Genomic DNA, 55690 nt, shown 5'->3' on the forward strand with positions numbered 1-55690 from the left:
CGTCCCTGCAGATCTGGTTCGTGATCGCCGCCTTCGGCGCCTTCCTGATCCTGCTGGGCATCGCCTCGTTCATCATCCAGCTGTACGTGAGCTTCCGGAACCGCGAAGCGCTGCGCGACGTCACGGGCGACCCGTGGGACGGCCGCACGCTCGAATGGTCCACCGCCTCGCCGCCGCCGGCCTACAACTTCGCGTTCACGCCTCGCATCCATGACAACGATGCCTGGTCCGACATGAAGAAGCGCGGCTACGAGCGTCCGCTCAAGGGCTTCATCGACATCCACATGCCCAAGAACACGGCTGCCGGCCTCGTGCTGTCCGCCCTCAGCGGCGTGTTCGGCTTCGCGATGATCTGGCACATGTGGCTGCTGGCCGGCGTGGCGTTCGCCGCCATCGTGGTCGCCGCGATCGTGCACACGTTCAACTACAAGCGCGACTACCACATCCACGCCGACGAAGTCATCCGCACGGAAGACGCCCGCACCCGCCAGCTCGCTGCCGCCCATGTCTGACATCACCGCCACCCACCCGGGCGCGCCTGGCGCCCCGGTCCAGTTCTACGAGACCACGGAGCACCATCCGGAGAACGGCACCCTGCTGGGGTTCTGGATCTACCTGATGAGCGACTGCCTCATCTTCGCGTGCCTGTTCGCGGTGTACGGCGTGCTGGGCCGCAACTACGCGGCCGGCCCCTCGGGCGCCGACCTGTTCGACCTGAACCTCGTCGCACTCAACACCGCGATGCTGCTGCTGTCGTCCATCACGTACGGCTTCGCGATGATCGAGATGAACCGCAACCGCACGAAGGCCGTGCTGGTGTGGCTCGCCATCACCGGCCTCTTCGGCCTGGCGTTCCTCGGCATCGAGATGTACGAGTTCGCGCACCTGATCCACGAAGGCGCCACGCCGCAGCGCAGCGCGTTCCTGTCGTCGTTCTTCGCCCTCGTGGGCACCCACGGCCTGCACGTCACGTTCGGTGCCATCTGGCTCGTCGTGCTGATGGTCCAGGTGGGCAAGCACGGCCTGATCCGCGAGAACAAGCGCCGCCTGCTGTGCCTGTCGATGTTCTGGCACTTCCTCGATGTCGTGTGGATCGGCGTCTTCACCTTTGTGTACCTGATGGGAGTCCTGCCATGAGCCAACACCACGGCGACCACCACGATGGCCTCCACCCGGACGAGGTGGGCCACGGCACGCTGCCCGACTACGTCAAGGGCTTCGTCCTCTCCGTCATCCTGACCGCCATCCCCTTCTGGCTCGTGATGGGCAAGGTGATCGCGAGCCCGGCCACCACGGCCCTCGTGATCCTCGGCTTCGCGGCCGTGCAGATCGTCGTGCACATGGTGTACTTCCTGCACATGAACGCGAAGTCCGAAGGCGGCTGGAACATGCTGGCCCTGATCTTCACGATCGTGCTGGTGGTCATCACGCTGGCCGGTTCGCTGTGGGTCATGTTCCACATGAACCACAACATGATGCCGCACATGACGCCGCACGAGATGCGCGTCGCGCCTTGACGGACCTCCCGCAGCCACAGCGTTCCAGCCGGGCGCTGGCGAGCACCGTGCTCGCCGGCGCCCTGTTGTTTCTGCTGTTCATCGCGCTCGGCACCTGGCAGGTCCAGCGCCGCGCGTGGAAGCTGGATCTGATCCAGCAGGTCGAGACCCGCGTGCACGCGCCGCCGGTGGCCGCACCCGGACGCGCCGACTGGCCGAACGTCACGGCCGCCCGCGATGCCTACCGCCACGTCACCGTGCGCGGCACCTTCGACCACGGCCGCGAGACCCTGGTGCAGGCCGCCACCGTGATGGGCGCGGGCCACTGGGTGCTCACGCCGCTGCGCACCGCCGACGGCACCACGGTGCTCGTCAACCGCGGCTACGTACCGCCCGAGAAGCGCGACCGAGCCACCCGCCAGGCGGACGACCCGCAGGGTGAGGTGGACGTCGCCGGCCTGCTGCGCATCACCGAACCGGGCGGCGGCTTCCTCCGCAAGAACGACCCGGCGGGCGACCGCTGGTTCTCGCGCGACGTGGCCGGCATCGCCGCGGCCCGCGGGATCACTGAGGCCGCACCGTACTTCATCGACCAGGACGCGCCGCCGGGCGCCCGCTCGGCCGACCGCTGGCCCGTGGGCGGCCTCACGGTGGTGTCGTTCCCGAACAGCCACCTCGTCTACGCGATCACCTGGTACGGCCTCGCGCTGATGGTGGCCGCGGGCACCGTGTTTTTCGTGCGGACCGCGCGTCGTCGTACGATGCGCTGATGCCCTCCTTCTTCCAGATCCGCCCTGCCCTGGGGGTCGACCCGTCCGGCCTGAAGAACATGCTGCAGCTGGTGCAGCTGCGGTGGTTCGCCGTGGCCGGCCAGCTGGCCACGATCTTCACGGTGCACTTCGGCTTCGGCATCCACCTGCCGCTGGACCGGATGCTGCACGCGGTGCTGTTCCTCGTCGTGTTCAACATCCTGTGCCTGCTGCACTGGCGAGACGGGCGCCCGGTCTCGGACAAGGAGCTGTTCATCGCGTTGCTGTTCGACGTGGCCACGCTCACGCTGCTGCTGTTCCTGAGCGGCGGCGCCCGGAACCCGTTCATCTTCCTGTACCTGCTGCAGGTGATCCTCGGTGCCGTGCTGCTGAACCCGCGGTACTCGTGGAGCCTGGTCGGCGTGACCGGCGCCTGCTTCACGCTGCTCACGCAGTTCAACCACCCGCTGGAGGTGCCGCTGGAACAGGGCCCGGGCCTCGGCGATCCGTACACGCAGGGCGTGCTGATCTGCTTCGGCCTGATCGCCTCGCTGCTGGTGGTGTGCATCTCCCGCATCCAGGACAACCTGCGCGCCCGCGAAGCCCGCCTCGCCTCGCTGCGCCAGCGGGCCGCCGAGGAGGAACACATCGTGCGCATGGGCCTGCTGGCGTCCGGCGCGGCGCATGAACTCGGCACGCCGCTCGCGACGCTGTCGGTGATCCTGGGCGACTGGCAGCGCATGACGCCGTTCACCGCCGACCCCGAGCTGATGCAGGACGTGAAGGAGATGCAGGCCCAGTTGGCGCGCTGCAAGTCCATCGTGACCGGCATCCTGCAGTCGGCCGGCGACCCCCGCGGCGAGGCGCCCCGCGCCACCTCGGTGGGCGCGTTCCTCGACGACCTGGTGGCGGACTGGCGCGCCACCCGCGCCACCACGGTGCTCGCCTACGCGAACATCTTCGGCGACGATCTGCCCATCGTCGCCGACCCGGCGCTCAAGCAGACGATCCACAACGTGCTCGACAACGCCCTCGAAGCATCGCCGCGCGCCGTGGCCCTCACGGCGGCGCGCGACGGCGACCGCCTCGTGCTCACCGTGACCGACGAGGGCCCGGGCTTTGCCGCCGGCATGCTCGACACGCTCGGCAAACCCTACCAATCGACGAAGCCCCGGCCCGGCGCCGGCCTCGGCCTCTTCCTGGTCATGAACGTGGCCCGCACCCTCGGCGGCAGCGTCACCGCCCGCAACCGCCCCGCAGGCGGGGCCGAGGTCGTGCTGACGCTGCCGCTCGCGGCCATCCAACTCGAAGTACCCTCCCCGGATGGACACGCCTGAACGCCTCCTGCTGATCGTCGAGGACGACGATGCCTTCGCCCGCACCCTGAGCCGCTCGTTCGAACGCCGCGGCTACCGCGTGCTGCACGCCACCGGCCCCGACGCCCTGCCCGCGCTGCTCGCCGAACACAGCCCCGGCCATGCCGTGGTGGACCTCAAGCTCGCGGGCAACGGGTCCGGCCTCACGTGCGTGCAGGCCCTGCATGCGCACGACCCGTCGATGGTGATCGTCGTGCTCACCGGCTACGCCAGCATCGCCACCGCGGTGGAGGCCATCAAGCTCGGCGCCCGGAACTACCTCGCGAAACCGTCGAACACCGACGACATCGAGGCGGCGTTCGCCCGGGCGGCCGGGAACGCCGAGGTGGAGCTCACCGAACGGCCCTCGTCCATCAAGACGCTCGAATGGGAGCGCATCCACGAGACCCTTGCCGAGACCGGCTTCAACATCTCCGAGACCGCCCGCCGCCTCGGCATGCACCGCCGCACGCTCGCGCGCAAGCTCGAGAAGCAGCGCGTCAAGTAGCCGCGTCAAGTCTCACAAGCCCGCACGGGTTCCCTCGCGAACGCACGCGCGGTCCGCGACCGAGAAATCCGTCACGCACGCGCTGGCGTGGAACCGGTCCACTCGCCACCACGCGCCCGAGCCCCGCGCGTACAGTCCGATCTTCCCGCGTTCCGTGGTACAGACCGATGACCGAACGTTCGACCCTCTCCCGCCGCGACACCCTCGTCCACCTCGCCGCCACCGCGGCCGCCCTCGGCGGGGTCTCCGCCCCCGCGCGCGCCGCCGGCAAGCCGATCCGCATCGGCAGCACGCTCGCCCAGACCGGCATCGAACTCGCCAACGGCACGGGCCTGACCCTCGGGGCCACTGCATTCTTCACCGCACTCAACAAGGCTGGCGGCATCAACGGCAACAAGGTGGAACTGGTGCTCGCCGACGACCAGTTCGACCCGGAGAAGGCCAAGCAGAACGCCCTCGCCTTCGCCGCGGACCCCTCGATCGTGGGCATCCTGCACCCGCTGGGCACGCGACAGACCGCCGCCGTGATGGACAACGCGCCGAACGTGCCCGTCGTGGGCCCGAACACCGGCACCGTCGCGCTGCGCAAGAAGGAGTCGCGCAACGTGTTCTGGGTGCGCGCGAACTACGACCAGGAGATCGAGAAGCTCATCAACACCGCGTCGACCCTCGGCACCTCGCGCATCGCCCTCGTGCACCCGAAGGACCCGCTGGGCCTGTCGCTGCTGGCCGGCTTCGAGGCCGCGATGGCGAAGCACAACCTCAAGCCCGTCGCGATCGCCACCACGCCGAACACCACCAGCACCGAGGTCGAGCCGGCCGCAGCCGAGATCGCCAAGGCCGCGCCCCAGCTCGTGATCATGGGCCTGGGCGCGACGATGCCGCACTTCGTGAAGGCCGCGCGCAAGGCCGGCGTCACGAGCACGATGTACGGCCTGTCCATCGCACCAAACATCCAGAACATCCGCGCGCTGGGCGACATGACCCGCGGCCTCGGCTTCTCCATCGTCGTGCCCACGCCGTTCACGCCGAAACACGAGATCGTGCGCCGCTACCGCGCGGACATGGAGGCGATGGGCAGCCACGACCTGTCGCTGGTGAGCCTCGAGGGCTACATCAACGCCCGCGTGATGACCGAAGGGCTGCGCCGTGCGGGCGCGACCCCGACGCGCGAATCGCTGCACGCCGCGCTGGAAGGCCTCGGGACGCTGGACCTGGGCGGGCTGCGCCTGACCTTCGGCAAGGGGGACCACGAAGGGAGCAACTTCGTGGACCTGGCGGTCATCGGGCCGGACAGCAAGCTCATGACGTGAGCCCCCAGTCGCTTCGCTCCTGCCCCCGAGCGGCGCCACGGGTCGCCCGGGAAACCCGGGCTCGCGTGTGGCTTGATCGCCGAGGTGCCGAGGTTCGGTGACGTTCTTTTTCAGAACCGGTAGCGCGCCGTGGCCGTCACGGTGCGCCGCAGCCCCTGGTAGTACACGCCGTACCCATAGACGCCGTTGTCGCGGTCGAACAGGTTCTGGGCGTTCAGGCTCAGGCGCCACGGGCCGGTGGTGTAGTGCGCCGCGGCATCCACCATCGTGACCGACGGGTTCTCCACGGTGTTGACCGCGTTGCCGTAGCGCGAGCCGGTGTAGCGCGCGCCGAGCCCCCCGCCCAGGCCGGCCAGGTCCCCTCCCTGCACCGTGTAATCCAGCCAGGCGGCCGCGAGGTGCTTCGGGATCAGCGTGGGGCGCTTGCCCACCAGGGCCGCGTTGCTGTCGGCCGTGTTCTCGATGTCGTTCAGCGTGTACTGCGCCGCCAGGTCGAGGCCGCGGGCGAGCGACACCTTGGCCTCCAGTTCGATGCCGCGCGACCGCACCTCGCCCACCTGCCGCGCATCGAACGTGACGGGGTCGTACGTGACGACGTTGCGCTTGGTGAGGTCGTAGACCGCGGCCGTCAGCCACACCGACTCGCCCGCCGGCTGGTACTTCACGCCCAGTTCGTACTGCGTGCCCCGGGTGGGCTCGAAGGGCCGCCCTTCCGCATCGCGGCCCGGAGTCGGCAGGAACGACTGGCCCCAGCTGACGTACGGTGCGAGGCCCGACGGGTGCAGCCAGGTGAGCCCGACGCGGCCGGTGAAGGCGTGGTCGCGGGTCTCGACGCTCGCCCCGGCGAGGTGGTCGGACTCCTCGCCTTCGAACCAGTCCTGCCGGCCGCCGACGGTCAGCAGCCATTCGGGACCGAAACGCACCTGGTCCTGCGCGTAGAGCCCCAGCTGGCGCTGCGAGGAGGACGCGTCGGTGTTGCGATCGGCGATCGTCGGGCGCGAGACGCCCACGCCGTACACCGGGTTGTCGATGTTCAACGACGGCGCACCCGCGCTCGCGGCCTGGATGTCGGAGTCGACCCGGGTCCAGTCGAGCCCGAACAGCAGCTGGTGCGTGGCGGGACCGGTGGGCACCCGGCCGTGCAACTGGGTGTCGACGACCGTGTAGCGCATCGATTCGCTCAACAGGCTCGCACCGCGCGCCAGCTCGCGGGTGACGGGGTCGGCGCGGCCGTAGCCGCCATCGATCAGGGTCATGTCGGGCACCGACACCGACGACGTGCGGAGGTTCTGCTTCACCTGCCAGTCCGGCGCGAATCGGTGCGCGAACTGGTAGCCGGCGTCCCACTGCCGGGCCTCGTAGTGCGCGTAGCCGGGCTCGCCGATCAGCACACCGGAGTGCTGGCCGTTGTCGTTCACGTACTCCCAGGCGACGTCGGGCCCGGACTGGCGCAGGCCGCTGCCCAGCAGGGTCAGCGTGGTGTCGGCGTCGAAACGGAAGGCGAGCGACGGAGCGATGTAGAAGCGCTCGATCGACTCGGGCCGGAAGTTCGGGTACTGCACCTGCGGTTCGTGTTCGAGCGACACCCCCACGAGGCGCCACTGGACGGCGTCGTCGCTGCCGGCCGCGCCGCCCACGTCGATCGCGAACTGGCGGCGGTCGAAGTTGCCCAGTTGCAGTTCCACCTCGCGCGGGGCCGACGCGTCGGGGCGTTTGCTGACGCGGCTGATCACCCCGCCCACGTCGCCCTGCCCGAACGCGGTCGAGGCCGGGCCACGCAGCACTTCCACACGCTCCAGGCCGTAGACCTCGGTGCGCGGATAGCTCCACGACGTGGAGCTCTTCGGCTGGCGCAGGCCGTCGAGGTAGTTGCCCGCCGCGCTGTCGAAGCCGCGCGACGTGACACCGGAGTCGCCGGAGTTCATGCGGTCGTCCGCGCCGTAGAGGACGGGCAGCACGCCGGGGGTGTAGAGCAGCGGGTCGCCGCTGTTGGCGGCGCCGCGCGCCTCCATCTCCGGCCGCCCGATCACCGAGATCGACTGAGGGATCTCGCGCAGCGGCGTGCCGGTCTTCGTGGCCGTGCTGCTCTCGCGGGCGACATAGCCCTTGACCGGGCCGATCGCCGGGTCGGTCTCGACCGCGGCACGGACGCGCACCGGTTCGAGGGTGGGGGCCCCCGCGGGCGCCGGCGCCGGGGCGGCTTCGAGCGCGAACCCACCGGGGGCGCGGACGGCGGCGAGGCCCGTGCCTTCCAGCAGGATCCGCAGTCCGGTGTCGACGTCATGCGCACCCGACAGCCCGCGCGTGCCGCGGCCCTCGACGGCCTTGGCGTCGTACGCCAGGTTGACCCCCGCGACCCGGGCGAAACGGTCGAGCGCCGCGCCGAGCGGTCCGGCCGGGATGTCGAAGGCCGGCGTGGCGGCGGCCGTCTGCGCGGAGGCCGGGCCCGCGGCCAGGCCCGCGCCCAGGCACAGGGCGACGGCCAGGCCGATGGCCCGGGGCTGGAAGCGGAAGGTGGAGGAAACGGTGCGGGAGCGGCTCACGTCGAGGTCTCTTTCGGGGGGCTGTTGAGGGGGCCTGGCCGGTCGGGCCGGAGGTGTTCAACAGGGAGGCCGGACGAGAACGCGGATCCCCTCAGGAATTTTTCGCGGCCGGGCCCACCGTGACCCAGAAGCGCGTGCGTCGGGAGACCTCCACCGGCTGCGTGCGGGCGATGAAACGCAGCACCTGTTCGGTGTCGTCGAGGTGGAACACGCCCGAGACACGCAGGTCGGCCACGCGCGGGTCGCACACCAGCCGGCCGTGGCGATGCCGGGCGAGTTCGGCCAGCAGGTCGGCCAGGCGCATGTCGCGGCCGGCGATGACCCCGTCGGCGAAGGCGCCCGGGTCGAACCCGCGCCACTCGGCCGGGGTCGTGCCGCCGCGGTCCAGCCAGCGCGACGACCCGGCCTCCACCCGCACCGCCGGACCGCCGTCGGCCGGGTGCAGGTCCACGGCGCCTTCGGTGACACCGACGAATGCGCGCGTGCCGTCGAGGCGCACCACGAACCGGGTGCCCACCGCGCGCAGCCGTCCGGCGGCCGTCTCGACCCAGAACTCCCGGTGGCCCCGTGCGCCGGCGTCGGGACCGGTGGTCACGAGGATCTCGCCCCGGTGCAGCATGAGCACGCGCCGGTCGCCGGCGAGGTCCGTGCCGACCGCCGTGTCGGTGTTGAGGGACAGGCGGGTGCCGTCGGAGAGGGTCACCGTGCGCCGTTCGCCCACACCCGTGGACACGTCGGCCACGAGGCGCTGCCACGGCGTGAACTCGCGCACCGCCCCGATCGACACCACCCCGGCGAACCCGAGGCCCAGGCCGCGAAGCACCTTGCGCCGGCCGGCGGTGCGGGCCCGCCGCGCCGACTCGGCGGACTGCAGCGTGTCGAGGGCCAGTCGAGGCGGCACCCGCTGCAGGTCGCCCCGCATCGCGGCCACGCGTTCCCACGCCAGGCCGTGTCGCGGGTCCGCACCCAGCCAGCGTTCGAACGCGGCCCGCGCCGCGGGCGTGGGTTCGCCATGGTCGAGCTTGACCGACCAGCCGATCGCCGCATCGACGACCGCATCGGGTAGCGCGGCGCTCATGCGTAGCGGAGGTCGTAGCAGCGGCGCAGCCCCTGGGCCACGTACCGCTCGGCGGTGGCGAGCGACACGCCGAGGCGCTCGCCGATCTCGCGGCACGTGACGCCCTCGAGTTGCGCCCACAGGAAGGCCTGGCGCACCGCCGGTTTCAGGGCATCGAGCAGCCGGTCGATCCGGATCAGCGCCTCGAGGCACAGCAGGCGGGTCTCCGGCGACGGGGCCTGGGCCTCCGGCATCGCGGCCAGCGTCTCGAGCCACGCGCGTTCGAGTTCGCGACGGCGCCAATGGTCGACGACGAGGCCGCGGGCGATCGTGGAGAGGTAGGCACGCGGCGTGTCGATGGCCTCCGGAGCGCCACGGCCCTGCCGCGCCAGCACCCGCATGAACACGTCCTGCGCCAGGTCGGCCGCGTCGGCGCGGTCGCCCAGCCGCCGGCGCAGCCAGCCCTGGAGCCAACCGTGGTGGTGGCTGTAGAGCGTCTCGACGTGTTGGTGGGCAGCGGTTTCGGCGGCGGACACGGGCACCTCGGTGCCGTCCGCCGGTCAGCGCATCGGCAAGTCAATAAGAATTATTCTCATCTTAGCCGAAAAGGGAGCGTCAGCGCCTGCCGAAGCGTTGCCGGAACCAGTCGTCGAGCATGGCCTTCTCGTACCGCAACCGGTCGCCGCTGCTGTACGGGTTGATCGACATCAGGAACGACTGGTCGCTGACCCGCTCCTCCACCGACGGGTCGGCCACGCCGTTGCGGCTGAGCGTGTAGCGCAGGCGGACGCGCGGCCAGTCGATGTCGCGCACGATGCGCACGTCGTCGATCCGGGCGGACGGCTGGAAGCGGCCGGCCAGGTCGACGTCGAGCACCTCGACGGCCAGCGTCTCGCCATCGGCCAGGTCACGCTCGGCCAGCTTCTGGACGTGCCTTTCGAGGTCGCGCTGGAGGGCGGCGAGGTCCCGCTCCGTCGGGGTTTCGCGCGAGTACCCGGCGTCGGTGAACTTCTCCGGGTTCACGAAGGTGACGTTGGCGGTGCCGGCCGCGGTGGCTGACCGGGCCACGGCCAGCAGCCACAGGGCGACGATGGTCACGGGCGAACGGGTCATGGGACGGGGCTCCTCCCGCGGCGCCCGCGGGTCGAATCCGGATCATGCGACCTGGCTCCCGCGACAGCAAGCGGCTACAGGCGGCCGCGCACACGCACCACCATGGCGCAAGCACCGCTACCCGAGTGAATCAATGCGGTGCAGCTCTTGGACGAGAATGCCCTTTTCCGTCCCTTGAGTGCACCATTTCAATTCACATTCGATGAAACACACCTCGCATCGCACATTCCTGGAGCATCTGGCCCTTCGCAACCCTGGCCAGCCGGAGTACCTCCAGGCCGTCTCGGAGGTCACCGAAAGCCTGTGGCCGTTCATCTCGGCGCACCCGAAGTACGCCGAGCAAGGCCTGCTGGACCGGCTCGTGGAACCCGAGCGCGTGGTGATGTTCCGGGTGTCGTGGGTCGACGACCACGGCGCGGTGCAGGTCAACCGCGGCTACCGCATCCAGCACAGCCTGGCCATCGGCCCGTACAAGGGCGGCCTGCGGTTCCACCCGTCGGTGAACCTGTCGATCCTGAAGTTCCTGGCGTTCGAGCAGACGCTGAAGAATGCGCTGACCACGCTGCCGATGGGCGGTGGCAAGGGCGGCGCCGACTTCGACCCGAAGGGCAAGAGCCCGGCCGAGGTGATGCGCTTCTGCCAGGCCTTCGTGATGGAGCTGTTCCGCCACGTCGGCGCCGACACCGACGTGCCGGCCGGTGACATCGGCGTGGGCGGCCGCGAGGTCGGCTTCATGGCCGGCATGATGAAGAAGCTCACCAACCGCGCCGACTGCGTGTTCACCGGCAAGGGCATCTCGTTCGGCGGCTCGCTGATGCGGCCGGAGGCCACCGGCTACGGCACCGTCTACTTCGCCCAGGAGATGCTGCAGCAGCGCGGCCTCGCCCTCGACGGCCTGCGGGTCGGCGTTTCGGGTTCGGGCAACGTGGCCCAGTACGCGGTCGAGAAGGCCATGGCCCTCGGCGCCAAGGTCGTCACCGTCTCCGACTCCAGCGGCACGGTGGTCGACGAAGCCGGCTTCACGCCCGGGAAGCTCGCCGAGCTGATGGAGGTGAAGAACCACCTGTATCAGCGTGTCGACGAATACGCGAAGCGCGTGGGCGCCACGTTCCACGCGGGCAAGCGCCCGTGGCACGTGCCGGTCGACGTCGCCCTGCCCTGCGCCACCCAGAACGAGCTGGACGGCGCCGAGGCACAGCTGCTCGTGAGCAACGGGGTCAAGTGCGTGGCCGAAGGCGCCAACATGCCGTCGACGCTCGAGGCGATCAAGGTGTTCGAGGAGTCGCGCGTGCTGTACGCGCCGGGCAAGGCCAGCAACGCGGGTGGCGTGGCCACGTCCGGGCTTGAGATGAGCCAGAACGCCATGCGCCTGTCGTGGGGCCGCGAGGAGGTCGACGCGCGCCTGCACGGCATCATGCGCAGCATCCACGCCGCGTGCCTGCAGCACGGCCGTCGCGCGGACGGCAGCGTCAGCTACGTCGACGGCGCCAACGTCGCCGGTTTCGTGAAGGTGGCCGACGCCATGCTGGCGCAGGGCGTGGTCTGATCGACGGGGGGCGGTGCCTCAGGGCGCCGCGTCGGAGGCGCGTTCACCGGCCCGGCGGATCGCGTCGTCCAGTTCCGCCTTCACCCGGTCGGTGGTCTGGCGCGGGGTTTCCGCCGGGGCGGCGGTCGTCACGGCCTCCGGCGTGACCCGCGTGGCCGGACGCGACAGCATCTGCTTCGCCGCCAGTCCCACGATGGCCAGCGCAACCAGCAACCCCACGATTCCCAGCACTGCCCGCATCGCCCACACTCCGGTCCGTCACCGCACCATGCGGTGGATCGGGCCGGATCTTCTCATGCGGCGGCTTCGGAGCCCTCGTCCGCGTACCCTGCGGGCCAGGCCGGTTTGTCGTCGCAGCACGTGTCCCAGCCCCTCAGGCGCGACGTGTGCCCGATGCCGGGGTTGAACGTGTTCGTCGGATCGAGCCCGCGATAGAAGCCGGCGAGACCCGGCTTGGCCACGTACAGGTGCCCCACGTTGTGTTCGGCCGGGTACTCGGCGCGGCGCGCGTCGAGCAGCTCCCACATGCGGTGCTCCATCGCGAGCGGGTCCACGCCCTTCTTCACGATGTAGTCCTGGTGGAACACGTGGCAGAAGAAATGGCCGTAGTACAGCTTGTGGACCACGTCCGTCTCGACGTCGGCCGGCAACTGCTCGACCCAGTCGCGGTCGTTGCGGCGCAGCGCCACGTCGAGCGCGACGATGTCCTCCACGTCGCGCCGGTGCACCTCGCGGTAGCGGATGGCCGCGCCCGCGATCGCGAAGCGGTGCAGGAAGGCCTTGCGGCCCTCCTCCGCGTCGCACTCGAACCAGCCGCCGCTCGTGCTGCCGCCGAAGTGGCTGGCGAGGAACGCCTTCGTGGCCTCGGCCGTGTCGTTCGACACACGTACCAGCAGGTGGTGCTCGTAGCGCTCGCGCCATTGGCGCATGCGCGCCGGCAGGTGGCTTGGCAGCAGGCTCATCGCCGCCTGGATGACCCGGTCGGTCACGCCGCGCAGGCCGAAGCGTTCGAAGAACCCGTCGACGCGGCTCTTGAGCGCGAAGGCCGCCGGCACGCGCGCGGTGCCGAAGCGGTCGATCAGCAGGAAGGTGTCCTTGCCGTAGCGTTCGCCGATGTCGTAGGCGGTGCGGTGGATGTACTCGCCCGCGATGGGCAGGCGCGGCAGCGCGGTCAGCAGGTGGCGGCGCACCGCGGTCAGGTCGCCGGGGTCGTTGCTGCCGATGTAGAAGACGCTGCTCGGCTCCTTCGGGAAGGTGTCGAGGCGCACGGCGAAGAGGCACAGCTTGCCGGCCGAGCCCGAGGCCTCGAAGAGGCGCGACGGGTCGGCGTTGAAACGCGCGGGCGTGTCGGCGTCCACCGCGCGCACGTGTTCGGCGTAGCGCGGGTCCGACGCGGCGCGGGCCGGGTCGTGCGTGACGTCGGCCGCCGTGTAGTCGCCCCGCTGCAGGCGCTCGAGGATCTCCTCCGGCGTGGCACCGAGCGCGATGCCCAGGTGGTTCACCAGTTCCGGCGTGCCGTCGTCGCGCACGCGGGCGTACAGCGCGAGTTCGGTGTAGGCCGGTCCGCGGCGCACGAGGGCGCCTCCGGAGTTGTTGCAGATGCCGCCGATCACCGAGGCGCCGATGCACGACGACCCGATCACCGAATGCGGCTCGCGCCCGAGCGGCGCCAGCGCCTGCTCGAGCCGGTCGAGCGTGGCGCCCGGCAGGCACACCACCTGCGCGCCGTCACCCAGCACCTGCACGCCGGCGATGCGCATCGTGTTGACGAGCACGATCTCGCGGTCGTAGCCGTCGCCATCGGGCGTCGACCCGCCGGTGAGGCCCGTGTTCGCGGCCTGCATGATCACGATGCGGCCCGAGGCCACCACGGCCTGCAGCACGCGCCACTGCTCCAGCAGCGTGCCGGGCCGCACCACGGCGAGCACCCCGCCCTGCCCCGTGCGGTGGCCCTTGCGGAAGCGGCGGGTGTCGCGGTCATCGGTCAACACGTGGGCGGCGCCCACGGTGTCGCGCAGCTGGCGCAACAGGGTGGCGCCGGAAACAGCGGCTGTGTTCATCGGTCGCGCACCAGCAGATCCCCGTTGATGTCGGACACCTTCGCGACGCTCGTGAGCGTCATCGCCACGCGCATCTCCTTCTCGAGCAGCTCGAGCAGGTGCTTCACGCCGGCCTGGCCCGCGACGGCCAGCGCGTAGATGTAGGCGCGGCCGATCATCGTGGCGTCGGCACCGAGCGCCAGCGCCCGGACGACGTCGAGGCCGTTGCGGATGCCCGAGTCGGCGAGGATCTTGATCTGGCCCTTCACGGCATCGGCGATGGCCGGCAGCGCGCGGGCCGACGACAGCACACCGTCGAGCTGGCGACCACCGTGGTTCGACACGATGATGCCGTCGGCGCCGAAGCGCACCGCGTCGCGGGCGTCGTCGGGGTCGAGGATGCCCTTGATCACCATCGGGCCCTTCCAGAAATCACGGATCCATTCGAGGTCGCGCCACGAGATGGACGGATCGAAGTTGGCGCCGAGCCAGCCCATGTAGTCGGCGAGGCCCGTGGGTTTGCCGAGGTACGCGGAGATGTTGCCCAGGTCGTGCGGGCGGCCGAGCAGGCCCACGTCGAGGGACCAGCGTGGGTGCATCATCGCCTGCCAGTAGCGGCGCAACGGGGCGTTCGGGCCGCTCATGCCCGAATGCGCATCGCGGTAGCGGGCGCCGGGCACCGGCATGTCCACCGTGAAGACGAGCGTGGAGCAGCCCGCGGCCTGCGCGCGCTCCAGGGCGTTCTTCATGAAGCCGCGGTCCTTCAGCACGTACAGCTGGAACCACATCGGACGCTTGAGTTTCGGGGCCACCTCCTCGATCGGACACACCGACACGCTCGACATCGTGAACGGAATGCCGTGCGCATCGGCGGCCTGCGACGACTGCACCTCGCCGCGGCGGGCGTACATGCCGCCGAGGCCCACGGGCGCGAGCGCCACGGGGATGGAGAACTTCTCGCCGAAGAGCTCGATGCTGGTGTCGAGCCGGCTCATGTCCTTCAGCACGCGCTGGCGCAGCGCCACGGCCGCGAAGTCCTCGACGTTGCGGCGCAGCGTCTGCTCGGCGTAGGCGCCGCCGTCGAGGTAGTGGAACAGGAACGGCGGCAGCCGCTTCTGCGCGGCGGTGCGGTAGTCGGCGGAGGAGGAAATGATCATGGTGGGGGTCTCATGCCCGTCGGGGCGGGTCGGTGGGCAGCAGGAGGGACGGCGCGGCGTCCACCGGCAGGCGGGTGGACCGCTCGCGGCGGGCGCGGTCCTCGTCCATGCGCTGGATGGTGGTGCGCACGTGTTCCAGGTGGTCGCCGATGCAGGCGCGCGCGCGGGTGGGGTCGCCGTCGAGGATGGCCTGCATCAGGTCCTGGTGCTGCGCGGTCAGCACGCGCAGCGTCTCGGGTGCACTGAGGCGGAACATGTCGTGGCGGTTGCGCTCGACGGTGGACAGCACCACGGCGAAGAGGCTCTGCATCACCTGCACGAGCACCACGTTGTGCGATGCCTCGGCGATCGCGAGGTGGAACTGCGCGTCGGCCCGCGCCGCCAGCTCGGCGTGGCCGCTCTGCTGGTGCTGCATCATCACGTCGAAGCAGCGCTGGATGCGCTCCTTGTCGGCGGGCGTGGCGCGCTGCGCGGCCAGCCACGCGGTGCTGGTCTCGAGCGCGTGGCGCGTCTCCAGCACGTCGTAGCGGTAGTGCGGGTCGGCGTCGAGCAGGCGCACGAGCGGCCCCATGGCCTCCTGCAGCCATTCGGCCGGCGCGGTGCTCTGCACGTACGTGCCGTCGCCCCTGCGGCTGACCAGCGCGCCCTGGCTGGTGAGCTTCTGGATCGCCTCGCGCAGCGAGTTGCGCGACACGCCCAGCTCGGCCGCCAGCTGGCGCTCGGCCGGCAGGCGCTCGCCGGCCTGCAGGCCGCGGGCCTGCACGAGGGCCAGCAGCTTTTCAACGACGTGATCGACGAGGCGCATGGGGAACTTCCGGATGAAGGATCAATGACCCGGAATCATCCACGGAAACACGTAGGCCTGCAGCGTCGTCAGCGCCCCGATGATCGCGGCGAAGATCAGGCTGTGCTTCACGGTGAAGCGGAACAGGTCCGACTCCCGGCCCGCCAGGCCCACGGCCGCGCAGGCGATGGCGATGGACTGCGGCGAGATCATCTTGCCGGTGACCCCACCCGTGGTGTTCGCGGCAACGGTCAGCACCTGCGGCAGGCCCAGCTGCTGGGCGGTGGTGGCCTGCAGCGCGGCGAACAGCGCGTTGGCCGAGGTGTCCGAGCCCGTCAGGAACACGCCGATCCAGCCGAGGAACGGCGAGAAGAACGTGAAGGCCTGGCCGGTGTGGGCGAGCGCCAGGGCCAGCGTGGCCGACAGGCCCGAGTAGTTCGCGACGAACGCGAAGGCGAGCACCATGCCGATCGAGTAGATGGGGATCGCGAGTTCCTTGAAGGTTTCGCCGAGCGTGGCCACGGCCTTGGCCGGTGAGAGCCGCGTGAACGCGATGGTGATGACGGCGGCGATCAGGATGGCCGTGCCGGTGGCCGACAGCCAGTTCAGCGAGTACATCGCGCCATAGGGCGTGGCGGCGGCCACCACCGGCGGCGTCTTCTCGACGAGGTTGTGCAGAAACGGCACGGGCACGTTGATCACCGTCCACGCGAGCGCGGCCTTCGCGGCGAACAGTGCCTTGAACGGCTTGATGCTCCAGACCGTGACCATCGCGGTCAGCACGATGAACGGCGACCAGGCCTTGAGCACGGCGACGGCGGTCAGCGGGGCCGTGTGCTTCGGCATCGCGGGCGCCTTCGGCTGGCCCGGTTCGACCTCGAAGCGGAAGATTCGCTTGGGCTGCCACACCTTCAGGAAGAGCGTGAGCGACACCAGCGACACGATGGCCGACGTGATGTCCGGCAGCTCGGGACCGATGAAGTTGGCGGTGAGGAACTGCACGATGGCGAACGAACCGCCGCCCACCAGCACCGCGGGCCAGGTTTCCTTCACGCCGCGCCAGCCATCCATGATGGCCATGATCCAGAACAGCACGAGCACCGTCATGAACGGCAGCTGCCGGCCGGCCATCTGGCCGATGGAGAACGCGTCGACACCCGACACCTGCCCCGCCACGATGATGGGGATGCCCATCGCGCCGAAGGCCACCGGCGCCGTGTTGGCGATCAGGCACAGCCCGGCCGCGTACAGCGGCTTGAAGCCGAGGCCCACCAGCAGCGCCGCGGTGATGGCCACCGGCGCGCCGAAGCCGGCCGCGCCCTCGAGGAACGCGCCGAAGCAGAAGCCCACGAGGATCAGCTGAAGCCGCTGGTCGGGCGTGACCGACAGGATCGACGAGCGGATCACGTCGAACTGCCCGGTCTTCACGGAGATCTTGTAGAGGAACACCGCGGCCACGATGATCCACGCGATGGGCCACAGCCCGTAGAAGAAGCCGTACACGGCCGAGGCCAGCGCCGCGCTCACCGGCATCCGGTAGAAGAACAGCGCCACGCCCAGCGACAGCAGCACGGTGACTGTGCCGGCCTGCCAGCCCTTGAGGCGCAGCTTCGTCAGCGCGAGGAAGAAGAAGACGATCGGGATCAATGCCACCAGCGCGGAAATCCAGATGTTTCCGGCGGGGTCGTAGTTCTGTTGCCAGAGGGTTTGCATGGCCGTGTTGTCGAAGGCGGTGGATGGACCACGAGGGCCCGGGAAGGTCGAAGGTTCCGCCGGCTACAACTGAATTGGTTGGACCAATAAGAACGGCTTGGCGAAGACGCGCAATTTTGCGGCGCATCTCACACAAATCGCCAAAGGGTTAACCCGCATATCTCAGTTCATTACCTCGAATGCTGAGTATTGGTCCGACCAATTATCAACTCGGCATTCGGATCCCTCGACCAGGGTTCCAGCAGCCGCCGCCGAACCCACGACAATCGCCGCTGCGCGCGGGGCCGACGGCCCTGCCCCGTTCACCGAAGTTCAACGACAAGAGAGATTGCATGTCCGCAGAAGGAAGCACGCGTGACCTGATCGAGGCCGTGAGCCTGCTGGGTGCCGCCGTGGTGGCGGTACCTCTGTTCAAGAAGATCGGCCTCGGCTCGGTGCTGGGTTACCTGGCCGCGGGCCTGGCCATCGGCCCCTTCGGACTGCGGCTCTTCACCGAACCGCAGGCCATCCTGCACGTGGCCGAGCTGGGCGTGGTGATGTTCCTGTTCGTGATCGGACTGGAAATGCAGCCGTCCCACCTGTGGGGCCTGCGGCGCCAGATCTTCGGCCTCGGCAGCCTCCAATGCCTGGTCTGCGGCCTCCTCCTCACGGCGGTCGGCATGAGTTTCGGCTTCCCGCTGGCGGTGTCCTTCGTCAGCGCGATGGGCTTCGTGCTCACGTCGACGGCCATCGTGATGCAGCTGCTGGGCGAGCGAGGTGACATCGCCGCGCCGCGCGGACAGCGCATGGTCTCCATCCTGCTCTTCGAGGACCTGCTGATCGTGCCGCTGCTGGCCATCGTGTCCTTCATCGCACCGCCGGCGCTCGACGCCGCCGCCGCAGCGCCATCGCGCTGGGGCGTGATCGCCCTCGGGCTGGGGGCACTCGCCGCGCTGGTGGCCGCGGGCGTGTGGCTGCTGAACCCGTTCTTCCGCGTGCTGGCGAACGCGAAGGCACGCGAGGTCATGACGGCCGCGGCGCTGCTGGTCGTGCTGGGCGCCGCGCTGCTGATGCAGCTGGGCGGCCTGTCCATGGCGATGGGCGCCTTCCTGGCCGGCGTGCTGCTGTCCGAGTCGACCTTCCGCCACCAGCTGGAGGCCGACATCGAACCCTTCCGCGGCCTGCTGCTGGGGCTGTTCTTCCTGGGCGTCGGCATGTCTCTCGACCTCGCCGTGGTGGCCTCGAACTGGCCCCTGATCGTGGCCGGCGTGCTGGCGATGATGGCCACCAAGGCGCTGTGCATCTACGGTGTGGCGAGGCTCGCCCGCAGCTCGCACGCGGACGCGCTGGACCGCGCCGTGCTGATGGCGCAAGGCGGCGAGTTCGCGTTCGTGCTGTTCGCGGCAGCCCTCGGCAAGGGGGTCATCGACGCCACCGTCAACGCCAACATGACGGCCATCGTCGTGCTGTCGATGGTGCTGACCCCGCTGGTGGTGCTGGCGCACCGGCGGTTCGGGCCGCGCCCGGCGATGTCCATGGACGGCGTCGAAGCCGTGCACGACCAGCGGGCCAGCGTGCTCGTGATCGGCTTCGGCCGCGTGGGCCAGATCGCCAGCCAGGGCGTGCTGGCGCGCGGCGCCTCGCTGACCGTGATCGACAACGACACCCAGGTGATCCGCGACGCCCAGGAGTACCTGGGCTTCAAGGTCTACTACGGCGACGGCGGCCGCCCCGACGTCCTTCGCGCCGCCGGCGCACGCCACGCCAACGCCATCCTGGTCTGCGTCGACGACAAGGCCGCCGCGACACGCATCGCCCACAGCGTGCGGGCCGAATGCCCGCACGTGCGCGTGATCGTGCGCGCCTTCGACCGCGAACATGCGGTGGAACTCGCCAAGACCGATGCCGCGGACATCGTGGTGCGCGAAACCTTCGAATCCGCCATGAAGATGAGCCACGAAGCCATGCTGGCCACCGGCGCCACGGTGGACGAGGCCGACGCCGTGGCCTCGGACCTGCGCCGACTGGACGGGGAACGCTTCGACCTGGAGGTGGCGGGTGACGCCTTCGCAGGGCGCGCGCTGCTGCTGGCGGGGCTGCGCACGCGGCACGCCAAACACGGTGGCGGCACCACGGGAGGGCCGTTCGCTTGAGCCCTGCTGGGGTGGCAAGCGCTCGCCGGATCCGGACAACCTTGGCTACAATGAAATAAGAACCATTCTTAATTGACCGACGGCTTCGCGCCCCGGTGTTGTCACTGGGAAGTCACCATGCATGCCGTCGAGATGCCTTCTTGCAGTGAGCGCAGCGAAGTCGCTGCGCTCTACGCCGACCACCACGGTTGGCTGCAGGGCTGGCTGCGCCGGAAGCTGGGCAACGCCTTCGACGCGGCCGACCTGGCGCAGGACACCTTCGTGCGCCTGCTCTGCGCGCCCGACGACACGCCCGAGAAGCTGGGTGAATGGAAGCTGCGCGAACCGCGGGCCTACCTGACGCTGATCGCCAAGCGCCTGATGGCCAACCTGCACCGCCGGCGCTCGCTCGAGCAGGCCTACCTCGAAGCGTTGGGCGCAATGCCCGAGCCCTTGGCGCCCTCCCCCGAGCAGCAGGCCAGCGTGCTCGAGACGCTGCAGGAGATCGACGCCATGCTCGACGGCCTGACGCCCGCGGCGCGCACGGCGTTCCTGCTGGCGCAACTCGAAGGCCTGGGCTATGCGGAGATCGCGGTCCGGCTGTCGGTCAGCGAGCGCACCGTGAAGCGCTACATGGCCGAGGCGATGGCGCGCTGCATCCTGCTGACGACCGAATGAGCGCCGTCAATGAATCCGTGGCCCTCCAGGCCGCGCAGTGGTTCTTCCTGCTGAACTCCGGCGAGGCGACGGCCGCCGATCGCCAGCGCTGTGCGCATTGGCGCGCGGCCGACCCGATGCACGACCTCGCCTGGCAGCGCGCCGAGCGCGTGAGTCTCAAGTTCGGCCAGCTGCCCAGCGCACTCGCCGCGCCGGTGCTCGGCCGCTCGGAGCGCGCGGAACGGCGCGGGGCCATGAAGGCGCTGGCACTTTTCGTCGCAGCCGTGCCCGCGGCCTGGCTGGCCTCGCGCACCGCGCCCGCACGCGAATGGCTGGCCGCGCACCGCACGGCCACGGGCGAACACCGCGAACTGCGCCTGCCCGACGGCACGCGGCTGCAGCTCAACACCGCGACCGCGCTCGACGTGGCCTACGACGACCGCGTGCGGCTGTTGCGGCTCCATGCGGGCGAGATCCTGGTCGACACCGCGCCCGACACGGTTCCGCCCGGCCACCCGGCGTACCGGCCGCTGGTCGTCGAAACCCCGCAGGGCCGCCTGCGCGCGCTCGGCACGCGCTTCGTGGTGCGGCAGTTGGAGACTCAACGCTGCCGTGTCGCGGTGCTCGAAGGCGCGGTCGAGGTGCGGCCGGACCATTCGACCGATCGGCCCGTGGTGGTGCGGGCCGGCGAGCAGGCCGATTTCTCTTCGATGGCCGTGGACCCGATCACCGCGGCCGCGCCGCAGGTCGACGGCTGGTCGCGCGGCATCCTGCGCACGCGCGACATGCGGCTGCAGGACTTCGTGGCGGAGCTGGCCCGGTACCGGCCCGGCGTGCTGCGCTGCGATCCGGCCGTGGGCGAGTTGCGCATCTCCGGCGTGTTCCAGCTGCGCGATACCGGCGCGGTGCTCGACAGCCTGCCGCAGACGCTGCCGGTGGACGTGCGCTACCGCACCCGCTACTGGGTGACGGTCACCGCGCCCGGCGCCTGAAGCCGGCCGCGCCCGATGCGTCGCGGCGCATCAAAGAAAAAATTCGCCGCACCGTGTCCCTTTTCGTTCTCTCGCGTGTGAAGCCTTGAGGAACACCCACTTCACCGTCTTGCAGAGAGAGTCCTCATGACCCGCCGTCGACCGTCCGCTTTCGTTCGTCATACCCCTTCTGCCCGCGCGCTGTCGCTGGCCGTTCATGCCGCCGTGCTGGCCATGGGCTTCACTTCGGCCGGCGCATCGGCGCAGTCCGCTACCTCCGCCGTCGTGGCCCCGGAGACACAGAGGGTCTACCGCATCGCGGCCGGCCCGCTCGGCGAAGCACTGGGCGACTTCGCGGCCGCCGCGGGCGTGAGCATCACCGTGCCGCCGGCCCTGGTGCAGGGCAAGACCACGCGTGGCCTCGATGGCGGCTTCAGCGTGCGCGACGGTTTCGCGCACCTGCTGGCCGGCTCGGGCCTCGAGGTGACGGGCGGCGCCGGGGGCGCCTTCGCGTTGCGCCGCGCCGCGGCGGCAGACACCGGAGCGGCGGAAACGACGCTGGCGCCGGTCACCACCACCGCGAAGGCGACGGGCGGCGCGACCACCGAGGGATCGGACTCGTTCGCTGCACGCGCGGTCAGCCTCAACAAGGGCGACCAGGCGCTCAAGGACATTCCGCAGTCCATCAGCGTGCTCACGCGCAAGCAGTTGGACGAGCAAGGCATCACCGATCTGAAAGACGCCGTCAACAACGTCACTGGCACCGAGGGCATCGGCGGCGTGGGGCAAGGCATGGTGCTGTCGGCACGGGGCTTCCAGATCGACAACTGGCAGTACGACGGTGTCGCCATTCCGCGCAACCACTACGCGCTGGGCAACTGGGGCACCGAAGGCATGGTGTTCTACGACCGGCTCGAAGTCCTGCGGGGCGCGTCGGGCCTGCTTCAGGGCACCGGCAGCCCCGGAGGCGCCATCAACCTCGTGCGCAAGCGCGGACAGGCCGACACCACGGTGACCGCCACGGCCAGGGCGGGTTCGTGGGACCGCTACGGCGTGCAACTCGACGCCGGCGGCCCGCTCAATGCAGAAGGCACGCTGCGCGGACGCGTGGTGGTGGACGAGGACCGCAGCCATTCCTTCGTGGACTACGTGAACGACCGCACCCGCTCGCTGTACGCCGCGCTGGACTACGACCTCGGCCCGGACACCACGGTGGGCCTGGGAGTCAGCAACCTGGACAGCAAGGGTCGGCCCTTCCTCCTCGGCGTGCCCCTCTACGAGGGGGGCCAGGAAACGGGCTTGCCGCGCTCCACGTTCACGGGTTCCTGGTGGAACCAGGCCAGTGTCGAGCAGACCATCGTCTACGCCGACCTGGATCACCGGTTCAACGCGGACTGGAACTTCAAGGTCTCGGCCTTGCGCATGAGCGAACGGAACACGTCCACCCACCAGCGCATGACGGGCACCGTCGCCGCGGACGGAACCGGGCCGACCTACGACGACTGGATCACGGACTTCGACTCCACCAAGGTCGGGCTCGACGCGTACGTCAACGGCCGCTTCGATGTTGGGGGCCTGCGCAACGAGGTCACCGTGGGTGTCAGCTACTGGAAATACAAGTCCGACGACATGTTCGCCCGCACGTTCACCGACGGTGCCAATGTCTTCGCCATCGACCACAACCGTCCCGTGCCCACGGTGGACAGCCTGCTGGCCGCCGGCGGCAGGCAGACCTTCTCGACCTACGACGTGCAGCAGAAAGGCCTCTACACCAGCGTGCGCACCCGGCTCATCGAGCCGCTGACGGCCATCGTGGGCGCTCGCGCGAGCTGGTACGACAGCTTCTACACCGAGTCGGCGTTCAACTCGCAGTCGACTTCCAGCGCCTCGGGCGAGATCACGCCCTATGTCGGCCTGGTCTACGCGCTCACGCCGCAGTGGTCGGCCTACGGCAGCTACACCGGCGTGTTCGAGCCGCAGTCCAGCCGCACGGTGACGGGCGACGTGCTCGATCCGATCATCGGGACGAACTACGAGCTGGGCATCAAAGGTGAACTGCTGGACAAGCGCGTGAACACGTCGCTGGCGGTGTTCCGCTACGACCACAAGAACCGGGGTGTCAACGATTTCGCCTCGGGCCAGGTCTGTGACGGCTGGTACTGTTCCGTCGCCTCGGGCAAGGTGCGCAGCCAGGGTGTCGAGGCGGAGGTCAGCGGCGAAGTGCTGCGGAACCTGCAGGTGATGGCGGGCTACACCTACAACACCACGGAGTACCTGAGCGACCCGGAGAACCAGGGCGAGGTGTTCAGCACCTGGACGCCCAAGCACATGCTGCGTGCATGGGTGTCATATCGCCTCCCGGGCGAATGGAACCCGCTCACCCTGGGCGGCGGCGTCACGTCCCAAAGCCACACCCTCAGCTACGACCGCTCTTTCGAAGTGCCTGGCGCCACCGTGGCCAACCTGCGCGTGGCCTACCAGGCCTCGCCTGAAATCAACCTGGCGCTGAACGTCAACAACGTGTTCGACAAGCACTACGTGCTTCCGGGGTTCGTCGGGTACACCGGCGCCACCTACGGCGATCCGCGCAACATGATGTTGACCTTGAAGTACACGCCGAAGCTCTGAGCAACCGGGTCCCGAGTCAGGCCGTTCTGACTCGGGGTGCCAGGGCTGCACGCGCTTGACCGCGACGTTGAGCGCAACCTCGAGCTGCTGTTTGCTCGAGTCGTCCAACGGGCCGCTCCTGGCCGGCAGCGGTCCTCAGCCCTGCGTGGGACGAGGTCGGCTCATTCCCACTCGATCGTCGCCGGCGGCTTGCTCGACACGTCGTAAGCCACCCGGTTGATGCCGCGCACCTCGTTGATGATGCGGCCCGAGACCTTCTTCAGCAGGCTGTACGGCAGCTCGGCCCAGTCGGCGGTCATGAAGTCGGAGGTCTGCACGGCGCGCAGCGCGACGACGTAGTCGTAGGTGCGGCCGTCGCCCATCACGCCCACGCTCTTGACGGGCAGGAAGACCACGAAGGCCTGGCTGGTGAGTTCGTACCAGGTCTTGCCGGAGGCGGTGTCGCGGGTGTTGCGCAGTTCCTCGATGAAGATGGCGTCGGCGCGGCGCAGGAGGTCGGCGTACTCGCGCTTGACCTCGCCGAGGATGCGCACGCCCAGGCCCGGGCCCGGGAACGGGTGGCGGTAGACCATCTCGGGCGGCAGGCCCAGGGCCACGCCCAGTTCACGCACCTCGTCCTTGAACAGTTCGCGCAGCGGCTCGAGCAGCTTGAGGCCCAGCGTTTTCGGCAGGCCGCCCACGTTGTGGTGGCTCTTGATGGTGGCCTTCTTGCTGGCGGTGCCGCCGGACTCGACCACGTCGGGGTAGATGGTGCCCTGGGCGAGCCACTTGGCGTTCGACAGCTTCTTCGCCTCGGCCTGGAACACCTCGACGAACTCGCGGCCGATGATCTTGCGCTTCTGCTCGGGGTCGCTCTCGCCGGTCAGCTGGCCCAGGAACTGGTCGCTCGCGTCGATGTGGATCACCTTCGCGTGCAGGCGGCCCACGAACATGTCCATCACGAGCTGGCCTTCGTTCTGGCGCAGCAGGCCGTGGTCGACGAACACGCACGTGAGCTGGTCGCCGATGGCGCGGTGGATCAGCGCGGCGGCCACGCTCGAATCGACGCCGCCGGACAGGCCGAGGATGACCTCCTCGTCACCCACCTGCTCGCGAATCCGGGCCACGGCTTCGGTGATGTAGTCTTTCATGACCCAGTCGGGCTTCGCCTTCGCGATCTCGAGCACGAAGCGGCGCAGCAGCGCGGTGCCCTGCACGGTGTGGGTCACCTCGGGGTGGAACTGCACGGCGTAGTAGCCGCGCGCCTCGTCGGCCATGCCGGCGATGGGGCAGCTGGGCGTGGAGGCCATCAGCTTGAAGCCCGGGGGCAGTTCGGTGACCTTGTCGCCGTGGCTCATCCACACCTTGAGCATGCCGTGGCCTTCGGCGGTGCTGAAGTCCTCGATGGCCTGCAGCAGCGCGGTGTGGCCGTGCGCGCGCACCTCGGCGTAGCCGAACTCGCGGTGGTCGCTCCACTCGACCTTGCCGCCCAGCTGCACGGCCATGGTCTGCATGCCGTAGCAGATGCCCAACACCGGCACACCCAGGTCCCACACGGCCTGCGGCGCGCGCAGCTGGTGGTCTTCGTAGGTGCTGGCGTGGCTGCCCGACAGGATGATGCCCTTCGGGGCGAACTCGCGGATGAAGGCCTCACCCACGTCGTTCGGGTGGATCTCGCAGTAGACGTTGGCTTCGCGCACTCGGCGGGCGATGAGCTGGGTGACCTGGGAGCCGAAGTCGAGGATCAGGATCTTGTCGTGCATGGTGCGGCGGGAGAGGAAATCAATGGACGGCACTGGCGGCGGCGTCGAAGCCGGTGCGCGGCTGGTGCCGGAAGTGGCGGAACGCAAGGACGGTGGACACCGCCATCAGCGCCGCGCAGAAGAAGAACGGCGCGCCCACGCGCCAGTCGGTGGGCGGCAGGTGCGACACCACGCCGAGCAGCGGGGCGCCGATCATGGGCGCCACGACGGCGGCCAGGCTGCCGAGCGACGCCACGGCGCCCATCGACTGTCCCTGCGTGCGCGGGTCGGCCGCGTTGGAGACGATGCCCTGGATGGCCGCGGCCACCGTGAAGCCGAGCAGGTTGAACGCGATGACGGCGTACATCATCCAGCCCTGGAACGCGAGCGCCCAGAGCAGGTAGGCCACGGTGCTGGAGACGAGGCCGTAGGACGCGAGCTTCGACGGACCGAACCGCTTGAGCAGGCGCTGCAGCAGGAACCCCTGCACGAACACCGAGGCCACGCCCACCGCCAGCAGCGACCAGCCGTTCTCGACCGACGTCCAGCCGAAGCGGAACGTGGTGTAGAGCACCCACGAGGTGTGCAGGATGAACTGCGAGAGGTTGGCCAGGCCGATCACGACGACGAGGCCGCCCACGTTCTTCAGCTCGGCCAGGTGCTTCAGCGACGCGACGGGGTTGGCCGAGCGCCACGAGAACGCGCGGCGGCGTTCCACCGGCAGCGATTCGGGCAGCACGAAGTACCCGTACAGCAGGTTCAGCAGCGCGAGCGAGCCGGCCACGAAAAACGGCAGGTGCACGTCGATGCCGCCCAGCAGGCCGCCGGTGACCGGGCCGATGATGAAGCCGATGCCGAACATGGCGCCCATCTGGCCGTAGCGCTTCGAGCGGTTCTCGGGCGAGGTGATGTCGGCCACGTAGGCGTTGGCCACCGCGACGTTGGCCTGAAGCGCGCCGCTGACGACCCGGATCGCCAGCAGCATCCACAGCTCGGTGGCGAGCGCCGTGCCGAAGAAGCTGAACGCGAAGCCGCAGAAGCCCATCAGCAGCACCGGCCGCCGGCCGAACCGGTCGGACAGCGCGCCGAGGATGGGCGACGCGAAGAAGTTGGCGACACCGAACGTCACCATGACCGCCCCGTACCAGAACGCCTGCGCGGCCTTGTCGGTGGTGAACTGCCCGACCAGCACCGGCAGCACCGGGATGATGAGGCCGATCGCCACCATGTCGAGCAGCACGGTGAGCAGGATGAAACGCATCGCCGCCGGGCGGCTGGCAGCCTCCGGCGGGGTGGGTTGGACGGTGGTGGTCAAGGGACGTTCGAACGGGCGCGGCAGCCCGGTCACTCCATGCGGTAGTTGGGCGCTTCCTTCGTGATCTGCACGTCGTGGACATGGCTCTCGCGGATGCCGGCCGAGGTGATCTCGACGAACTCCGCCTTGTTGCGCATGTCCTCGATGGTGGCGGCGCCGCAATACCCCATGGACGCCCGCAGGCCGCCGGCCATCTGGAACACGATGCTGATCATCGAGCCCTTGTACGGCACACGGCCCTCGATGCCTTCCGGCACGAGCTTGTCGGCGTTCGGGTTCGCACCCGTGTTGTCCTGGAAGTAGCGGTCGGCGCTGCCCTGCTGCATGGCGCCGATGGAGCCCATGCCGCGGTAGCTCTTGTAGCTGCGGCCCTGGAACAGCACGATCTCGCCCGGCGCCTCTTCGGTGCCCGCGAACATGCCGCCCATCATCACGGTGTGGGCGCCGGCCGCGATGGCCTTGGCGATGTCGCCCGAGTAGCGGATGCCGCCGTCGGCGATCAGCGGCACGCCGCTGCCGGCCAGGGCCTTGGCCACGCTGTCGATGGCGTGGATCTGGGGCACGCCCACGCCGGCCACGATGCGGGTGGTGCAGATGGAGCCGGGGCCGATGCCGACCTTGACGCCGTCGGCGCCGGCTTCGGCCAGCGCGAGGGCCGCCGCGCCGGTGGCGATGTTGCCGCCGACCACGTCGACCTGCGGGAAGTTCTGCTTGACCCAGCGCACGCGGTCGATCACGCCGGCGCTGTGGCCGTGGGCGGTGTCGACCACGAGCACGTCGACGCCGGCCTTGATCAGCAGTTCGACACGTTCCTCGGTCCCCTCGCCCACTCCCACCGCGGCGCCGACGCGCAGCTTGCCGTGGGCGTCGCGCGCGGCGTTCGGGAAGTTGGTCTGCTTGGTGATGTCCTTCACCGTGAACAGGCCGCGGAGTTCGTAGGCGTCGTTGATGACCAGCACGCGCTCGAGCTTGTGCTTGTGCATCAGGGCCTTGGCCTCGGCGAGCGTGGCGCCTTCGCGCACGGTGACCAGGCGCTCGCGCGGGGTCATGATCTCGCGGACCGGGATGTCCATGCGCGTCTCGAAGCGCAGGTCGCGGCCGGTGACGATGCCGACGACCTTGCCGTCTTCCAGCACCGGGAAGCCGGAGATGCCGTGCTGGCGCGAGAGGTTGATCACGTCGCTGACGGGCACGCCGGGCGAGATGGTGATCGGGTCACGGAGGAGCCCCGACTCGTAGCGCTTGACGCGGGCCACTTCGGCGGCCTGCTGCTTCGGGGTGAGGTTCTTGTGAACGATGCCGATGCCACCTTCCTGCGCGATGGCGATCGCGAGGCGTGCTTCGGTGACGGTGTCCATCGCGGCTGAAACCAGGGGCAGGTTCAGGCGGATGTTCCGGGTCAGTTGGGTCGAAAGCGAGGTGTCGCGAGGCAACACTTGCGAGAACGCGGGCACCAGCAACACGTCGTCGAAGGTGAGCGCTTTGCCAAGAAGGCGCATGAGGGAAGCTCCTGACGCAAAAGAAGATTATACGGACTCCGGACGCGTCCTTGCTGACCTCCCCCCAAGAACACACGCCGGCCCTCGCCGGGAGCCCGTTCGGCAAAGCGGCAATAGTTCACGAACCCGGCTTCGCCCGGGCCCCGGCATACAAACCGTGACAGAGGGAATGCCCCGTGGAAGACGGTGCGGCACTACACTTTCGCGCATGAAAATCAGCCGTCTCCGTCTCTCCGCACGCGTGGGTTTCACCGCACTGGCCGCCGGGCTCGCGCTCGGGGTGTGCACCAGTGCCATGGCCCAGTGGAAATGGCGGGACACCAACAACCGCATCCAGTACAGCGACCTGCCCCCGCCGGCCGGCGTGCCCGAATCGTCCATCCTGCAGCGCCCGGCAGGTGCCACCCGGCGCACCCCGCCGCAATTCGTGGCCCCGGCGGCCTCGGCCGCCTCCGGCGCCGAAGCCCAGGCGAGCGGCCCCGCCGCCACCACCGACCCCGAACTCGAGGCCAAGCGCAAGAAGGGCGAACAGGACCAGGCCGCGGCCCGCAAGGCCGAGGAGGCGAAGAACGCCGCCGCACGTGCCGACTCGTGCAACCGCGCCCGCGCCTACCAGAAGTCGCTCGACGAAGGCCAGCGCATGGCCCGTGTCAACGCGGCGGGCGAGCGCGAGGTGTACGACGACAAGATCCGCGCCGAGGAATCGAAGCGCACCCGCGAGATCATCGCGGCCGACTGCAAGTAAGGCCGGGGCGCCCTCAGCGCCCGCCTGCCCGTCCGCCCCCGCCACGCCCGTGGCGCAGGCGCCGGGCCTCCTTCGGGTCCACCGTCAGGCCGCGGTACAGCTCCACGCGATCGAGGTCGCGCAGCACCGTCTCGGCGGTACACGCCCTGCCCCACACCCCCATCGGCGCCTGCGCCAGTTCGGGAAACTCCACCAGCAGGCCGCTGGCGGCCAGGGCCTGTCCCGCGGTGCTGCCGGCTGGCAGCGTCAGCGCCACGCGGCGGATGTCGTGTGGCGCCGCCCCCCAGAGCACCTCGACGCGCAGCAGCGCCTCAGCGGGGGCCATACACCTGTTCGGCGCGCTTGACGAACGAGTCGACGAACGTGTTGGCGATGCGGTCGAACACCGGGCTCAGCAGCATCTCGAACGCGAGGTTCGAGAACACGTACTTCAGCTCGAACTCGACCTTGCAGGCCTTCTGCCCCGGCTCGGGCGCCTGCAGCGGCACGAAGCGCCAGATGCCGTGGAGCACCGAAAACGGCCCGTCGACCAGCTCGACCGTGACGCTGCTGTCGGGCACGTGCGTGTTGCGGGTGGTGAAGGCGTGGCGCACGCCGGCGTAGGCGAGGTGCAGGCGGCCGGTCATGGAGGTCTCGGCCTCTTCCAGCACCTCGGCCTTCTGGCACCACGGCAGGAACTTCGGATACTCGCGGATGTCGGTGACGAGGCGGTACATCTCGGCGGGCGAGTACCAGAGGAGGACGGACTTCTTGATGTGCTTCATACAATGCACGGATTGTATTGAGTGACGGCATCCCCACCTGACCCCCATGTCCATCGCAGAAAACAGAAGAGCCCGCTACGACTACCACCTCGAGGAACAGCACGAGGCGGGCATGGTGCTGCAGGGCTGGGAGATCAAGGCCATCCGCGCCGGCCAGGTGCAGCTGACCGACGGCTACGTGGTCATCCGCGACGGCGAGCTGTACCTGATCGGCTGCCGCATCAACGCGCTGCGCAGCGCCTCCACCCACGTCAACCCCGAGGCCGACCGCACGAAGAAGCTCCTGCTCCACAAGGAGGAGATCAAGCGCCTCGTGGGCAAGGTCGAGCAGAAGGGCTTCACCCTCGTGCCACTGGACCTGCACTACAAGGGCGGGCGCGTGAAGGCCCAGATCGCACTGGCCAAGGGCAAGGCGGAGCACGACAAGCGGAACTCCGTGAAGGAGAAAGATTGGGAACGGGAAAAGGGACGGCTGATGAGACATAAAGTCTCATCGGGTCCGAAGGACTGAGCGGCGAAGCCGGTCACCGGTCCTTTCGCCGAAGGCAAAAGGGACGGCTGATGAGACATAAAGTCTCATCGGGTCCGAAGGACTGAGCGGCGAAGCCGGTCACCGGTCCTTTCGCCGAAGGCAAAAGGGCCGCCTCATGCGGCCTCGGGCTCGAAGGAGTGATGCGCTAGAGGAGTTCGAGCGCCTGCTCGCAGTCCGCCAGCAGGTCCTCCACCGCCTCGAACCCGATCGAGAAGCGCACCAGCGTGCCCTTCCACGTGGGCTGCGACCGCATCCCCGCCAGCTGGTACGGCACCACGAGGCTCACCGGACCGGCCCACGAGAAGCCGATCTTGAAGAGCCGCAGCGCGTCGACGAAGGCGTGCACCTGGGCCTGCGAGTACTTCTCGTCGAACACCACCGAGAACAAGCCCGCCGCCTTCGTGGACAGCCGCCGCCAGTGTTCGTGCCCCGGGCTGCCGGGCAGCGCCGGGTGCAGCACGTGGGTGACCTCGGGCCGGGTGGCCCACCATTCGGCCAGCCGGCGGCCTGCCCAGTCCTGGGCCTCGTAGCGCAGGGCCAGCGTGGGCAGCGAACGCAGCACGAACTCGACGTCGTTGAGCCCCACGCCCCAGCCCATGCGCATGTGGCACAGCTTGAGCCGCAGGTGCAGCGCCTCCTCGCGGGTGGTGACCGAGCCCATCAGCACGTCGCCGCCGCCCGAGGCGTACTTGGTCAGCGCCTGCACCGAGATGTCGACGGCCACCGAACCGCCCTCGGAGAGCGGCAGGTCGAACGCATCGAACGCGAGCCCCGTGCCCCAGGTGTTGTCGAGTGCGGTCAGCACGCCGGCATCGCGGGCCACGCGGGTGAGTTCGGCCAGGTCCGGGAACTCCATCGTGACGGAGCCGGGCGCTTCGAGCCACACGAGTCGGGTGGCCGGACCGATCATCGCCTTGAGCGCGCCCGCGTCCATCGGGTCGTAGAAGCGGTGGCCGATGCCCCACGCGGCCAGTTCGTGGCGCGCGAGTTCCTTGTTCGGGCCGTACGCGTTGTCGGGGATCAGCACTTCGTCGCCGCTGCGCAGCAGGGCCATGTCGACCAGCGACAGCGCCGCCAGGCCGCTGGGCACCAGCAGCGTCTGCAGCCCGCCCTCCAGCGTGGCGATGCGCTCCTCCAGCATGAACGTGGTGGGCGTGCCGTGCAGTCCGTAGGTGTAGCCGGTCTTTTCCTTCCACGTGCGCGCCTGCAGCGCGGCCGTGTCGGCGAAGAAGACCGTGGAGGCCTTGTGGACCCCCACCACCGGGGCCCCGAAGCCGGCCGGCGGCACGTACGGGTGGTGGATCAGGCGGGTGCGCGGGTCCTTCGACATGCGTTCGGGCGTGCGATCAGATGGGTTGCGCGATCAGGTCGTGTCCCTGGGCGCCGACGATGCGTGCCTTCGTGAACTCGCCCACTTTCAGCGTCTTGGAGGCCTTCTCCGGCGGCAGCAGCTTCACGCTGCCATCGATCTCGGGGGCGTCGGCATAGCTGCGGCCCAGGCCGCCCTTGCGGCCCAGCGCCGGGGCGGAGTCGACCAGCACCTGCATGGTGGCGCCCACGCGCGACTGCAGCTTCTCGGCGGACACGGCCTCGGCCACCGCCATGAAACGCGCCCGGCGCTCCTCGCGCACGGCCTCGGGCAAGGCGCCGTCCAGCGCGTTGGCCGTGGCCCCCTCGACCGGCGAGTACGCGAAGGCACCGGCACGGTCGATGCGCGCCTCTCGCACGAAGTCCAGCAGGTGCTGGAACTGCTCCTCGGTTTCACCCGGGAACCCGGCGATGAAGGTGCTGCGCACCACCAGTTCCGGGCAGATCTCGCGCCAGCGCTGCAGGCGGTCAAGGTTCTTCTCGCCGCTGGCCGGGCGCTTCATGCGCTTGAGCACCTCCGGGTGCGAGTGCTGGAACGGCACGTCGAGGTACGGCAGGATCAGGCCCTCGGCCATCAGCGGCAGGATCTCGTCGACGTGCGGGTACGGGTAGACGTAGTGCAGGCGCACCCAGGCACCGTGTTTCGCGGCCAGCTCGCCGAGCTTCTGGCACAGGTCCAGCATGCGCGTCTTGACGGGCTTGCCGTCCCAGAAGCCGGTGCGGTACTTCACGTCGACGCCGTAGGCGCTGGTGTCCTGGCTGATGACCAGCAGTTCCTTCACGCCGGACTCGAACAGGCGCTCCGCCTCGCCGAGCACGTCGCCGATGGGGCGCGAGACCAGGTCGCCGCGCATGCTCGGGATGATGCAGAAGCTGCAGCGGTGGTTGCAGCCTTCGCTGATCTTCAGGTACGCATAGTGCCGCGGCGTGAGCTTGATGCCCTGCGGAGGCACCAGGTCGACGAACGGGTCGTGGGGCTTGGGCACGTGGGTGTGGACGGCGTCCATGACCTCGTGGGTGGCGTGGGGGCCGGTCACGGCCAGCACGCTCGGGTGCATCTGGCGGACGAGGTTGCCACCGTCGTCGCCGGCCTTCGCGCCCAGGCAGCCGGTGACGATCACCTTGCCGTTTTCGGCCAGGGCTTCACCGATGGTGTCGAGGCTTTCCTTGACCGCGTCGTCGATGAACCCGCAGGTGTTGACGATGACCAGGTCGGCCCCGGCGAAGGTCTTGGACGTGTCGTAACCCTCCGCGCGCAGCTGCGTGAGGATGAGTTCGGAGTCGGTCAGGGCCTTCGGGCATCCCAGGGACACGAAGCCGATCTTGGGGGCCGGGATGGCCAGGGTGGAATCAGTCATCCCGGGATTTTCGCCGATCCGGGGCCCGGACGGGGGCCCCGGGGCCGATTTCAGCGCTTCGGAGGCGTGAAACCCGGGAACAAGGTCTCGGCCTGCTTGGCCATCTGGTCCTGCATCTGCTGGAACATCTGGCGGGACTGGTCGAGGTAGGCGGTCATCATGCCCTGCACCGCCGGGGCCTGGCCGTTCAGGAACTGCGACCAGAGTTCGGGATTGATGGCCTTGCTCTGTTCCGCCATGCGGGCCTGGATGTCGCTGAAGGTCTGGAGGTTCTTCTCGAGGAAGGACCCCATCATGCCCTGCGTGGCGCCGCCGTAGAACCGGATGATCTGGGCCAGCATGGGCGCGGAGAACATCGGCACCCCGCCCGTCTCCTCCTCCAGGATGATCTGCAGCAGGATGCTGCGGGTCAGGTCCTCGGACGTCTTGGCGTCGCGCACGACGAACGGCTGCGCGGCCAACACCATCTTCTTGACGTCGGCCAGCGTGATGTAGCTGCTGGTATAGGTGTCGTAGAGGCGACGGTTGGGGTATTTCTTGAGGACGCGCGGGCTGCTCGCAGAGCCGGCGGCGTCGGGGTCGGTCGCATCGGGACGGGGTGGTGCCATGGGGGGGCGAGCTCCTGAGGAATCCTGTTGCGTTGCGAAAAGATTCTAGGAGGGTGCCACAAGTCGGCCCGGAGGGGTTTTCCCGCCTCGGTTTCCGACGTGGCGCGTGCGCCATTCGCCCCTGCGCGCGGCCGCATGACACCGCCGGGTGTCGTCCGGCGGAACCCGTTCAGGCACCCGCGGCCTTCCCGTTCGCCTCGAACACCGGCCAGTAGTTCTCCAGTTTCGCCTCCTTGAGCGCCGCATCGAGGTAGCGGGTGTCGATCCAGGAGTTCACATCGAACTTCGCGCGCGACAGTTTGAGCCGGTACGCGTTCTCCACCGCCTCGTGGTACCGGCCCCGCAGGAACGGGTCGAACGTGGGGTTCAGCCGCACGCGCAGCGGCTGGCCGTCCACGTCCTCCTTCCAGTGCTCGTACGACGTGCCCGCACGGGCCCACAGGCGCAGCACCTCCTCGCGGTTGGCCTCGTCCGAGGCCCAGCGCGCGGACTTCACGAGGGCCTTGACCACGCGCTGCGTGGCCGCCGGGTGCGCGTCGGCGAAGCGTTCCGTGACCAGCAGGTGGCTCTGGCGCGTGTAGATCGGCGAATCGCCCTTGCTCGTGTAGAGCACGCGCACCTGGCCCTTGTCGCGCAGGCGCAGGATGTCCTGCGAGCCGATCGACGCGTCGATGTCGCGCGTGGCCAGCGCCGCGAGCGAACTCGCGGTGTCGAAGTTGACGATCTTCAGGTCGCGTTCGGTGAGGCCGTGTGCCTCCAGAAGGCGCACGGCGGGCAGGTGCATGTTCGTGCCCTTGAACAGCGCCACGCGCTTGCCGCGCAGGTCCTCGATGCGCTTCGCCGGCGAGTCGGGCGGCACGCCGATGTAGATCGGCGTGCGCGCGCCGGTGGCCACCACGAGGCGGGTCTTCAGGCCCGCCGCCCGCCCGATCAGCGACGGCAGGTCGCCCTGCAGGGCGAAGTCGACCTGCTGGTTCGAGACCGCCTCGTTGACCGCGGGGCCGGCACCCTTGAAGAAGGACCATTCGATCGCGATGCCGTCCGCCTTGAACTCCTCGTCGATCCAGCCCTTCGAATGCGCGATGGCCGCGGAGCTGCCCGAGAAGCTGGGCGGCTGGCCCACGAGCGGCTGCGCCACCGCGATGCGGATCGTGGCGGGATTGCCGGCGGCGCGGGCGAACAGCGGCACGCCGAGGGCGGCGCCCGCAAGGCCTTCGAGCAGGTGGCGTCGGGAGACGGTCATGGTGAGGGTCATCGAGTGGAGTTGCGGTTGTCTTTGCAGGGCCCATGCCCGGCGCCGCGGCGTTTTGCTGCAAGGTTTGCAGCATCGGCAGGCCCTCGATGACGCCGAGTCAGCATCCCCCTGCTGGGAAGCCCGCAAACACAGGTGCTCCGCCCATGCGACGACGTTGGCCCGAAAGCTGCGATACCGGCCCGTTCGACGTCGCCGCCACCGCCCCGCGGTCACGGCGCTTTCACCGGAAGGAAATCTCCATGTCACTCGACTACCTCAGCTTCGACACCGACCGCGGCCCGCTGCCCTACCTGTACGGCGCGCCTGCCCGCCCCTCGGCGAACGCGCCGCTGCTCGTGTTCCTCCATGGCGGACGCGACCGAGGCGACGACCTCAACCTGCTGCTGCGCTGGTCGCCGCCGAAACAGGTGGCGGCGACGCCGGACCGCGTCCATCACTTCATCGCACCCCAGCTGCCGGCCGATGCCGCATGGACCGACCGGCCCGGTGACGTGCTCGACCTGATCGACGACGTGGTGGCCACACGCGGCATCGACCCGCGGCGCGTGGTGCTCGCCGGCTTCAGCCTCGGCGCCGCGGCGGCGTGGCAGCTGGCCGCGGATCACCCCGACCGTTTCGCGGGCCTGGCCGTGGCCTCGGGCCGCGTGCCGCGCGGGCTGCCGCTCGAATCGCTCGCGCGCACGCCCACGTGGGTGTTCCACGGTGGTCACGACGACAAGCTGCCGCATGCCGACGTGGAGGCCCACGTGGCGGACCTGCGCGCCCGCGGCGGGCGTGTCGACTACACGCTGTACCCGCAGGGCAACCACTTCATCTCGGAGCAGGCCTTCGTCGACAGCGGCTTCGCGCCGTGGTTGCTGGCGCGTGTGCGTCGGGCCGAGGAACCGCTCGCCGCCTGAGGACGGAGAAAGAAGAGCCCGCTCCGTCCCCGGGGCGGACTCCAACCCGGTGGGTGGAGCCCCACCTGCCGCTTCCCACGGCTGCAGGCCCACCAACCCGCGACCCGATCCCGTTCAGTAGCCGCGCGTGGCGTCCACCACGTTGCGCAGCGGCCGGCCCTCGCGGGCGCGCAGCAGGTTGTCGATCAGGATGTCGACGAGGCGGTGGGCCGAACGCGGCGTCTGGCCCGACGTGTGCGACGTGATCACCACGCCGGGCGTGCGCCACAGCGGCGACGTGGACGGCAACGGCTCGGGGTCGGTCACGTCGAGGCCGGCGCCCGCGAGGTGGCCCGAAGCCAGCGCCGCGAGCAGCGCGTCGGGGTCGACGATGGCGCCGCGGGCGATGTTGTAGACGTAGGCACCCGGCTTCACGCGCGCGAGGCGCTGCGCGTCGAAGAGCCGCTGCGTGGCGGCGGTGAGCGGCAGCGCGATGACGACGTGGTCGGCCGTGCCCAGCACCGTGTCGAGCGCGTCGAGGCCCACGACCCGCTCGACACCCGCCGGCGCTTCGCCCACGGGGTCGCGCCGCACGCCGGTCACGCGCAGGCCCAGCGCCGCTGCCTTGCGCGCGATGGTGCCGCCGATGGCGCCGAGCCCCACCACCACGAGCGTCTGCCCCTCGGCTTCGAACAGGTCCGGCACCGGTCCCTCGCGCCACGCCTGGCGCTGCTGCGCGGTGGCCAGCACGGGCAGGTTGCGGGCGAACCCGAGCAGCAGCGCGAGCACGTGTTCGGCGATGTTCACCGTGTGCACGCCACTCGCGTTCGTCAGCACGACGGGGCTCGCGCGCAGCCGCGCGGTGAGGTGGCGATCGACGCCGGCGGAGGCGGTCTGGATCCAGCGCAGACCCGGGCCCGCGCCGAGCAGGTCGTCGACGGTGACGCCCTGGTGGCCCAGCAGCACCGCGTCGGCCTGGGCGACGGCCTTTCCCCAGTCGGCGGGGCCAGCCCGCACGAAACGCACTTCGGGGATGGCGTCGCGCAGCCGCTCGAACTCGGCATCGGGCAGCGGGTGAAGCAGTGCGAGCTGGCGGATCGGTGCGAGGGTCCGGGTCATGGCGGGGACAGGTGGGGATCGGACGCGGGACGCAGCAAGTCGCGTTCCCCGAGCGGGCCGCGCAGCGCTTCGAGCCAGCGTTCGATCTCCTCGACGCTCTTCTTGCCGAGGTTGCGCACCGAGTGCAGCCGGCCGGTCACGAGCGCCTCGGCCACGGTGTCCACCGTCAGGCTCTGCTTGCGCACGTACAGGAATTCGGCCTTCAGGCCGTTGGCGGTGCGCACGCTCAGGCGCGCGAACGGATCGGGGCTGCGCTCGCGCTGGCGCTCGGTGCGGGCGGTGGCCAGCAGCTGGCGCACCCGCTGTCGCGTGACGTGGAGTTCCTCGGCGATGTCGGCCACCGAGAGGCCGCGGGCGCGGAGGTCTTCCGCGCGCGAACATTTTTCACTGGGCATGATGGGGAATCCCTGGCCTTCGACGCCCGGAATCGAGCAACCGGCATGCCACGGCGCGGTTGCGGGGGATCCAGCAGATGCGGGCCCCGCGGTGTGCCGATCCCAGCAAGCCGCCCGCGGGAACCCGCCGGCCGCCGCTGCATTCCAGCCACCCGCCCTGGCGCGAATCCCCAATTCCCGGGGGTTCGGTCGAGGCATCGTCCTACAAGCGACGGCGGGGCGATGGCGATACTGGAACCAGGTGGCCGGCGGATCGGACCACCGGGGAGCCATGAGATGAACCATCGACCAGGGAAGACGCCGGAGGGCGGCAGGGTCCGCCCCGACATCGCGTCACACGACGAACGCGTGCGGGCGCTGCACGACAGCTACCTCGGCGAGCTCGCCGCCACCGTGCCCGCCGAGCCGCCGCTGACGGACGCCGAGCGGTACCGCTGGATCCGCGCGAACCGCGGCAGCACGCTGATCACCGACGCGCTGCTCAGCGCCGACTTCGATTCCGACTTCGACGCGCAGATCGACGCGGCCGTGCGCGCGCATCGCGCCGGGCGGCACCTGCCGCTGCCGGTCAAGCCGCAGCGGCAGATGTACGGCCGGCGCCGCACCGACTGACCGAGCCGGTCAGGCGTCGAAGGCGAAATGCCCTTCGGCCACCAGTTCCGACAGCGGACGCCGCGGGCTCGGCACCTCGCGTGCCTGCAGCGATTCGGAGAGCACCGACTTGTCCGCCTGCTTGCCGATGGCGACCACCGCCTCCAGCGCGTAGTCGGCGGGCACTCCGAGGTTCGAGCGCATCACGTCGCGGTCGAAGCCACCCACCCCGTGCACGTGCCAGCCCGCCAGCGTGGCCTGGAACGCCAGGCTCGCCCAGGCCGCGCCCGCGTCGAACGAATGCGACACCACCGGCGCCAGCTCGGTCTTGCCGGGCGGCAGCCACACGGTGCGCGACAGCACCACCACTAGCGCGGAAGCGCGCGTGGCCCAGGCCTGGTTGAACGGCAGCAGGGCCTCGAAGATCGGCGCCCACGCCTCGGTGTCGCGGCGCGCGAACACGAACCGCCACGGCTGGGCGTTGAACGCCGACGGCGCCCAGCGGGCGGCCTCGAAGAAGCTCTGCAGCGTGGCCGGGTCGATGGCCTCGCCGGTGAAGGCGCGCGGCGACCAGCGGCGGGTGAACAGCGGATCGATGGGATGGCCGGGTTCGCGGGGAGAGGAGGAAGCAGTCATGGGAGGGGTGTGAGGAAGGCGCCATTCGCGCGCGACAGGCGCATGCGATTGTCGTGCCAGCTGCCTCCGCACCACCCCGGACTCGCCGTGCGATCGCCCTGCTGACACCCCTGCGTTGGCGAACCACCATCGGCTGTCGGCGAGCCAACACGCCGGGTCTCCCGCTGCTGGCTGCGCAACAACCCGTCGCGTTTCGCGGCTGTTTCGACTGGCACACCGCTTGCGCTGATGCCCACGTCCCCTCACGACAAGAGACCCACATGAGCGACAGAAAACTGCGCCTCGGCGCGTTCATCATGGCCACCGGCCACCACATCGCCGCCTGGCGCCATCCCGGCTCGCAGATCGACTCGGGCGTCAACATCGACCACTACATCGAGGTCGCGAAGCTGGCCGAGCGCGGCCTGTTCGACCAGGTGTTCGTGGCCGACAGCCCGGGGGTCGCGAACCGGGGCGACGACGAGTCGTTCAGCCGCTACGGCCGCTCCTCGTATTTCGAGCCGGTCACGCTGTGGTCGGCGCTCTCCGCCGTCACGAAACACATCGGGTTCGTCGCCACCGCCTCCACCACGTACGAGGACCCATTCCTGCTCGCGCGCAAGTTCGCGTCGCTCGACCACCTCAGCAAGGGCCGCGCGGCCTGGAACGTGGTGACGACCGGGTCCGACCAGGTCCACGGCAACTTCGGGCTCGACGCCCACCCCGACCCCGAGGTGCGCTACGAGCGCGCCCGCGAGTTCATCGACGTGGCCAAGGGCCTGTGGGACAGCTTCGAGGACGACGCCTTCGTCCGCGACCCGAAGAGCGGCGTGTACCTCGACCCGTCGAAGCTGCACGCCGTGAACCACCACGGCAAGCACTTCAAGGTCTCGGGCCCGCTGAACCTCGAGCGGCCGCCGCAGGGCTACCCGGTGATCGTGCAGGCCGGGTCGTCCGAGCCCGGCCGCGAACTCGCGGCGGCCACGGCCGAGGCCATCTTCACCGCGTGGACCAGCCTCGCGGAAGCCCAGGCCTTCTACCGCGACGTCAAGGGCCGCCTCGCGAAGTACGGCCGCCGTCCCGACCAGTTGCTGATCCTGCCCGGCATCTCGCCGGTGGTGGGGCGCACCGAGGCCGAGGCGCAGGCGAAGTGGGCGGAGTTGCAAGGCCTCATCCACCCGTCGGTGGGCCTGGGCGCCCTCGCGCCGTTCTGGCCCGGCGAGGACCTGCGCCGATGGAACCTCGACGCACCGCCGCCGTACTACCCCGAGAAGCCGGCCGGGAGCAACAGCCGCCACCACGTCGTGATCGAACTCGCCCGCCGCGAGCGCTTCACGGTGCGCCAGCTCTACGAGTACCTCGCCGGCGCACGCGGCCACTGGGTCGTGGTGGGCACGCCCGGGAAGATCGCCGACGAGATCCAGTCGTGGTTCGAGAACGAGGCCGCCGACGGCTTCAACGTGATGCCGCCGGTGCTGCCCGCATCGCTCCACGACTTCGTCGAACTCGTCGTGCCCGAGTTGCAGCGCCGCGGCCTGTTCCGCACCGCGTACGAAGGCACCACGCTGCGCGAGAACCTCGGACTCGACCGTCCGCAGAACCAGTTCACGCTGGCCCGCCAGGCCAAGGCCGCCTGACCCCACCCCACCGGAGACGACCATGACCTCTTCCCGCGACAGCGATTCGCTCCAGGCCGACGTGCTCGTGATCGGCGGCGGCCCGGCCGGCACCTGGGCCGCCTGGCAGGCCGCGCGCGACGGTGCCACCGTCGTGCTCGCCGACAAGGGCTACGTCGGCACCTCCGGTGCCACGGCACCGTCCGGCACCGGCGTCTGGTACGTGGAACCCGAGGCCGTCGCACGCGAGAACGCGCTGGCTGCGCGCGAAGCGCTCGGCGGCCACCTCGCCGACCGCGACTGGGGCCATCGCGTGCTCGACCAGACCTACATCAACCTGCAGCGCGTCGCCGACTGGGGCTACCCGTTCCCGGTCGACGAACACGGCGTGCAGCGGCGCACGTCCCTGCAGGGCCCCGACTACATGAAGCTGATGCGCCGCGTGGTGCGCCAGGTGGGCGTGAAGGTGCTCGACCACAGCCCGGCGCTGGAGCTGCTGACCGACGGCGACGGCGCCGTGGTGGGTGCCCGCGGCCTGAGCCGCCTCGGCGCGGCCCGCGACTGGACCGTGCGCGCGAAGGCCGTGGTGATCGCCACCGGCGGCTGCGCCTTCCTGTCGAAGGCGCTCGGCTGCAACGTGCTGACCGGCGACGGCCACCTGATGGCCGCCGAGACCGGCGCCGAGTTCTCCGGCATGGAGTTCTCGAACGCCTACGGCCTCGGCCCCGCGCATTCGTCGGTGACGAAGTCGGCCTTCTACCGCTGGGCCACGTTCCGCTACGCCGACGGCTCGGTGATCGACGGCGCCGGCTCCAAGCACGGCCGGAGTGTCATCGCGAAGCACCTGCAGGCCGGCACACCGGTCTACGCCCTGCTGGACCTCGCGAACGAGGAGGAACGCCGCTTCGCCCGCGGCGCGCAGCCCAACTTCTTCCTGCCGTTCGATCGCATCGGGGTCGACCCGTTCACGCAGCAGTTCCAGGTGACGCTGCGGCTCGAGGGCACGGTTCGCGGCACGGGCGGCCTGCGCATCGTCGACGAACGCTGCGCCACCACCGTGCCGGGCCTCTTCGCCGCGGGCGACGCGGCCACGCGCGAACTCATCTGCGGCGCCTTCACCGGCGGCGGCAGCCACAACGCCGCGTGGGCCACCTCGTCAGGCACCTGGGCCGGCGCGGGGGCTGCCGCATTCGCGAAGACGGCTGGGGCGCTCGCACACACCCGCCCGGTCCGCCGCGACGACCGCGCCGGGCTGGATGGGCCGCGCGTGCTCGACAGCACCGGGCTGATCGCAGCGGTGCAACGCGAGGTGTTCCCGTACGACCGCAACCTGTTCCGCGACCCCGCCACGCTGCGCGACTCGCTCGTGCGCCTCGACGGCTACTGGGAACACCTGCGGGGCGCCGGTTCGGCCACGGACCGGCTGCGCGCCCGCGAGGCCGCGGCGATGGTGGCGACGGCCCGCTGGATGTACCGCAGCGCCCTCGCCCGCGACGAGAGCCGCGGCATGCACAAGCGGACCGACCGACCCGCGACCGACCCGTCGCAGCGCCACCACGTGCTGAGCGGTGGACTGGACGCGGTGTGGACCCGCCCCCACCGCTCGGCTGCACACGAACAGCCCTTCCTCGCGGAGGCCGCATGATCGAACTCGTGAGCGAAGACCGCTGCACCGGCTGCGACCTGTGCGTGCAGGTGTGCCCCACCCACGTCTTCGATGCCGTGCCCGGCGGCATCCCCGTGATCGCGCGCAAGCACGACTGCCAGACCTGTTTCATGTGCGAGGCCTGGTGCCCCGTCGACGCGCTGTACGTGGCGCCGTTCGCCGAGGAGGAGCAGGTGGTGGACGAGGCCGAGCTGGCCGGCAACGCGCTGCTGGGCAGCTACCGGCGCACGATCGGCTGGGCGCCCGGCACCCGCGGCACGGTCGTCGACCACAGCTTCCGCGTGTTGCGCGGCTGACCTCGAATGACCTCCACCACCGCCAGCCTCCCGCTCGCCACCGCCGCGGTGACCTCCGCGCGCGCCTCGCCCTGGCGCCGCCGCGGCGTCGGCCTGCTGCTCGCCTGGCCGTTCCCGCTGGCCGTCCTGCTGCTGTGGCAGCTGGGCGCGCAGTTCGAATGGATCCCGCCGCAGATCCTGCCCGCGCCGCTCGTGGTCGCGCAGACGTTCTCGGACCTGTGGGCCACGGGCGAGTTGCAGGACCACCTGCTGATCAGCCTCGCCCGCGTGCTGTACGGCTTTTCCCTGGGCACCGGCCTCGGGCTGCTGCTGGGGGTGTCGATGGGCCTGTCACCAGTGGTCAAGGACTACCTGTACCCCACGTTCCGCGTGTTCGCCCAGGTGCCGTCGCTCGGCTGGCTGCCGCTGCTGATGATGCTGGTGGGCATCGACGAGGCGCTCAAGATCATCCTGATCGCCAAGGCCGCCTTCGTGCCGGTGACGATGAACACGTACAACGGCCTGCGCAACGTGCCCACGAGCCTGATCGAGGTGTCGAAGGTGTTCCGATTCACGCGCTGGCAACTGCTGCGGCATGTCGTGTTCCCCGCCGCGTTCCCGACGCTGTGGACCGGCATCCGCTACGGCCTCACGCACGCCTGGCTCGCCCTCGTCGCCGTGGAATTGCTCGCGTCCAGCGAAGGGCTCGGCTTCCTGATCGTCTACGGCCGTCAGCTGTTCCAGCTCGACGTGGTGCTGACGGCCGTCGTCGTGGTGGGCGCGGTGGGCTTCGCACTCGACAAGGTGCTGGCCCTCGTCGAGGGCCGGCTGCTGCGGTGGCGCCGCGAGGCGTTCTGAATGGAGGACACGCGATGAATCCCACCGTGCGCACCGTCCTGCGCGGCGCCGCCCTCCCCGCCCTGCTCCTCGGCACCTGGTGGGCCGCCTTCCGCTTCGGCTGGACCGACACGAAACTCTTCGTGCCGCCCTCCGAGGTGTGGCACACCGCGGTGCGGCTCGCCGAAAACGGGTACCTGTGGACGTCGCTGCAGGCGAGCCTCGGGCGTTTCCTCGCAGGCTTCGTCATCGGGTCCATCGCCGGCACGGTGGTGGGCACGGCGCTCGGGCTGTCGCGCCGCTTCGAGCAGCTCATCGGCCCGTCCCTGCACACCGTGAAGCAGGTGTCGCTGCTGGCCTGGATCCCGCTGATCTCGGTGTGGTTCGGCCTTGGCGACCCCGCCAAGATCGCCTTCCTTTCGCTGGCCGCGTTCTTCCCCGTCACCCTGAACACGTTCGAGGGCATCCGCAGCGTGCCGCGCGACTTGACCGAGGTGGCCCGGGTGTTCGCGTTCTCCCGCGCCCAGCTGCTGCGCCACGTGGTGCTGCCCGCGGCGCTCCCGTCGATCTTCACGGGCATCTACCTCGGCCTGCTCTACGCGTGGCTCGCGACCCTCGGGGCCGAGTACCTGCTGACGTCCGGCAAGGGCATCGGCAACCTGCTGACCGACGGGCGCGAGCACTTCTGGATGGACCAGGTGCTGCTCGGTGTCGTGATCGTCGGGCTCGTCGGCTTCGCGATCAACCTCGTCGCCACCCGTTTGGAAGCCCGCACCCTCGCGTGGCGCGGCCGCTCCACCGCGCAGTTCTGAACCCAAGGAATTCCCATGGCCCACGCCGGCACCCTCGAGATCCGCAACCTCCACAAGCAGTACCAGGTCAAGGGCGAGCCCCTGCCGGTGCTGCAGGACATCTCGCTGACCATCCGCCCGGGCGAGTTCGTCAGCATCGTCGGCACGAGCGGCTGCGGCAAGTCGACGCTGCTGCGGCTCGTGATCGGCCTCGAGTCGGACTACAAGGGCGAGATCCTGCTGGATGGCCAGCGCATCGTGGGCACCAGCCTCGACCGCGGCATCGTGTTCCAGGAGCACCGGCTCTTCCCGTGGCTCGACGTGCGACACAACGTGGCGGTCGGCCTGCTCAACGCGCCGGGCAGCCCCGCCGCGAAGGCCAGGGCCGTGCAGGAGCACATCGACCTCGTCGGGCTCAAGGGGTTCGAGACCGCCTTCCCGCACCAGTTGTCGGGCGGGATGTCGCAGCGCGTGGCCATCGCCCGGGCGCTCGTGAACCGACCGGAGGTGCTGCTGCTCGACGAACCGTTCGGTGCGCTCGACGCCCTCACGCGCGGCCACCTGCAGGCCGAGCTGGAGCGCATCTGGCGCACCGAGGGCATCACCGCGATCCTGGTCACGCACGACGTCGAGGAGGCCGTGTACCTCGGCGACCGCGTGGTCGTGATGCAGCCGCGGCCCGGCCGCATCAAGCGCATCGTCGACGTGCCGCTGCCCCGCACGCGCGACCGGGGCACCGCCGCGTTCGCCGCGATCAAGGACGACGTGCTGGGCGAGTTCGGCGAAGCGGACCGCCCGGCGCTCGTCCCGCCGGCGTCCCCGGCCCGTGCGCCGGCCGACTGGCACTTCGCGTGGTGACCCACCCGGACGGAACGAATTCACGACTGTCGCGCTCCGACTGCGAATCGCTTTATCCTGTCCGGGTATCCCCACCTCGAAGAGGCCCGGGCGGTCGGCGATCTCACCGCACGACCCACCGGGCCCCAACGCACGAAGGAGTACCCGACGATGAATGCCAGACCGGACGTCACGCTCGCCCCGCCCTCCCTCCCCCCGAGGGAGCCGGCCGCGTCCCACCCGGCCGTGTTCCACCGTTTCGCCGCCGAGCTGAAGGCACTCGGCCGCCCGTTTCCCCGGGCCCTCGACCTCGGCTCCGGACGCGGTGACCTCGCCGCGCACGTGCTGCGCGAAGTGCCCGGCCTGCGGCTCGTCACCCTCGATTTCTCCGACACGCCGCAGGCGCCCGCCCGCACCCGCCTCGCCTCGAAGGAGGGCCGGCGCACCCACGTGGTCCGCCACCTCGCCAACCCCGGCTGGGCCGACGGCCTCGGCCGCTTCGACGCCGTGATCTCGCACGACGCGGTGCACACGCTGCTGCGTGCGCACCGCCCCACCGCGTTCTACGCCCAGGTGCGCGCGCTGCTGCTGCCCGGGGCCGTCTTCCTGCTGGCCGACCGCAGCACCGGCGACCACGACGGTGCGTCGCCCTACCTCACCCCCGACGAACAGCGCGAGGCCTTCGACGCGGCCGGCTGGACGTCGGCCGACATCCTGCGCAACGACCACCACTCCCTGTACCTGAAAGCCCATCCATGACCGCCGCGCCCCCGTTCACGTCCGCCGTTCCCACCGTCGAGTCCACCGTCATCCGCACGCCCGCCGACGGCCTGGTGCACGGCGCCACCACCGTGCGCACCCCCACCGGCGAACTGCCCATCTACCACGCGTCGCCGGAAGGTTCGGGGCCGTTCCCCATCGTGCTCGTGATCCAGGAGATCTTCGGCGTGCACGAACACATCCGGGACGTGGTGCGGCGCTTCGCGAAGGCAGGCTACCTCGCGGTGGCACCGGAGTTGTACTTCCGGCTGGGCGACCCGTCGAAGGCGGCGTCCATCGACGAGATCCGGGCGAACTTCGTCGCGAAGGCGCCCGACGCCCTCGTCCTGTCCGACCTCGACGACACGCTGGCCTGGGCCACGGCCAACGGCGGCGACAAGGCGCGGGTGGGCGTCACCGGCTTCTGCTGGGGCGGCCGCATCACGTGGCTCTACGCGGCCCACCAGCCGAAGGTCAAGGCCGGCGTCGCCTGGTACGGGCGCCTCGCGGGCCCCGGCACGCCCAACAGCCCGCGGCATCCGGTGGACGTGGCCGGCGAACTGAAGGCGCCGGTGCTGGGCCTGTATGGGGGCGAGGACACGGGCATCCCCCTCGCCGACGTGGACCGCCTGCGTGCCGCGCTCGAATCGGCCGGCAACGGGTCGACCGTGGTGGTGTATCCCACCGCCCCGCACGCCTTCTTCGCCGACTACCGGTCGAGCTACCGCGAGGCCGACGCGCGCGACGGTTGGTCGCGCACCCTCGACTGGTTCTCGCGGCACGGCGTCTAACCTAAGTCGGAATCGTTCGTTGGCCCCTCGCGGGCCGTTGTCTATCGTGCTTCCTGAGCACTTCGAGCCGGTTGCTCCCGACCCCACCGGCTCCCGCACCCAGGAAAACACAGACATGACGATCAGCGCCATCAACGTCCGCAACCAGTTCCGCGGCAAGGTCAAGGAAATCATCGAGGGTCCCGTGGTCTCGGAGGTGGACGTCGAGACCGCGTCCGGCCTCATCGTCACCTCGGTGATCACCACCCGCTCCGTCAAGGAACTCGACCTGCGCGTGGGCCGGGAGGTGGTGGCCCTGGTCAAGTCGACCGAGGTGTCGATCGCCACGCTGTGATCCGGCACCGGCGATCATGACCTTGCACGCCTTCAACCCCGCCGCCGCCGAGCCGGTGCTGACGCTGCCGCCCTCCGAGGGCGGCGTGCTGTCGATCCGGGCGAAGGCCCTGCTGTTCCACGACCCGCGCTCGGTGGCCCTGCTCGAACACGTCGAGCGCATCGCCCGCAGCGAGGCCTCGGTGCTCATCATCGGCGACACCGGCACGGGCAAGGAACTGATCGCCCGCCACCTGCACACGCGCAGCGGACGCCGCGGCCCCTTCGTGGCCGTCAACTGCGGCGCGTTCAGCGAGAACCTGATCGACGCCGAACTCTTCGGCCACGAGACGGGCGCCTTCACCGGCGCATCGCAATCGCGCGCCGGCTGGTTCGAAGCGGCCAACGGCGGCACGCTCTTCCTCGACGAGATCGGCGACCTGCCGCTCTCGCTGCAGGTCAAGCTGCTGCGCGTGCTGCAGGAGCGCCAGGTGGTGCGCCTCGGCTCGCGCAAGCCGATCCCGCTCGACGTGCGGCTCGTCGCGGCCACCAACGTGGACCTCCGCCAGGCCGTCGAGGCCCAGCGCTTCCGCGCCGACCTCTACTACCGGCTCAACGTCGCCCCCGTCACGCTGCCCCCGCTGCGCGAGCGCACGGGCGACATCCTGCCGCTCGCCCGCCACTTCATCGGCGTGTACGCGCCGCGGCTCGGGCTCTCGCACGTGACGCTCGCGCCCGAGACCGAGACCGCGCTCGTCGAGTACCTCTGGCCCGGCAACATCCGCGAGCTCGAGAACGTCGTGCACTTCGCGCTCGTGATCTGCCGGGACGGCGTCGTGCGGCCCGGCGACCTGCGGCTCGTCGCGCCCGTGCCGGGCACGCCCGTGCGTCCGGCCGTGGTGGCCGAACCCGAAGAGCCGCCTCCTGCGATCTCCCCCGAACGATCCCCCTACGCCGACCTCGAAGACAACGTGCTGCGGCTCATCGCCGGCGGCGACCGCAACCTGTTCCACGCCGTGACCGAAACCGTCGTGCGCACCGCGTTCCAGCAGTCGAACGAGAACCAGGTACGGGCGGCGCGGGTGCTCGGCATCACGCGGAACACGCTGCGCACGTTCCTCAAGCGGTACGGGATGCTGGCGGTGTCGCACCGCGGCGGCGACGACGCGGAGGCCGATGACCCGGCCGACGGCGACGCGGGCATCACCGCGCCGGGCGACCTGTACGAGGACCTCGAGCGCCTGCGCGCCTGACCCGCCGCCGCACGGTCAGGCGTCCGGCCCCTGGCCGGCGGCCTCGTCCTCCTCGGCGTACGCCTTCAGCCGGTTGTAGAGCGTCTTCAGGCTCACGCCGAGTGCCGCCGCCGCGCGCTCCTTGTGGTGGTCGAAGTGGACCATGGTCGCGAGGATCAGCTTGCGCTCCGCCTCGGCCATCGACGTGCCCAGCTTCACCGAGATCTCGGCCTCGGGCGGCGCCTCGCCCGCGGGAGGCGCGTCGCGCGGCAGCCATTCGTCGGTGATCGTGGGACCCGAGGTCATCACATAGACCCGCTGCACGACATTGCGCAGCTCGCGCACGTTGCCCGGCCACCGGTACACGGACAGCTGCCGCAGCGCCTCCGGCGAGAAGCGCTTGACCTCGCCCTCGCGCCGCGCCACGTCGTGCAGGAAGTGCTGCGCCAGCAGCGGCACGTCGGCGCCCCGGTCGCGCAGCGGCGGCAGCTCGATCGGGAAGACGTTGAGGCGGTACAGCAGGTCCTCCCGCAGCCGGCCCGTGGCCACCGCCTCCAGCGGCGCGCGGTTCGTGGCCGCGATGATCCGCACATCGGCCTGCAGCACCTCGGTGGAGCCCACGCGCGCGAAGCTGCCGCTCTCGAGCACCCGCAGCAGCTTGACCTGCAGCTCCTGGGGCATCTCGGTGATCTCGTCGAGGAACAGCGTGCCGCCGTGGGCGCGCTCGAAGAATCCCTGGTGCTGCCGCTCGGCGCCGGTGAAGCTGCCACGCTCGTGGCCGAAGATCTCGCTCTCCATCAGCTGCGGCGACACCGCCCCGCAATTCACCGCGAGGAACGGGCACTTGCGGCGGCGGCTCAGATCGTGCACCGTCTGGGCCACCACCTCCTTGCCGGTGCCGCTCTCGCCCGTGACGAACACGGTGGCCGCGGTGCCGGACACCCGCGCCACCTGGTCGTAGATGCGGCGCATCGCGTCCGATCGCCCCCACAGGCCTCCGAAGTGGCCCTCGCGCTCCAGTGCGTCGGTCATGGCCGCCAGTTCGGCCTGCAGCTCGTCGGGCTTCATCAGCCGCGACAGGATGCCCTCCACCTGCGCCGCGCTGACCGGCTTGATGAGGTAGTCGGCGGCGCCCAGCCGCAGCGCCTGGATGGACGTGTCGAGGCTCGCGTGGCCCGTGATGAGCACCACCTGGGCCTTCGCGGTGAGGTCGGTGTTCTCGAAGAGGTCCATGCCGCTGCCGTCGGGCAGGCGCAGGTCGAGCAGCACGAGGTCGGGCCGCTGCAGTTCGATCTGGCGGCGCGCGTCGCGCAGGGTGCCGGCGGTGGCCACGGTGTAGGGCCCCATCGTGCCGATGAGCGCGGCCATCATGCGGGCCGAATCGGTGTCATCCTCGACGATCAGGACGTGGTTCATGGTGTGGGAGAAGGGTTGGAAGGAAAACATTCAAGGGGCCAGCAGCAGCTGCTTGAGCTGCGCCGGCACGACGGGCTTGACGAGGTGGGCATCGAAGCCGGCGACGAGCGCGCGCCGCACGTCGCCGCCCTGCCCGTACCCGGACAGCGCGATCAGCCGGCCCGGGTAGCCCGCCGCGCGGGCGCGCGTGGCCACGCCGTAGCCGTCGAGCAGCGGCAGGCCGATGTCGACCACGGCGGCGTCGGGCCGCTGCGCCAGCAGCGCCGCGAGGCCCGACTCGCCGTCGACCGCACCCGACACGCGGTGGCCGTCGAGTTCGAGCATCGACTGCAGCAGCGTGAGCGCGTCGGTGTTGTCGTCGACCACCAGCACGCGCAGCGGCCGGAAGGCCGCGGGCCGTTCGGGCTCGGGCCCCACGGCCGGCGCGTCGATGCGTGGCAGCCGCACCTCGAACGTGGACCCGGACGACGAGCTGCGTGCCCCCACCGTGCCGCCGTGCAGTTCGACGATGCGCCGCACGAGCGTGAGGCCGATGCCGAGGCCACCGGCGCGGCGGTCGAGGGTGCGTTCGCCCTGCACGAACAGCTCGAAGATGCGCGGCAGCAGCGACGGCGGGATACCCAGGCCGTTGTCGGCCACGCGAAGCACGGCCTCGCCGTCCGTCGCCTCGGCCTCCACGCGGATGGTGCCGCCGGGCGGCGTGTACTTGATCGCATTGGTCAGCAGGTTGTTCACCACCTGCTCCAGGCGCGTGGGGTCGGCGTCGACCCACACGTCGACCGGCGAAAACGTGACCGTGTGCCGCTGGCCGTCGCCGGTGACCTGCAGCGTGTCGGACACCCGCCGAAGCAACGGCCCGAGGTTCACGCTGTGGCGCGACAGCAGCACCTTGCCCGAGATGACCCGGGCCACGTCGAGCAGGTCGTCCATCATGCGCGCGAGGTGCGCCGTCTGCCGCGAGATGACGGTGCGGGCCGTGGCCGCGAGTTCGGCGTCGGGCGCCACCCGCTCCAGCACGTCCACGGCGGAGGCCATCGCGCTCAGCGGGTTGCGCAGTTCGTGGCCCAGCATCGCGAGGAACTCGTCCTTCGCGCGGTTGGCGGCCTCGGCCTCGAGGCGGGCCGACTGCTCCAGCGTCATGAGCGCCGCGCGTGACTGCTCGGCCTGCTTGCGCGCGCTGATGTCCACCATCGCGCCGATGGCGCCGCGGGGCGCGCCCGACGGCGTGCGCAGCGGCGCGGCGTTCGCGATCACGAACACCGAGGCCTGCCCCTCGGCGTGCAGCTCCAGCTCGATGGGCCCCACGGCCTGGCCCGAGGCCGCGGCCCGCTGCAGCGGCTGACGCTCCGGTGGCAGCGGCTGGCCGCGGTGGCACACCGTGCGTTCCACGGCCCCCGCCCCGCCCCCCAGCCCCAGCAGCTCGAGCATCGCGGGGTTCTGCACGACCTGCGCGCCGTCGCGGTCCTGCGCGAACGCGAGGCCGATGGGGCTGTTGTTGAAGAGGGTCTCGAACTCGTCGGCCTTGCGCTGCAGGCCCTCCCGCGCGGTCTGGTCCTGCGCGCGAGCCGTGAGCAGCGCGTCGCGCAGGCCGGAGATCTCGCGCACGTGGATGCGCGACGTGGGCGGCTCCACCCCCGGCGTGGCCAGCGCGTGCAGCGGGCCCGTGACCCGCCGCGCGATCGACATCGCGAGCACCATGCCCAGCAGCAGGCAGCCCACCGCGGTCGCGAGCGCGGCGGCCATCGCCTCGCGCTGCGCGACCCGCACAGGTTCGGCCGGAATGCCCACGGCCACGCCCCAGTCGATGCTGGGGATGTGCTGCCACGCGGTGAGCGTGGAGCCGCCGCCCAGCAGGTCGGTGAGCTGCGACCCCTCGGCCGTCTTCCGCGTGAGGGCCACGGCCTGCGGCGCGAGCGGCTCGCCCACGAAACGCTCGGGCAGCAGCGTGCGTGCGATCACGACGTTGCGGCTGTCGAACACCGTGTTGAAGCCGTCGAGCGGCGGACCCGCCTGCTGGATGAGCTCCTGCCACACCGACACCGGGATCCACACGCCCAGCACGTAGCGGAACTCCGAGCCCACGAAGACGGGCACGGACACCACGGTGGCGTAGCGCGAATGCTGGCCGTCGACCACGAGGTTCGACACGAAGGGCCGCTGCATGGCGAGCATCTGCCGCACCTCCTCGGGCCCCGGTCCCCGCGCGGTGGACACACGCAGGCGGGACGTGTTGAACACCACGCGCCCGCGGTCGCCCACGTCGAGCAGGAACGCGCTGCTCCAGCTCGTGCGCAGCACGGGGCTGCGGTTGAGGAAGACCTCGAACTGGACCACGTCGCCGCGCTGCAGCGAATCGCTCTGCGCGAGGATGGCCAGCGCGTCCATCGACGACGCGATCTCGCGCTCGACCGTCTGCGCGAGCGAGTTCGCGTTGCGGCGCAGTTCCTCCTTCATGCGCGACTCCTGCGCCGCCACGTTGGCCACGATCTGGTAGCACATCAGCACCGCGCTGGGCACGGTGGCGATGAGCAGCAGCAGCACGAGGTACGTGCGCAGCGAAGCCGTGGGCCATGAAGGCCGGAAGCGGCGAAGCAGGTGTCGTCGAGCCGCGTACATGGGCATTCCTCGGGGTGGGACCGGGATCGGTAAATCGAACGCTTTTGCTGCAAGAAGTCGCGTCCGATCCGGCATCAACTGCCGCTTTTGGCGCGACGCGCGGGCCGCGTCCCGGGAAAGCAGCATCCGGGCCCGATCGGCACGCGCATTGCAATCGGACGGCCCGCCCGACACCATCCCCACCTCACGCACACCATGACCGCCCTGTCCCAACGGATCGAGATGCACCAGGCCCAGAAGCTGTCGCCGCGACTGCAGCACGCGGTGCGGCTGCTGCAGATGTCGTCGCTCGACTTCATGCAGGAAGTCCACGCGATGATCGATTCGAACCCGTTCCTCGAAGGCGCAGAGACCGACCCGCCGCACGAGTCCCACGATGCCGAGCGGGAGCCCTGGCTCGCCGACGGCCGCGGCGCGAGCGCGCCCCGCGTGGCCACCGACGGCGGCGACCTCGAGTCGCTCGGCAGCGTCGCGGTGTCCGTCACGCTGGTCGAGCACCTGCACCGCCAGCTCAACATGATCACGCTGCCGCTGCGCGACGCCGTGCTCGCGAAGGCGCTCATGGGATCGCTCGACGACGACGGCTACCTGCGCACGCCGCTCGACGAGATCGCCGCGATGGCCGACCTGTCGCCCCCCGCGTCGCTCGAGGAGATGCGCATCGCGTTGCGGCGCGTGCAGTCGCTGGAACCCACCGGCGTGGCCGCGCGCGACGTCGAGGAGTGCCTGCTGCTGCAGGCCGCCGAATTCGACGAACCCGCGCTGAGGTCGCTGGCCATGCGCATCGTGGCGGACCACCTCGACGCACTCGCCGCGTCACGCGACCCGGCGCCGCTCGCGCGGCAGCTGCGGGAGCCGGTGGAGGCCGTGCGGCGCGCCTGCGACCAGATCCGCCGGCTCGACCCGCACCCCGGCTGGCGCTTCGGCGCGCCGCACGTCCAGTACATCACGCCCGACGTGGGCGTGAAGAAGGTGCGCGGCCGGTGGACCGCGTCCCTCAACCCCGCGGTGTTCCCCCGCGTGCGGCTGAACCAGCACTACGCCGACCTGTTCCACCGCCACCGCGGCGCGGGCAGCGGCGAGCTCGCGGGCCACCTGCGCGAGGCGCGCTGGGCCGTGACCAACGTGCAGCAGCGCTTCAGCACCATCCTCGAGGTCGCCCAGGCCATCGTGGACCGCCAGGCACCGTTCCTCGAGTACGGCGCGATGGCGATGAAGCCGCTGGCGCTGCGAGAGATCGCGCAGGAGGTGGGCGTGCACGAGTCCACCGTCTCGCGCGTGACGAGCAACAAGTACATCGCGACGCGCCACGGCGTGTTCGAGCTGAAGTTCTTCTTCTCGCGGGCGATGACGGCGCGCAGCGGCGCGGCGTTCTCCGGCACCGCCGTGCGTGGCCTCGTGGGCGAGATCATCGCCGCCGAGGCCCCGGGCGAGCCGCTGTCGGACGCGGACATCGCCCGGCTGCTCGCGCAGCAGGGCCTCACCGTGGCGCGGCGCACGGTGACGAAGTACCGCCAGCAGCTGAAGCTCGAACCGGTGGAGAAGCGGCGGCACGCCGCCGCGTGACCGTCAGGTGCGCCGGGCCAGCCGGTGCGCCAGCAGCCCGATCACGAGTCCCGCCGCCACGGCCACCGCCGTGGTGGGCACGGCGGTGCGCGCGACCTTGTGCCGGTAGCCCCCGTCGATGCCCGCCCCCACCGACGGCGCGAACAGGTTGCCGTCGGAGCGTGGGGCGGAGTCGGCCGAGCTCAGCCCGCGTTCGACGGCCTGCGCGCCCAGCCAGGCCGACAGCGCGGGCGACACCCAGTGCGCGAGGCGCATCGCCGTGGCCGCGCCACCGACGGAGACCGACGAACGCGGCTCGCGGGCGAGCGACACCACGGCCGCCGCCGCCAGGCGCGGATCGTAGAGCGGTGGCGCCGGGCGCAGCTTACGGCCCGTGTAGTTGGCCGCATGGGACACGCCGGGCGTGTCCATGAAGGCCGGGTACACGTCGCAGACGTGGATGTCGCGCCACTCGTGCAGTTCGCCACGCAGGGCCTCGCTGAAGCCGCGCAGCCCGAACTTGCTCGCCGAGTAGGCGGAAGCGTACGGCGCGGCGGCCCAGGCGCCCACCGAGATCATGTTGATGAGCACCCCCGACTTGCGCGCGATGAAGTGCGGCAGCACCGCATGCGCGCCGTTGATGTGGCCGAGCAGGTTCGCCTCGATCACGCGGTGGTGGGACTTGAGCGGTGTCTGCACGAAGCTGCCGACCGCACCGACGCCGACGTTGTTGACCCAAACGTCGATGCCGCCGAAGCGGGCCACCGCGGCGCTCGCGAGCGCGCGCACGGCCCGTTCGTCGGTGACGTCGGTGGGCACGACGAGCACCTGCGCGCCGAGCGCCTGGCACTGCGCCGCGACTTCGTCGAGCACGTTCTGCCGGCGGGCCGCCAGCACCAGGTCGACGCCGGCGCGGGCGAACTGCACGGCGGTGGCGCGGCCGATGCCGCTCGTCGCGCCGGTCAGCACGACACATTGACCCGCGAGGTTGCGTGCCTTCATCGTGCGCGCGCTCAGCTCGGGCTTCCCGAGGCCGGGGCGCTGGCGGGATCGACCGGCGGCACGGTGGCCGGTGCCGACGGCATCGAGGCCTCGGGCAGCGGCGGCGGGGGCACCGGCGTCGGTGCGGGCGCCGGGGCTTCGGCCGGCGCCGGGGCGGGGGTGACGGGCGCTTCTTCGCGCTTGCTGCAGGCAGCGCTCAGCACGGTGGCCGAGAACAGCACTGCGAGGGACAGAACCTTGGTCGTTTGCATGGGACGGGTCTCCTCGGAAGGTGAAGACGGCACATGCCGCCCTGCCCTCCCGTGGGCAAACCACGTGCCCGGGTGTCAGCTTTTCGCCTCGGCGGGCTCGCGCGTGACGAGCCAGATGCCCCCGCACACGAGCACCAGTGCGAGGAGGTTCTTCCATTCGAAGATGCTCTCGTGCAGGAACACCGCCGAGAGGCCCGCGCCGAAGATCGGCACGAGGAAGTTGAAGGCCGCGACCGTGCTGACGCGGTTGGCGCGCAGCAGCAGGCTCCACAGCGTGAAGGCGGCCGAGGACAGCAGCGCCATGTAGCCCAGCAGCACGACCGATCCGATGGTGAAGCCCGTCAGCGTGCCGCCGAACGCGAACCCGGCCAGCAGCAGCGCGGCCCCGCCGATGGCGAGCTGGTAGCCGGTCATCACGACCGAGTCGAGGCGCTGCGACACCCGCTTGCCGTAGATCGACGCGGCCGACAGCACGAGCGCCGCGATCACGATGAAACCTTCGCCCAGGAGCGTGAAGTGGAAGTCGAGCAGGTCCGGCGTGAAGTTCACGACCATCACGCCCGCGAAGCCGATCAGGCAGCCCCACACCTTGTTGTGGCTCAGGCGGTCGTTGTGGTAGATGAAGTGGGCCAGCAGCACGCTGAAGAACGTGCCGGTGGCGTTCATGATCGAGCCCTTCACGCCCGTGGTGTACGCGAGGCCCACGTAGAAGAAGATGTACTGCAGCAGGGTCTGCGTGAGGCCCAGCACCGTGACCTGGCCCAGGGTGCGTGCGTCGAGCCGCATGGCCGACGAGCGGCCGGTGAACGCGGCGAACACGAGCAGCACGAGGCCGGCGACCAGGAAGCGGTAACCCGCGAAGACGAGTTTGCCGGGCACGTCGTTCGGGACGATGTGGAACATCTCGTACCCGATCTTGATCGCCGGATACGAGCTCCCCCACAGCAGGCAGCAGAACGTGGCGACGAGGAAGAGGACCTTGCGGTCCGCGAAGAAGGAGCGGTTCACGGCGGGTTCCAGGGCGGCGCCAGCGGCGCGCAAAAGCCCGCGATTATGTCGGGGTTAACGATATCGCACCGTTGTGGGGCTTTCCGTTTCAGGAACTTCCGCGCACGACCAACTCGTACCCCACGTCCACGTTGTGCGGCACGTCCGCCTCGCCGCGCATCAGCCCCAGCAGCATCGTGGCCGCCTGGGCGCCGATCTGCGCGCGGGGCGTGCGCACGGTGGTGAGCGGCGGC

General features: G+C 70.3%; 54 protein-coding genes (2 of these 54 cut by a window edge). 27 read left to right on the plus strand and 27 right to left on the minus strand.

The features are described from left to right. The 7 genes from cyoB to A4W93_RS15145 form a co-directional block, all read left to right on the plus strand. Positions 1–512: the 3' portion of a cytochrome o ubiquinol oxidase subunit I gene (cyoB, locus tag A4W93_RS15115; protein WP_085751387.1), read on the plus strand. Its footprint begins 1489 nt before the window's first position; 512 of the gene's 2001 nt are visible here — the last part of the coding sequence; the start codon falls outside the window, past its left edge; it ends in the stop codon at positions 510–512. Further along, complete coding sequence (gene cyoC, locus A4W93_RS15120; protein ID WP_085751388.1) at positions 505–1137, plus strand: cytochrome o ubiquinol oxidase subunit III; 633 nt, start codon at positions 505–507, stop codon at positions 1135–1137. Before cyoB ends, cyoC begins: the two co-directional genes overlap by 8 nt. Next, the gene (gene cyoD / locus A4W93_RS15125; protein ID WP_085751389.1) at positions 1134–1517 is read left to right on the plus strand and encodes a cytochrome o ubiquinol oxidase subunit IV; all 384 of its coding nucleotides are present in this window, start codon (positions 1134–1136) and stop codon (positions 1515–1517) included. Before cyoC ends, cyoD begins: the two co-directional genes overlap by 4 nt. Continuing rightward, the gene (locus A4W93_RS15130; protein ID WP_085751390.1) at positions 1514–2266 is read left to right on the plus strand and encodes an SURF1 family protein; all 753 of its coding nucleotides are present in this window, start codon (positions 1514–1516) and stop codon (positions 2264–2266) included. Before cyoD ends, A4W93_RS15130 begins: the two co-directional genes overlap by 4 nt. After that, positions 2266–3582, plus strand: coding sequence for an ATP-binding protein (locus A4W93_RS15135; protein WP_085751391.1), 1317 nt, complete (start codon positions 2266–2268; stop codon positions 3580–3582). The genes A4W93_RS15130 and A4W93_RS15135 overlap by 1 nt, the downstream gene beginning before the upstream one ends. Continuing rightward, positions 3569–4108, plus strand: coding sequence for a response regulator transcription factor (locus A4W93_RS15140; protein ID WP_085751392.1), 540 nt, complete (start codon positions 3569–3571; stop codon positions 4106–4108). The genes A4W93_RS15135 and A4W93_RS15140 overlap by 14 nt, the downstream gene beginning before the upstream one ends. Positions 4109–4275: 167 nt before the next feature. After that, positions 4276–5421: an ABC transporter substrate-binding protein gene (locus A4W93_RS15145; RefSeq protein WP_085751393.1), complete on the plus strand. Its 1146-nt coding sequence runs from the start codon at positions 4276–4278 to the stop codon at positions 5419–5421. A 110-nt stretch (positions 5422–5531) separates the two neighbouring features. Here A4W93_RS15145 and A4W93_RS15150 read toward each other — a convergent pair whose 3' ends face one another. The 4 genes from A4W93_RS15150 to A4W93_RS15165 form a co-directional block, all read right to left on the minus strand. Then, positions 5532–7964 carry a TonB-dependent siderophore receptor gene (locus A4W93_RS15150; RefSeq protein WP_085751394.1) on the minus strand — a complete coding sequence of 811 codons (2433 nt, stop codon included), beginning with the start codon at positions 7962–7964 and terminating at the stop codon, positions 5532–5534. Positions 7965–8055: 91 nt separating this feature from the next. Then, positions 8056–9042, minus strand: a complete 987-nt coding sequence (locus tag A4W93_RS15155) for a FecR domain-containing protein (RefSeq protein ID WP_085751395.1) — start codon at positions 9040–9042, stop codon at positions 8056–8058. Continuing rightward, positions 9039–9557 (minus strand): sigma-70 family RNA polymerase sigma factor, encoded by a 519-nt coding sequence (locus A4W93_RS15160; RefSeq protein WP_085751396.1) that lies wholly within the window; start codon positions 9555–9557, stop codon positions 9039–9041. Before A4W93_RS15160 ends, A4W93_RS15155 begins: the two co-directional genes overlap by 4 nt. 79 nt (positions 9558–9636) lie before the next feature. Continuing rightward, positions 9637–10134 (minus strand): DUF3016 domain-containing protein, encoded by a 498-nt coding sequence (locus A4W93_RS15165; protein WP_085751397.1) that lies wholly within the window; start codon positions 10132–10134, stop codon positions 9637–9639. 202 nt (positions 10135–10336) lie between these two features. On the opposite strand from A4W93_RS15165, the gene gdhA reads away from it, so the two are divergent. Next, positions 10337–11680 carry an NADP-specific glutamate dehydrogenase gene (gene gdhA / locus A4W93_RS15170; RefSeq protein WP_085751398.1) on the plus strand — a complete coding sequence of 448 codons (1344 nt, stop codon included), beginning with the start codon at positions 10337–10339 and terminating at the stop codon, positions 11678–11680. 18 nt (positions 11681–11698) lie between these two features. On the opposite strand, the gene A4W93_RS15175 is transcribed toward gdhA, so the two are convergent. The 5 genes from A4W93_RS15175 to lldP are packed head-to-tail and all read right to left on the minus strand — an operon-like array spanning position 11699 to position 17373. Next, positions 11699–11920 carry a hypothetical protein gene (locus A4W93_RS15175; protein ID WP_085751399.1) on the minus strand — a complete coding sequence of 74 codons (222 nt, stop codon included), beginning with the start codon at positions 11918–11920 and terminating at the stop codon, positions 11699–11701. Between the two features lie 53 nt (positions 11921–11973). Then, a complete protein-coding gene (gene dld / locus A4W93_RS15180) occupies positions 11974–13740 on the minus strand; it encodes a D-lactate dehydrogenase (protein ID WP_085751400.1) in 1767 nt (588 codons plus the stop codon). Then, complete coding sequence (gene lldD / locus A4W93_RS15185) at positions 13737–14876, minus strand: FMN-dependent L-lactate dehydrogenase LldD (protein WP_085751401.1); 1140 nt, start codon at positions 14874–14876, stop codon at positions 13737–13739. Before lldD ends, dld begins: the two co-directional genes overlap by 4 nt. Positions 14877–14886: 10 nt before the next feature. Then, positions 14887–15681 carry a transcriptional regulator LldR gene (gene lldR, locus A4W93_RS15190; protein ID WP_085751402.1) on the minus strand — a complete coding sequence of 265 codons (795 nt, stop codon included), beginning with the start codon at positions 15679–15681 and terminating at the stop codon, positions 14887–14889. Positions 15682–15702: 21 nt separating this feature from the next. After that, entirely contained in the window at positions 15703–17373 is a 1671-nt protein-coding gene (gene lldP, locus A4W93_RS15195) for an L-lactate permease (protein WP_085751403.1), read from the minus strand. 332 nt (positions 17374–17705) lie between these two features. Here lldP and A4W93_RS15200 point away from each other — a divergent pair, with 332 nt between their 5' ends. From A4W93_RS15200 to A4W93_RS15215, 4 genes are all read left to right on the plus strand, one after another. After that, a complete protein-coding gene (locus A4W93_RS15200) occupies positions 17706–19505 on the plus strand; it encodes a monovalent cation:proton antiporter-2 (CPA2) family protein (RefSeq protein WP_085751404.1) in 1800 nt (599 codons plus the stop codon). A gap of 117 nt (positions 19506–19622) precedes the next feature. Continuing rightward, the gene (locus tag A4W93_RS15205) at positions 19623–20162 is read left to right on the plus strand and encodes a sigma-70 family RNA polymerase sigma factor (protein ID WP_085751405.1); all 540 of its coding nucleotides are present in this window, start codon (positions 19623–19625) and stop codon (positions 20160–20162) included. After that, entirely contained in the window at positions 20159–21133 is a 975-nt protein-coding gene (locus tag A4W93_RS15210; protein WP_085751406.1) for a FecR domain-containing protein, read from the plus strand. The genes A4W93_RS15205 and A4W93_RS15210 overlap by 4 nt, the downstream gene beginning before the upstream one ends. Before the next feature lie 126 nt (positions 21134–21259). Further along, the gene (locus tag A4W93_RS15215) at positions 21260–23740 is read left to right on the plus strand and encodes a TonB-dependent siderophore receptor (RefSeq protein WP_085751407.1); all 2481 of its coding nucleotides are present in this window, start codon (positions 21260–21262) and stop codon (positions 23738–23740) included. A gap of 161 nt (positions 23741–23901) precedes the next feature. On the opposite strand, the gene guaA is transcribed toward A4W93_RS15215, so the two are convergent. From guaA to guaB, 3 genes are read right to left on the minus strand one after another with little or no spacing between them, the layout of a single operon-like run. Further along, positions 23902–25482 carry a glutamine-hydrolyzing GMP synthase gene (guaA, locus tag A4W93_RS15220; RefSeq protein ID WP_085751408.1) on the minus strand — a complete coding sequence of 527 codons (1581 nt, stop codon included), beginning with the start codon at positions 25480–25482 and terminating at the stop codon, positions 23902–23904. 19 nt (positions 25483–25501) lie between these two features. Then, the gene (locus tag A4W93_RS15225; RefSeq protein ID WP_237357546.1) at positions 25502–26776 is read right to left on the minus strand and encodes a TCR/Tet family MFS transporter; all 1275 of its coding nucleotides are present in this window, start codon (positions 26774–26776) and stop codon (positions 25502–25504) included. Between the two features lie 29 nt (positions 26777–26805). Continuing rightward, a complete protein-coding gene (gene guaB / locus A4W93_RS15230) occupies positions 26806–28275 on the minus strand; it encodes an IMP dehydrogenase (protein WP_085751409.1) in 1470 nt (489 codons plus the stop codon). A gap of 208 nt (positions 28276–28483) precedes the next feature. Here guaB and A4W93_RS15235 point away from each other — a divergent pair, with 208 nt between their 5' ends. After that, a complete protein-coding gene (locus tag A4W93_RS15235) occupies positions 28484–29020 on the plus strand; it encodes a DUF4124 domain-containing protein (protein WP_085751410.1) in 537 nt (178 codons plus the stop codon). 13 nt (positions 29021–29033) lie between these two features. Here the strand turns inward: A4W93_RS15235 and A4W93_RS15240 are convergent, their stop codons facing one another. After that, on the minus strand, positions 29034–29345 hold the full coding sequence (locus tag A4W93_RS15240) for an RnfH family protein (RefSeq protein ID WP_085751411.1): 312 nt from the start codon (positions 29343–29345) through the stop codon (positions 29034–29036). Beyond that, on the minus strand, positions 29332–29784 hold the full coding sequence (locus tag A4W93_RS15245; protein ID WP_085751412.1) for a type II toxin-antitoxin system RatA family toxin: 453 nt from the start codon (positions 29782–29784) through the stop codon (positions 29332–29334). The genes A4W93_RS15240 and A4W93_RS15245 overlap by 14 nt, the downstream gene beginning before the upstream one ends. A gap of 46 nt (positions 29785–29830) precedes the next feature. On the opposite strand from A4W93_RS15245, the gene smpB reads away from it, so the two are divergent. Then, positions 29831–30295 (plus strand): SsrA-binding protein SmpB, encoded by a 465-nt coding sequence (gene smpB, locus A4W93_RS15250; protein WP_085751413.1) that lies wholly within the window; start codon positions 29831–29833, stop codon positions 30293–30295. 166 nt (positions 30296–30461) lie between these two features. Here the strand turns inward: smpB and A4W93_RS15255 are convergent, their stop codons facing one another. The 4 genes from A4W93_RS15255 to A4W93_RS15270 form a co-directional block, all read right to left on the minus strand. After that, complete coding sequence (locus A4W93_RS15255) at positions 30462–31646, minus strand: PLP-dependent transferase (protein ID WP_085751414.1); 1185 nt, start codon at positions 31644–31646, stop codon at positions 30462–30464. Positions 31647–31662: 16 nt separating this feature from the next. Next, on the minus strand, positions 31663–33042 hold the full coding sequence (gene rimO, locus A4W93_RS15260) for a 30S ribosomal protein S12 methylthiotransferase RimO (RefSeq protein WP_085751415.1): 1380 nt from the start codon (positions 33040–33042) through the stop codon (positions 31663–31665). A 50-nt stretch (positions 33043–33092) separates the two neighbouring features. After that, on the minus strand, positions 33093–33650 hold the full coding sequence (gene phaR / locus A4W93_RS15265) for a polyhydroxyalkanoate synthesis repressor PhaR (RefSeq protein WP_085751416.1): 558 nt from the start codon (positions 33648–33650) through the stop codon (positions 33093–33095). A gap of 169 nt (positions 33651–33819) precedes the next feature. After that, on the minus strand, positions 33820–34893 hold the full coding sequence (locus A4W93_RS15270; protein WP_085751417.1) for an ABC transporter substrate-binding protein: 1074 nt from the start codon (positions 34891–34893) through the stop codon (positions 33820–33822). 251 nt (positions 34894–35144) lie between these two features. Here A4W93_RS15270 and A4W93_RS15275 point away from each other — a divergent pair, with 251 nt between their 5' ends. After that, entirely contained in the window at positions 35145–35804 is a 660-nt protein-coding gene (locus A4W93_RS15275) for a carboxylesterase family protein (RefSeq protein ID WP_157782164.1), read from the plus strand. A 114-nt stretch (positions 35805–35918) separates the two neighbouring features. On the opposite strand, the gene A4W93_RS15280 is transcribed toward A4W93_RS15275, so the two are convergent. Both A4W93_RS15280 and A4W93_RS30060 read right to left on the minus strand, forming a co-directional pair. Next, positions 35919–36902 carry a D-2-hydroxyacid dehydrogenase gene (locus A4W93_RS15280; RefSeq protein ID WP_157782165.1) on the minus strand — a complete coding sequence of 328 codons (984 nt, stop codon included), beginning with the start codon at positions 36900–36902 and terminating at the stop codon, positions 35919–35921. Then, positions 36899–37297 carry a hypothetical protein gene (locus A4W93_RS30060; protein ID WP_157782166.1) on the minus strand — a complete coding sequence of 133 codons (399 nt, stop codon included), beginning with the start codon at positions 37295–37297 and terminating at the stop codon, positions 36899–36901. The genes A4W93_RS15280 and A4W93_RS30060 overlap by 4 nt, the downstream gene beginning before the upstream one ends. 276 nt (positions 37298–37573) lie before the next feature. Between A4W93_RS30060 and A4W93_RS15285 the strand changes: the two genes are divergently transcribed. Then, the gene (locus A4W93_RS15285) at positions 37574–37909 is read left to right on the plus strand and encodes a hypothetical protein (protein ID WP_157131665.1); all 336 of its coding nucleotides are present in this window, start codon (positions 37574–37576) and stop codon (positions 37907–37909) included. Positions 37910–37918: 9 nt separating this feature from the next. Here the strand turns inward: A4W93_RS15285 and A4W93_RS15290 are convergent, their stop codons facing one another. Continuing rightward, positions 37919–38524: a nitroreductase family protein gene (locus A4W93_RS15290; protein WP_085751421.1), complete on the minus strand. Its 606-nt coding sequence runs from the start codon at positions 38522–38524 to the stop codon at positions 37919–37921. A 260-nt stretch (positions 38525–38784) separates the two neighbouring features. On the opposite strand from A4W93_RS15290, the gene A4W93_RS15295 reads away from it, so the two are divergent. From A4W93_RS15295 to A4W93_RS15340, 10 genes are all read left to right on the plus strand, one after another. Further along, positions 38785–40140, plus strand: coding sequence for an LLM class flavin-dependent oxidoreductase (locus A4W93_RS15295; protein ID WP_085751422.1), 1356 nt, complete (start codon positions 38785–38787; stop codon positions 40138–40140). 22 nt (positions 40141–40162) lie between these two features. Continuing rightward, on the plus strand, positions 40163–41764 hold the full coding sequence (locus A4W93_RS15300) for an FAD-dependent oxidoreductase (RefSeq protein ID WP_085751423.1): 1602 nt from the start codon (positions 40163–40165) through the stop codon (positions 41762–41764). Next, a complete protein-coding gene (locus A4W93_RS15305) occupies positions 41761–42081 on the plus strand; it encodes a 4Fe-4S dicluster domain-containing protein (protein WP_085751424.1) in 321 nt (106 codons plus the stop codon). The genes A4W93_RS15300 and A4W93_RS15305 overlap by 4 nt, the downstream gene beginning before the upstream one ends. Positions 42082–42087: 6 nt before the next feature. Continuing rightward, the gene (locus A4W93_RS15310) at positions 42088–42918 is read left to right on the plus strand and encodes an ABC transporter permease (RefSeq protein WP_085751425.1); all 831 of its coding nucleotides are present in this window, start codon (positions 42088–42090) and stop codon (positions 42916–42918) included. 14 nt (positions 42919–42932) lie between these two features. Further along, complete coding sequence (locus A4W93_RS15315; RefSeq protein WP_085751426.1) at positions 42933–43709, plus strand: ABC transporter permease; 777 nt, start codon at positions 42933–42935, stop codon at positions 43707–43709. Positions 43710–43724: 15 nt separating this feature from the next. Further along, positions 43725–44546: an ABC transporter ATP-binding protein gene (locus A4W93_RS15320; protein WP_085751427.1), complete on the plus strand. Its 822-nt coding sequence runs from the start codon at positions 43725–43727 to the stop codon at positions 44544–44546. Between the two features lie 150 nt (positions 44547–44696). Then, positions 44697–45284: an SAM-dependent methyltransferase gene (locus tag A4W93_RS15325; protein ID WP_085751428.1), complete on the plus strand. Its 588-nt coding sequence runs from the start codon at positions 44697–44699 to the stop codon at positions 45282–45284. Beyond that, on the plus strand, positions 45281–46075 hold the full coding sequence (locus A4W93_RS15330) for a dienelactone hydrolase family protein (protein ID WP_085751429.1): 795 nt from the start codon (positions 45281–45283) through the stop codon (positions 46073–46075). Before A4W93_RS15325 ends, A4W93_RS15330 begins: the two co-directional genes overlap by 4 nt. Before the next feature lie 115 nt (positions 46076–46190). After that, positions 46191–46409, plus strand: coding sequence for a TOBE domain-containing protein (locus A4W93_RS15335; RefSeq protein ID WP_085751430.1), 219 nt, complete (start codon positions 46191–46193; stop codon positions 46407–46409). 16 nt (positions 46410–46425) lie between these two features. Further along, a complete protein-coding gene (locus A4W93_RS15340; protein ID WP_085751431.1) occupies positions 46426–47640 on the plus strand; it encodes a sigma-54 interaction domain-containing protein in 1215 nt (404 codons plus the stop codon). Between the two features lie 15 nt (positions 47641–47655). Here A4W93_RS15340 and A4W93_RS15345 read toward each other — a convergent pair whose 3' ends face one another. Both A4W93_RS15345 and A4W93_RS15350 read right to left on the minus strand, forming a co-directional pair. Next, entirely contained in the window at positions 47656–49035 is a 1380-nt protein-coding gene (locus tag A4W93_RS15345; protein WP_085751432.1) for a sigma-54-dependent transcriptional regulator, read from the minus strand. Positions 49036–49065: 30 nt separating this feature from the next. Next, positions 49066–51651, minus strand: a complete 2586-nt coding sequence (locus tag A4W93_RS15350) for a hybrid sensor histidine kinase/response regulator (RefSeq protein ID WP_169726547.1) — start codon at positions 51649–51651, stop codon at positions 49066–49068. A gap of 195 nt (positions 51652–51846) precedes the next feature. On the opposite strand from A4W93_RS15350, the gene rpoN reads away from it, so the two are divergent. Further along, positions 51847–53217, plus strand: coding sequence for an RNA polymerase factor sigma-54 (gene rpoN / locus A4W93_RS15355; protein WP_085751434.1), 1371 nt, complete (start codon positions 51847–51849; stop codon positions 53215–53217). A gap of 3 nt (positions 53218–53220) precedes the next feature. On the opposite strand, the gene A4W93_RS15360 is transcribed toward rpoN, so the two are convergent. From A4W93_RS15360 to gntR, 4 genes are all read right to left on the minus strand, one after another. Continuing rightward, positions 53221–54198 (minus strand): SDR family oxidoreductase, encoded by a 978-nt coding sequence (locus A4W93_RS15360; RefSeq protein ID WP_085751435.1) that lies wholly within the window; start codon positions 54196–54198, stop codon positions 53221–53223. A gap of 11 nt (positions 54199–54209) precedes the next feature. Further along, positions 54210–54449, minus strand: coding sequence for a hypothetical protein (locus A4W93_RS15365; protein WP_085751436.1), 240 nt, complete (start codon positions 54447–54449; stop codon positions 54210–54212). Positions 54450–54524: 75 nt separating this feature from the next. Further along, the gene (locus A4W93_RS15370; protein WP_085754187.1) at positions 54525–55457 is read right to left on the minus strand and encodes a DMT family transporter; all 933 of its coding nucleotides are present in this window, start codon (positions 55455–55457) and stop codon (positions 54525–54527) included. An 88-nt stretch (positions 55458–55545) separates the two neighbouring features. Further along, positions 55546–55690: the 3' portion of an HTH-type transcriptional regulator GntR gene (gntR, locus tag A4W93_RS15375; RefSeq protein ID WP_085751437.1), read on the minus strand. 914 nt of this gene lie beyond the right edge of the window; 145 of the gene's 1059 nt are visible here — the last part of the coding sequence; the start codon falls outside the window, past its right edge — the gene reads right to left on this strand; it ends in the stop codon at positions 55546–55548.

Source organism: Piscinibacter gummiphilus (genome assembly GCF_002116905.1).
Taxonomy (GTDB): Bacteria; Pseudomonadota; Gammaproteobacteria; order Burkholderiales; family Burkholderiaceae_C; genus Rhizobacter; species Rhizobacter gummiphilus.

Coding starts and splice junctions, on each gene's coding strand:
- rpoN (WP_085751434.1), top strand. CDS start 51,847: ATGACCGCCCTGTCCCAACGGATCGAGATGCACCAGGCCCAGAAGCTG.
- A4W93_RS15345 (WP_085751432.1), bottom strand. CDS start 49,035: ATGAACCACGTCCTGATCGTCGAGGATGACACCGATTCGGCCCGCATG.
- A4W93_RS15360 (WP_085751435.1), bottom strand. CDS start 54,198: ATGAAGGCACGCAACCTCGCGGGTCAATGTGTCGTGCTGACCGGCGCG.
- A4W93_RS15305 (WP_085751424.1), top strand. CDS start 41,761: ATGATCGAACTCGTGAGCGAAGACCGCTGCACCGGCTGCGACCTGTGC.
- A4W93_RS15240 (WP_085751411.1), bottom strand. CDS start 29,345: ATGGCCCCCGCTGAGGCGCTGCTGCGCGTCGAGGTGCTCTGGGGGGCG.
- A4W93_RS15200 (WP_085751404.1), top strand. CDS start 17,706: ATGTCCGCAGAAGGAAGCACGCGTGACCTGATCGAGGCCGTGAGCCTG.
- phaR (WP_085751416.1), bottom strand. CDS start 33,650: ATGGCACCACCCCGTCCCGATGCGACCGACCCCGACGCCGCCGGCTCT.
- cyoD (WP_085751389.1), top strand. CDS start 1,134: ATGAGCCAACACCACGGCGACCACCACGATGGCCTCCACCCGGACGAG.
- rimO (WP_085751415.1), bottom strand. CDS start 33,042: ATGACTGATTCCACCCTGGCCATCCCGGCCCCCAAGATCGGCTTCGTG.
- smpB (WP_085751413.1), top strand. CDS start 29,831: ATGTCCATCGCAGAAAACAGAAGAGCCCGCTACGACTACCACCTCGAG.
- A4W93_RS15325 (WP_085751428.1), top strand. CDS start 44,697: ATGAATGCCAGACCGGACGTCACGCTCGCCCCGCCCTCCCTCCCCCCG.
- A4W93_RS15175 (WP_085751399.1), bottom strand. CDS start 11,920: ATGCGGGCAGTGCTGGGAATCGTGGGGTTGCTGGTTGCGCTGGCCATC.
- A4W93_RS15330 (WP_085751429.1), top strand. CDS start 45,281: ATGACCGCCGCGCCCCCGTTCACGTCCGCCGTTCCCACCGTCGAGTCC.
- A4W93_RS15155 (WP_085751395.1), bottom strand. CDS start 9,042: ATGAGCGCCGCGCTACCCGATGCGGTCGTCGATGCGGCGATCGGCTGG.
- lldR (WP_085751402.1), bottom strand. CDS start 15,681: ATGCGCCTCGTCGATCACGTCGTTGAAAAGCTGCTGGCCCTCGTGCAG.
- A4W93_RS15300 (WP_085751423.1), top strand. CDS start 40,163: ATGACCTCTTCCCGCGACAGCGATTCGCTCCAGGCCGACGTGCTCGTG.
- A4W93_RS15320 (WP_085751427.1), top strand. CDS start 43,725: ATGGCCCACGCCGGCACCCTCGAGATCCGCAACCTCCACAAGCAGTAC.
- A4W93_RS15290 (WP_085751421.1), bottom strand. CDS start 38,524: ATGACTGCTTCCTCCTCTCCCCGCGAACCCGGCCATCCCATCGATCCG.
- A4W93_RS15165 (WP_085751397.1), bottom strand. CDS start 10,134: ATGACCCGTTCGCCCGTGACCATCGTCGCCCTGTGGCTGCTGGCCGTG.
- A4W93_RS30060 (WP_157782166.1), bottom strand. CDS start 37,297: ATGCCCAGTGAAAAATGTTCGCGCGCGGAAGACCTCCGCGCCCGCGGC.
- A4W93_RS15310 (WP_085751425.1), top strand. CDS start 42,088: ATGACCTCCACCACCGCCAGCCTCCCGCTCGCCACCGCCGCGGTGACC.
- A4W93_RS15275 (WP_157782164.1), top strand. CDS start 35,145: ATGTCACTCGACTACCTCAGCTTCGACACCGACCGCGGCCCGCTGCCC.
- A4W93_RS15340 (WP_085751431.1), top strand. CDS start 46,426: ATGACCTTGCACGCCTTCAACCCCGCCGCCGCCGAGCCGGTGCTGACG.
- A4W93_RS15255 (WP_085751414.1), bottom strand. CDS start 31,646: ATGTCGAAGGACCCGCGCACCCGCCTGATCCACCACCCGTACGTGCCG.
- A4W93_RS15315 (WP_085751426.1), top strand. CDS start 42,933: ATGAATCCCACCGTGCGCACCGTCCTGCGCGGCGCCGCCCTCCCCGCC.
- gdhA (WP_085751398.1), top strand. CDS start 10,337: ATGAAACACACCTCGCATCGCACATTCCTGGAGCATCTGGCCCTTCGC.
- A4W93_RS15245 (WP_085751412.1), bottom strand. CDS start 29,784: ATGAAGCACATCAAGAAGTCCGTCCTCCTCTGGTACTCGCCCGCCGAG.
- dld (WP_085751400.1), bottom strand. CDS start 13,740: ATGAACACAGCCGCTGTTTCCGGCGCCACCCTGTTGCGCCAGCTGCGC.
- A4W93_RS15280 (WP_157782165.1), bottom strand. CDS start 36,902: ATGACCCGGACCCTCGCACCGATCCGCCAGCTCGCACTGCTTCACCCG.
- A4W93_RS15365 (WP_085751436.1), bottom strand. CDS start 54,449: ATGCAAACGACCAAGGTTCTGTCCCTCGCAGTGCTGTTCTCGGCCACC.
- A4W93_RS15285 (WP_157131665.1), top strand. CDS start 37,574: ATGAACCATCGACCAGGGAAGACGCCGGAGGGCGGCAGGGTCCGCCCC.
- A4W93_RS15210 (WP_085751406.1), top strand. CDS start 20,159: ATGAGCGCCGTCAATGAATCCGTGGCCCTCCAGGCCGCGCAGTGGTTC.
- A4W93_RS15215 (WP_085751407.1), top strand. CDS start 21,260: ATGACCCGCCGTCGACCGTCCGCTTTCGTTCGTCATACCCCTTCTGCC.
- A4W93_RS15135 (WP_085751391.1), top strand. CDS start 2,266: ATGCCCTCCTTCTTCCAGATCCGCCCTGCCCTGGGGGTCGACCCGTCC.
- A4W93_RS15235 (WP_085751410.1), top strand. CDS start 28,484: ATGAAAATCAGCCGTCTCCGTCTCTCCGCACGCGTGGGTTTCACCGCA.
- A4W93_RS15205 (WP_085751405.1), top strand. CDS start 19,623: ATGCATGCCGTCGAGATGCCTTCTTGCAGTGAGCGCAGCGAAGTCGCT.
- A4W93_RS15270 (WP_085751417.1), bottom strand. CDS start 34,893: ATGACCGTCTCCCGACGCCACCTGCTCGAAGGCCTTGCGGGCGCCGCC.
- guaA (WP_085751408.1), bottom strand. CDS start 25,482: ATGCACGACAAGATCCTGATCCTCGACTTCGGCTCCCAGGTCACCCAG.
- A4W93_RS15295 (WP_085751422.1), top strand. CDS start 38,785: ATGAGCGACAGAAAACTGCGCCTCGGCGCGTTCATCATGGCCACCGGC.
- cyoC (WP_085751388.1), top strand. CDS start 505: ATGTCTGACATCACCGCCACCCACCCGGGCGCGCCTGGCGCCCCGGTC.
- A4W93_RS15335 (WP_085751430.1), top strand. CDS start 46,191: ATGACGATCAGCGCCATCAACGTCCGCAACCAGTTCCGCGGCAAGGTC.
- A4W93_RS15350 (WP_169726547.1), bottom strand. CDS start 51,651: ATGTACGCGGCTCGACGACACCTGCTTCGCCGCTTCCGGCCTTCATGG.
- guaB (WP_085751409.1), bottom strand. CDS start 28,275: ATGCGCCTTCTTGGCAAAGCGCTCACCTTCGACGACGTGTTGCTGGTG.
- lldP (WP_085751403.1), bottom strand. CDS start 17,373: ATGCAAACCCTCTGGCAACAGAACTACGACCCCGCCGGAAACATCTGG.
- A4W93_RS15145 (WP_085751393.1), top strand. CDS start 4,276: ATGACCGAACGTTCGACCCTCTCCCGCCGCGACACCCTCGTCCACCTC.
- lldD (WP_085751401.1), bottom strand. CDS start 14,876: ATGATCATTTCCTCCTCCGCCGACTACCGCACCGCCGCGCAGAAGCGG.
- A4W93_RS15140 (WP_085751392.1), top strand. CDS start 3,569: ATGGACACGCCTGAACGCCTCCTGCTGATCGTCGAGGACGACGATGCC.